Origin of the sequence: Mesorhizobium huakuii, from assembly GCF_014189455.1 — a bacterium.
In the GTDB taxonomy this organism is placed as follows: domain Bacteria; phylum Pseudomonadota; class Alphaproteobacteria; order Rhizobiales; family Rhizobiaceae; genus Mesorhizobium; species Mesorhizobium huakuii_A.
The window spans coordinates 512,428-569,263 of the sequence record NZ_CP050296.1; the positions used below are offsets into that span (position 1 = coordinate 512,428).

Genomic DNA, 56,836 nt, shown 5'->3' on the forward strand with positions numbered 1-56,836 from the left:
CCGCATCGAAAACGGCAAGCAGGTCGGCGGCGTCGACAGCCGGCCCGCACATATCCGCGAGGTTGTCGAAGCCTCGCTCGGCCGGCTCGCCACCGACCATATCGACCTGCTCTACCAGCACCGCGTCGACCCTGATGTGCCGATGGAGGATGTCGCCGGTGCCGTCGGCGAACTGGTCGCGCAAGGCAAGGTGCGCTTCTTCGGACTGTCGGAGGCAGGTAGCGCCAACATCCGCCGGGCGCATGCCGTCTTTCCGGTCTCGGCGCTGCAGAGCGAATATTCGCTGTGGGAGCGCAATCTGGAACCGGAGATCATCCCGCTGCTCGGCGAACTCGGCATCGGCCTGGTACCATTCTCGCCGCTCGGCCGCGGTTTTCTCACCGGCGACGTCAAGCGCGCCGAGGACTATCCCGAGAGCGACTACCGCCGCAACGACCCGCGCTACCAGGGCGAAAACTACGACGCCAATGTCGAGGCGGCCGGCACGGCGCGCGCCCTCGCAGCCGCTAGGAGCGTCAAACCCGGCCAGGTGGCGCTGGCCTGGCTGCTTGGGAAGGGCAACGGTTTTGGCGTCGACATCGTGCCGATCCCCGGCACCAAGCGCAGACAATATCTGGAGGAGAACATCGCCGCCGCTTCACTGAAACTCGACGCCGCCGAAATGGCCGCGCTCGATGAGGCGCTGGCGCCAGGAAAAATCTCCGGCCCCCGCTATGGCGAACGCGGCATGGCGATGGTCGACCGGTAGCGCGCTCGGAGCTTGATTCCGAAAGTGAAGCCGGTTTTCTGAAAAAACCACAATCAAACGCTGAGAAGGCCTGATTCCGATTAATATCGGGATTGAGCAGGCCATAGGGACAGGATTAGTCAGCTGGTTGCCTCCGATCGCCGAAAGGTTGCTTTCCGTTTCGGGGCGGACAGTTTGCGGCTTTATCGCTGCCGCGGCTGCCGCGCGTTGGTTCGCAGTCATGCGAACCAACGCTTGACGTCGTGGATTTGATCAGCCTGGGCGTCATTCCATGATTGACACGGCTTTGGTGGCCTACTCGGCGCTCACAACGACCAGCTTGCGGTTGACAAACTCCTTGATCCCGGCGTCGCCGAGTTCGCGGCCATAGCCAGACCGCTTGACCCCGCCGAACGGTAGCTCGGGTCGCGACGTTGTCCACATGTTGATGAAGACCATGCCGGACTCGATCCGTGATGCCATTCTGCGCGCGCGTTTGATATCCGCCGAAAAGATGCTCCCGCCGAGGCCGAAGTTCGAGTCATTGGCAAGCGCCACCGCCGCATCGTCGTCGTCGACCACGAAAAGCTGTGCGACTGGGCCGAAGAACTCCTGATAGAAGGCGGGGTTGTCCGGGCTCACATCGGTCAGGACCGTCGGTTCGTAAAAGAATCCTGTATAGTCCGCGCGCTTGCCACCAGTCAGAACGGTCGCGCCGTTCGCAACTGCTTCCTCAACCTGACGGCTGAGCCCGTCCAGCCCTTCACGCGATGCCATTGGCCCGAGGAGCGTTTGCGGGTCCTTCGGGTCGCCCATGGTTGCCCCGCGCATCGCCCCAACAAAGGCGTCGGTAAAGACGTCCGCGATCGAGCGCTGGACGATGAAGCGTTTGGCTGCGCTGCACGTCTGGCCAGCATTGGCCAATCGTCCGATAACGGCACTTTGAACCGCCTTGCCGAGGTCGGCATCGTCAAGAACCACGAAAACGTCACTTCCACCCAATTCAAGGGTTGATTTCTTCAGCTTCTCGGAGGCGCGCGCCCCGACCTGGCTGCCGGCCCCCTCTGAGCCAGTAAGAGCGACACCTTGGATCCGGTCATCTGCGATCAGTTCGGAAACCTTCGCGGAAGAGATATACAGGTTGGTCACAGCGCCTTCGGGTGCACCGGCCTGACGAACCAAATCTGCAAACACGGCAGCGCATTGAGGCACGATACTGGCGTGCTTGTAGATCACGGGATTGCCGACCGCGATCGCCGGCGCGACAACACGGATAAGCTGGTAGATGGGGAAGTTCCATGGCTCCACCGCAAGCAGCACGCCGACTGGGTGAAACTCAACCCAGCCTTCACCGACATTGCTGTCGACCGGCTGCGGCTTCAGCATCTCGGTGGCTCGATCAGCATAATACCGTCCTATATCGGCACATAGATCGGCCTCCATCTGGCCTTGGAGCAATGGCTTGCCCATTTCCTCGGCCATCGTGTTGGCAAGCCTGTCGCGGTTCTTGGTGATCAACCCCGCGAGTTTGTCGAGAATCGCAAGGCGGGGCGCGCGATCACCGGTGGACCAGTCAGACTTGAAAAGAGCGTGTGCCTTGGCCAGCGCTGCCTCAACTTCGGCGTCGGTATGTTCGGGAAATTCTTGAACTTTTTGCTCTGTGAAGGGGTTGAGGGTTCTGTAAGCCATCGAATTCTCCTTTGGATGTCGAATAGACGCGTGAGCGCAACGAAGCCTCAGAGCCGGACGCCGAGGCTGGGCCCTTCAAGGTGATTAAAGTGCAGCTTGCTAAGTCGCGGCGGCGCCCCACATTTGGGCTTCGACGCTCTTCGTTCAGGGGCGGTAGCGGGGCCCGGGCTGGGAATTGCTAAAGCCAGATGCGAGAATCCCACGCGCCTGCTCGAACGCCTCCCAGGCCGCAATGTCAGGCACTGGCGGGATCGTGATCAGTTCCTTGCGGTCAAACCCGACGAGTGCTGCATCCACCAGATCCTCAACCTCCATGACGTTTGGGACGTTGTTGATGTCGCCACCGGCGCGATCGTAGATTTCCGTTCGCGTGGCGGCCGGCAGCACAGCCTGCACATAAACGCCTTTCGAAGCCACTTCGGCCGCAAGGCTCTGCGTCAGGGTCATCACATAGGACTTCGTTGCCGCATAGACGCCGTGCGCGTATTCGGGCAGCAGTGCCAGGACGGATGCGATGTTGACGATCGCGCCATCCCCCCGTGCGACCATGCCGCCGATGACAGCTGATGTGAGCAAGGTAGGGGCGACAACATTGAGCCGGATCAGTTTGTCCATATCTGCGGGGGGCGGCGGCTGCGAAATCGCCGCTCAACGCTGCGCCGGCATTGTTGATGAGTATGTCGATCGGCGGGTCCGCGCGAAGGCGTTGCAGGACCGGTTCAAGTTGAGCGCTGTCGGTCAGATCAGCAGTGATCACCTCGATACCAACGTCGTACGCCTCACGTAGTTCGGCTGACAGCCCGTTTAGACGGTCGGTCGCCCGAGCGACCAGGACAAGCTCGTGGCCGCGAGCGGCCAGACGGCGTGCATAGGTGGCGCCGATGCCGCTGGAGGCACCCGTTACAAGTGCGATACTCATGGTGTTTTCCTAAGTTAGGCTGTCAAAGCCGATCTGCAGGGCGTGTTGGTGAGCCGTGCATGGTCTGTTTGGATGGAGATATTAGCCACGCGCCTTGAGACTAAGCATAGTGTAATGCTCATAGTGGCCGACGCCATTCTTCACGATCGGATCTTCCGATGTTAGGGCAGCAATATCTTGATCGTCGGCGATTTGGTAAAGCGACACCCCATAGCCTCCCGTGTCGTCAATGACGGGGCCGTGGGCGACGATAAGGCCTTGATCGAGCAACCTATTTAAGAAAACGCCATGCTCGCCCATCCATTCACGCTCGGCGGCGGTCATCGTTGCCAGAAAATCGGCACGCGGCGGTATGTATTTGCAGAGGTAGTACTTCATCTTTGTCTCCTGGCAGGATGGCAACGCAAAGCGTCTGACAGCCGTGCGATGCCGGATAGGGCGATAGCTGGAAAAGCGCGTTTGATGATCCTGCGACGCGAGCGCCGTCAGACTTTCTGTGTGCCTTTGATGAAAGCCGCGATCTGGGCAGAGGTACCTGTCGGGTGTGCTTGATCCTCGATCATGTATCAGGTCCTTTGTTTGGCCGTCGCCACACGCTTCATTATTGAGCTTTCGAACATTTTCGGCGCGTAGTTTTGCAGGAAAAGGATCATCCCGATCATCTTCCCCACCGGGTTGCTGAACTTTGGCTCATTCGTCCCGATAAGCTTGGTGATGGTATGGATAACCGCATCGGGCTCTTCCGCCGCATCGATATCGGACTGCGTCGCAATTTGTACTTGTTTGCGATAGACATTGTAGTCCGCGATGTTGCCGGCGGCTGACGAGATTGCATTGTGACCGAGGTTGGTTTTGAACCAGACCGGCTCGACCATGCTGACTTTGATGTTAAATTGAGCGAGTTCGAACCGTAGCGACTTGAAATAACCTTCAACGGCGTGTTTTGAGGCCGAGTAGTAGGAAAGGTTCGGCGGGCCGATCAAGGCCACAACAGAGCTGACTGTGATGATCTGACCTTTCTTTTGCCTCCGGAAGTAAGGCAAAATGGCATTCGTAACCTTCACCGTGCCCCAGAAATTGGTCTCAAATTGCCGTCTGCCAAGGTCAATCGGCGTCTCTTCGGCTATGCCTGTGAGCATGTAGCCAGCGTTGTTGACCAACACATCAAGTTGCTTGCCATGCTGAAACAGCTCGTCGGCAAACGACCGGATGGAGCTGTTATCGTCGATATCCAGGCGCATAAGTTTGAAGAGCACCTTGGCCGCATATTTTTCCGGATCACGGCTGGTGCCAATGACATCAAAGCCCCGCTTGTGGAGTGTGTTGGCAAGCATCAAGCCAAAACCTGACGATGCGCCCGTTATCAAAACCGTCTTGCTCATTTCATGTCTCTCTTCTGAACAGGCCGCATATTTGCCACCGAACTTGGCGAGCCGCACTCGCCGAACGCGCCAACTTTCAGCGGAACGCGCCAACCTGATGCTGAGGCCTTTGGCGCCATCTGCTATTGTCGTGGCGTGATCCGCTTCATAGAATCGGACTATGAATCGTAAAAACAGATCTGCAGCGAATGGCCGACGCGGCTCGGTTTTAGAATACGCGGTTTGGCCGGGCTGGCGGTTGTTGATGCAAGACGCCGGGTTGGCGACGTCACCTGTGTTGCGCCGGGCGCAGTTACCGGGCGATTTGTTTGCGCGAGAAAACGTTCGCCTGGACTCGGAGACCTTCTACAGGCTCTGGGAGGCAATTGGGGCTGAGGCTGGATTCGTTGATCCGGATTTGCCGGCCCCCTTGCGCATTGCCAAAGTGATGTCTTCCGACTGGTTCGATCCAGAACTGTTCGCTGCGTTGTGCAGCGCTAATATGGGCAATGCTCTCGATCGCATTGCGAAGTATGTGCGGCTGATCGCACCCATGGCGATCAAGGTAGAACGCAAGACGGCTGAAGTCATCGTCACGATCGATTTCCTGGACCACACCAAGCACCCGCCAAGCGTCTTTTTGGCGTTCAAGCTGGTATTTTTTGTTCAGCTGGCACGGTTGGCGACGCGCAGTCCTGTGCAGCCGTTGCGAGTGGGTTGGCCGTCGCCGCCAAAAAGTGAATCAGAGTCAGGTCTTTACAGGACCTACTTCGGTGTGCCCGTGACCAGTACGCCATTGGCCACCCTTGTATTCGCGGCGGGGGACATTGAGCGTCCCTTCCTGACGGAAAACAACAATATGTGGTCGTTCTTCGAGCCCGCCTTGCGCCAGCGATTGGCGGACCTGGATAGGACGGCCGGCATGATCGAACGGGTGCGCAGCACGCTGCTCGAGACATTGCCGGCCGGTGAGGTATCGATGCAGGTGGTTAGCCGAAAACTCGGGGTCAGCACCCGCACGCTACAGCGCAGACTGCACGACGAGGGAACCACGTTCCAGGAGACGCTGGACACCTTGCGCGATTCTTTGGCGCGCCATTATTTGCGTACCACCCAAATGTCGAGTGCGGAGATTTCGTTCCTGTTAGGTTTTGAGGATTCTAACTCATTCGCCCGGGCGTTTCATGCCTGGACCGGAAAGACGCCACAGAGGGTGCGAACGGAAATTCGCACTGACCCGTAGCATGCAATCAGGCAGCAGCCCGGTTGTCTTCACGGCGAAATATGAGATGTGAACGGTCCCATCGACTGCTTCGCTTCATCTGGGAGAGAGTCGGCTTCGATCTGAGCGCTCGGATTTTGCCTTAGCCCCCCGCAGCGCCATTGCCAATGTAGTTGGAGGACGACTGGCCGACGAGCGATGCGGTCGAGTTCGTGCCCTCGAGCGTCGCCTGAGCGAGCGCGCTAGGTCCCATTCAAATTGATGTATTCCCCAACGTAAGCATGTGATAGTTAAGAATGTCCTAATGAAAGCATCACGGGGGATGCCATGCCGTCCTTTAGATGGGCTGTTATTGTCGCGCTTGCCGTGACGCTCAACAATGCGACACCGATAATGGCCGCCGAAACAGTGGGCCAGGCAGTCGTGATCAAGACTGCCGTTACCGGCGCAACCGGACCGCTGGTGGTCAGCGCACCCGTTCATCGCGACGAACGTATCAGGACATCCAATACCGGGCTTGGCCAGTTCGTGTTCCTGGATGGCACCAAGCTGGCGGTGGGGTGGGGTTCTTCCGTCGTCATCGACAAGTACGTGTTCAGCGGTGAGAATTCGGTGAAGAACCTTACCGTCCGCGCCGCCAAGGGAACGTTTCGCTGGATAAGCGGAAGCTCGCCTTCGTCGGCCTACCAGATCGTGACGCCTGCAGGCACAATAGGCGTGCGGGGAACAGCATTCGATGTCCACATCGCGCCCAACGGCACAACCGCCGTCGTGCTCCTGAAGGGGTCGGCCCGTTTCTGCAACGGCGGCGGCTGCAGGGAACTGAAGCGGCGCTGCGATTGTGTGGTCGCGACGCCATCAGGCGCAATGACCGACGTCGTCAAGGTCAATCAATCTGTGCTCACCAGACTCGGCACCTCGCGGGCATTGCCGTTTCTGACCGGCAATCAGCAGCTTTCGGGCGGCTTTGCCGCGACCGGTTGCGGGCTTACGGCCTCCAGTCAGCATGAGGGCTCCGCGCCGCAGCAAAGGCGAGCCTCACCGGCGCCCAATCCGCCCGGCCCACCCAGTCCGGGCACACCCGATCCGCCGAGCCCGCCCAGCCCGCCGGATCCGCCGAGCCCGCCGAGCCCGCCGAGCCCGCCAGGCGACACGGATGACGGCAACAACGGCAATGGAAACGATCCGGGTCACCACGATCCAAGCAATCCCGGAAGAGGCCACGGCAATGGCCATGGCAGGGGATAGCCACTCTTTTTTCTCGACGCGTCCGGTATTCGACGGTCAGGAATCGGAGCCGAATTGTTGCTCCGCATATCCGGCATTCGCTTCCACCGCCGCTCCCGCCCGTTTGGCAAGAAAATCATCCGGTCTGCGCGATATCCGGCCATAGAAGTCGTGCAAGCCTGCCGGCAGGCTCGCGGCCTTGGCTTTGGCCGCCGCAATGATCTTTCGGCTGCGTGGCGAGCGCGAACGCAACGCCTCGACGATCTTGCCGTGGAGAAGCCGCAACTCCGCAAAATCCGGCGACGAGGCAACATTTTCATCGCCGACGACGGCGTTGATCTTCGTCCTCGCGCTCTTTCCCTTGAGCTCCAGCGATCCCGCGTCGAGCACGGCCCAGCCTGCCAGCGATCGTACTGTGTCGTCGGACGCGAGGATGTCGAAATTCACCATCTTGCACGCTGTCTCGATACGCGCCGCGACGTTCACCGCGTCGCCAACAGCCGAATAGTTGAATCGTGACTCCGCCCCCATGTTTCCGACGCAGGCGATGCCGGTATGGATTCCGATACCGATGCGAACCGTCTGCCCGGCCCCGAATCCGAATGCATCGCTTTCGTTGAGGCGAGCAATCGTCTCGCGCATGGCCAATGCCGCGCGGACGGCCTTGGCAGGATGATCTGCGACATCGACCGGGGCATTCCAAAAGGCCATGATCGAATCGCCGATGAACTTGTCGAGTGTGCCTTCATTGGCGGTGACATGACGGCTGAGCGCGTCGAGAAGCGTGTTCAGAAACCGCACGACGGCTGTGGGCGGCAGTCTTTCGCTGATCTGGGTGAAGTTTCGCACATCGACAAACATCACGGTCAGCTCGCGGTCATCGCCGCCAAGACGAAGTGCGTCGCGCGTGTGCTCGATGCGGTAGAGAAGCGATGGCGACAAATATTGGCCGAAGGCCCGCCGGATCGCGCGCCGCTCCCGGTCCGTCACCAGGAAGCGGAAAGAGGTTGTCGCGAAATGCGTGATCGTGCCCATGACGATCGGCGCAAACGGGTCGAACAGCAGTCCCGCAAGCGAAAAGGCAAGCCATGACGCGACGAGCGCCAGGCCGGTGATCGCCAGGCCGCAGGCGAGCGCAATCGCGGGGCTTACGAAAATCGTGAGAACCACCAGAAGGCTGCCCAGCGTCGCGATCGACGCTATTTCCAGCCCGTTTGCCCAATCGGGCCGCGACAGATAGTGGCCGGACAGTATCTGTTCAACCATCTGCGCGTGGAGCGAGACGCCCGGCACGTTCTCACCGAGTGCCGTGACACGAATATCCTGCAGCCCGGCGGCGGAAGTGCCGACAAACACGATGCTGCCCTCTATCGCGGCCTTTGTTTCGGGCGAGACGCCGCCGGGTGCGAGCACGTCCTTTGCCGAAACATACCGTTCCGCCCTGTCGGGGCTGACATAGAGCCAGAGTTCGCCGGCCGAAGTCACCGGGACAACGAAGTCGCCGATCTTGACGGAGGTCATTATACCCGGCCGGTCCGGCGCGCCGGCAATGACGTAGGTGGAGGCGCCCTGCGCTACCCTTATGGCTTCAAGGGCAAGACCCGGATAAAGCTGTTCGCCATCCGTCAGAAAGAGCGGAGCTGCCCTCACCACGGCGGTCGATCTGCCCGGATTGAGGCTGATATGCCCGATGCCGGCGGCATTGGCCTCAAGCTGCGGCCGCAGCGGTGTGGCTGCCCTGACATGGGGAGGAGCATCGACCGGACTCTCCCCCCGTAAAGGCAATGCCAGCCTTCACTTGCGGCCGATAGTTGCCTTCGTTGGAGATGCCGTAACCCAGGATAACTGGCTTGCCGGCGATCGATTGGGCGAAGATTTCGTCATTGTCGGGCAAGCGATCGAGCAAGGCAGGATCGACGCCTGGCACGGCGCGGACGACAGTGCGAGGCGACAGACGATCGGGCTCGGCGAAAACGATGTCGAATGCGATGGCAGCCGCACCAAGCTCCGTCAGTTTGTCGACCAGAGCCGCCATGCGATCCCTGGGCCACGGCCACTGCCCGAACTGCCGCAAGGAAGCCTCGTCGATGTCGACCACGCGGACGGGCATCGGCTCGAACCTGCGAGGTGCCAGTCTCTGATATTGGTCGAACGTCGCTTCGCGGGCCAGCCGCAACGGCTGCGGGTCGCTCGCCCGGACAATGGTAAGCGCCGCGACCAGCGACAAGCCCAGGATGACGCCAGCCAACTGCGCGCGTGTCATGGCTTCTGCACCAGTTGCTGTGCCGCGTACCCTTCCTGCATGGTCCCGCCCCGGGAAATGGCCTTTCGAGCCTCAGGCTAGGCTGCATTGTTCCCAGCGAATTAGCAATCGCTAACCTACCGCCCAACGGAGTAACGCAGGTCCAGCGCCGGCGATTTGCGTCGCCACGAAGAAGCTCGATCGGTTCCACATGATCGGCACCGGCGACGTCAAGCGTGCCGAGGATTGTCCCGAGGGCAACCCGATGCCGCGCTTGACTTGCTCATATGTTTCATAATAAATCATACATAATAAGCTTAAAAAAGACGACGCATCTGGGAGCATCTATGAAAATTACGGCCATCAAGGCGCTCGTCTGCAATGCGGAAATGCGCAACTGGGTTTTCGTTCGGGTCGAAACCGATGAGCCCGGTCTGTTTGGCTGGGGTGAGGCAACGCTGGAATGGAAGACACGTGCCGTCGTCGGCGCGCTTCAGGATCTTGAGGCACTGCTCGTCGGGCAGGATCCGCGCAATGTGGAGCAGTGCTACCAAATCCTGACGCGCCACGGTTTCTGGCGTCTCGGCGTCGAGGGAATGTCGGCTGTCAGCGGCATCGAGATCGCGCTCTGGGACATTCTGGGCAAGTCGCTGGGCGTCCCGGTCTGGCGGCTTCTCGGCGGCCAGGTCCGCGACCATCTGCGCACCTACACGCATCTCGGCCTCGGCGACATGAAGGCGGTCTATGAGAGCGGGTCGGCGGACACGATCGTCGAACGCGGACGCATCGTCACGCAGGCCGGCTACGACGCGGTCAAGGTCGTCTGCATTCCCTACACCCACTATGTCTCGCCGGCGAAAGCGGTCGACTCCGTCGCCAACATGGTTGGCGCGCTGCGCGAGGCCGTCGGTCCCGATATCGACATCATGGTCGACTTTCACGGACGCCCGGCCTCCGTCAACGCGGCGATGGACTATCTCAAGGCGATCGAACCGGCCCGCATCATGTTCGCCGAAGAGCCGGTGCCGCCCGAAGATGTCGCCGGCCTGGCGCATATCACCGCGCGATCGGCGATACCCATCGCATCCGGCGAGCGGCTGATCGGGCGCCGCGAGTTCACGCAATCGATCGCGGCGCGCGCGTTCAACATTGCCCAGCCCGATATCTGCCATACTGGCGGTCTGCTCGAGACCAAGAAGATCGCGGCTCTGGCGGAAACCGCCGGCATCGGCCTTGCGCCGCACAACCCGCTCGGCCCGATCGCCGGCGTCGCGGCGCTTCACTTCGGCATATCGACGCCGAACGTCATCATCCAGGAGGAGATGTCGGGCGCGGTCGCCTGGTACGACGACGTCGTCACCTGGCCGATCGATCGCAAACCCGGCCGCTGGGACGTGCCCAATCTGCCGGGCCTTGGCGTCACCGTGAATGAAGATGTGATCGCGCGCCACCCCTTCAAGCAGGAAGTGCTGCATGCCCGCAACGCCGTCATGCCCGACGGCACCGTGGTCGATTGGTGAGCGCCATGACAGGCAGGCTTCAGGGAAAGACCGCAATCGTCACCGGCGCCGGCCAGGGCATTGGCGCCGCCACCGCCCGGGCCTTTGCGATGCAGGGGGCAAAGACCGTGATTGCCGAACTCAACGCGGCAACCGGCAAGGCGATCGCCGACGAATTGCGTGCCAAGGGCACTGATGCCCTTTTCGTCGAAACCGATGTCACCGACACAGCGGCAGTGGCCGACATGGTGGCAAGGACGATCGCGGCCTATGGCGGTGTCGATGTTCTCGTCAACAATGCCGGCGCCAATGTCTTCCACGAACCTTTGCTGATGCCGGACGAGGAATGGGACCGCTGTCTCAGGCTGGATCTCCAGGCCGCGTGGTTCTGCAGCAGGGCGGTGTTGCCGATGATGCTGGCGAAGGGTTCGGGGTCGATCGTCAACATAGCCAGTTGCCACGCCTTCAAGATCATTCCCCACACATTTCCCTATCCGGTCGCCAAGCATGCGCTGGTCGGCCTGACCCGCTCGCTCGGCATCGAATATGCGGCGCGCGGCATCCGCGTGAATGCGATCGCCCCCGGCTACATCGAGACACCGATCGCGGAAGCCTATTGGAACACCTTTCCAGACCCGGCCGAGGAGAAGCGGCGGGCCTACGATCTTCATCCGCCCAAGCGCATTGGCCGGCCGGACGAAGTTGCAATGACGGCGGTTTTCCTCGCTTCGGACGAAGCGCCGTTCATCAATGCCGAGACGATCACCATCGATGGTGGACGCTCGGTTCTCTACCACGACTGACAACCAAGCAGGGAGGATCCACATGAAAACGACGACAAAGGCTCTGGCAACATTGGCGATACTGGCTGCCGGACTGATGGCCGGCGCGGCAAGCGCCGACGACATCAAGATCGGCTACATCAACAAGATGGGCGAGCATCCATGGTTCGTCGCCGAAGTCGGCGGCGCCAAGAAAGCGGCCGAGGCGGCCGGCGCCACCTTCGTGTCGCAAGACGTCCAGTTCGACTCCAATCTGACGATCACCACCTTCGACACGATGGTCGGCGACGGCGTCAAGGGCATCGCCATCGTCGTTCCCGACAAGGCGCTGGGACCGGTCATCGCCGAGAAGGCCAAGGCGGCGAAAATCCCGCTGGTGGCGGTCGATGACGATATCTACTACCAGGACGGCACCCAGGTCCCCTATGTCGGCATGAATGCCTACAATATCGGTGCGCGGGTAGGCGAAGAACTGGCCAAGCTCTACAAGGCCGACGGCTGGGCCGGCAAGGAGGTGCGTATCGCCTCGATCGAGGACCGCAAGGCCGACACCTGCATGCAGCGCAACAAGGGTGCCGAGGAAGCGTTCCTGAAGGCGGTGCCCGATTTCAAGCCGGCAAACATCCTTCGCGTCCCCTATGACAACACGATGGTCAACGCCATCGACGTCATGACCACCACATTGACGGCCAATCCCGGCGTCACCAACTGGATCTTCTATTCCTGCAACGATGACGGCGTGCTGGGTGCGTCGCGAGCGCTGGAAAATGCCGGCTATGCCGCGGACCAGGGCATGGGCATCGGCATTGACGGCAGCCGCGCCTGCGAAGCTTTCGGATCAGGCAAGCCTTCGGCATTCCGTGGTACGATGTGGCTCAATTCGGCAAACCATGGCGCGCTGGCGGTGAAGATCCTGCTGGCCTCGATCAAGGACGGAACGAAGCTGCCCGTTCAGTCCTTCACCGACCCGGAATACATCACCGCCGGCAATTTTGCCTCGGACTACAAGGCCAAGCTCTGCCACTGAGCCGGACCTGCGTCATGCGTCCCCAGGGGCGCATGACGCTTTCCAGTCGGCAGGTTCGCTGGCTGCAATGCCACCGAACACGGATCGATCCTTGGGAGTGAGCCTTGATGCAATCGGACTTCTTCTCGCTCGACGGCATATCGAAACGCTTCGGCGTCGTGCAGGCGCTCGACAACGTTTCGATCGCCTTCCGGCCAGGCGAGGTGCTCGCTCTGGTCGGCGAGAACGGGGCCGGCAAATCGACGATGATGCGCATTCTCGAGGGCGTGTTCGGACCGGACACCGGCACCGTGCGGCACGGTTCCACGCCGGTCGTTTTCGGCGAACCGCGCGACAGCCACCGGGCCGGAATACGCGTCATCCATCAGGAGCCGGAGATCGTTCCGAACCTGACCGTGGCCGAGAACATTTTCGTCGGCGAATTGCCGCGCCTGGCAGGCGTCCTGCTCGACTGGCGCAAGCTGGAGGAGCAGACCAACCGGGTGCTTGCGACCTTCGGCATGCAGCAGGACATGCGGCCACGCCAACTCTGCGGCACGCTCGGCCCGGCGCAACGCCAGATGATCGAGATCATGCGCGCCATCCGTGCCGGCGGCCGGCTGATCGCCTTCGATGAGCCGACCTCGTCACTGACCGATGATGAAGCGCGGCGCCTGTTTTCCGTCATCCGCCGGCTGCGCGAGGACGGCACGTCGATCATCTACATCTCGCACCGGCTGAACGAGGTCATCGACCTTGCCGACCGCATTGTCGTGTTGCGCGACGGCAGGCTGGTCGACGATTCGCCGGCGGCCGGCGCCAGCGAGCAGACCATCGCCAAGCTCATGGTCGGCCGCGACATCGCCGATCTGTTCACCCGCGAGACCTGGCGGTCCGGGGAACAATTGCTTGATGTGGCGGGATTGACCACCGACCGCGTCAGCGATGTCAGCCTCAGGGTTCGTCGCGGCGAAGTGCTCGGCATCGCCGGCCTCATGGGTGCGGGCCGCTCCGAACTGGCAAAGGCGATTGTCGGCTATGACCGGCGCATCGCCGGCACCGTAGCCATGAACGGCGCGCCCGTTCTCCCCAACAGTCCGCATGCGGCGATCGTCGCCGGCATCGGCTTTGCTCCCGAAGACCGCAAGCACGAGGCGTTGCTGCTGTTCCGAAGCATTCTCGACAACGCAGCACTTTGCGTGCCCGACAAGACGTCGAGCTTCGGCTTCTTTAACCGGCGCAAGGCGCTGGAGATTGTCTCGCCGCTGGCAGCCAAGATGTCGATCAAGGCACCCAACCTCGACGAGCAGGTTTCGAAACTGTCGGGCGGCAATCAGCAGAAGGTCGTTCTGGCGCGCTGGCTTGCCCGGCAGCCGATGCTGCTCATCCTTGACGAACCGACGCGCGGCATCGACATCGGCGCCAAGGTGGAAATCTATCGGCTGATCGACGAGCTCGCGGCAAGCGGCATCGGCATCATCCTGATTTCCTCGGAAATGCCGGAACTGATCGGCCTCGCCGACAGGGTTCTTGTCATGGCGGGAGGCCGCATCACGGCAGAACTTGCCCGCCCCGGCATCGACGAGGCGACGATCCTCAAACACGCCATGCCGCAATCCGCACCAGCGCCCGGAGACCACTTTCAATGAACAGCCTCGAGCTTCGCGCATCGAAAGCGCAGACCGACGCCAGGGGCCTTGTGGAGCGCCTTGGCGTTCACAACATCAGCCTTCTGGTGGCGCTCGCCATTCTCGTTGTCATCTTCGGTTCGCTGCGCGGCGATGTGTTCTTCTCCAGCCGAAACCTGCTCAACATCGGTCTCGGCATCACCATTCTCGGCGTGCTGGCGATGAGCCAGACCGTGGTCATCGTCGGCGGCGGTCTCGATATCGCCGTCGGCGCCACTGTCGGTCTGACCACGGTCTCGACGGCAATGGCCATCCAGGCGACCGGGTCGCCGGCGGCCGGCATCGTTGCCGGCCTGGTGCTTGGCGGTCTTGCCGGTCTCGTCAACGGCATCATCATCACCTATGGGCGGGTCAACGCGGTCATTGCCACGCTCGGCACCATGGCGATCTTTCGCGGCATCGCCTTCATCATGTCCGACGGCCAGTCGATCGCCATCTTCAGCGACACGTTCCGGTTCATCGGCATCGGACGCATCCTCGGCCTGCCGTTGCTGGTCTGGATTCTGGTGCTGACGGCGATCGCATTCCACCTCTTCCTCGCGCGCTCGATTGTCGGCCGCAACATCTATGCGCTCGGCGGCAATCCCGTGGTCGCTCGCTTCTCCGGCATCAACATCAACCGCTACCGCGTCGGCATCTACATCATGAGTGGCGTTGCCGCCGGATTGGCCGGGATCCTGCTGGCTGCCCGTACCGGTTCGGGTCAGCCCGTATCCGGATCCCAGGGCCTGGAACTCGAGGCCATCACCGCGGCCGTGCTGGGTGGCTGTGCCTTGCAGGGCGGCAAGGGCACGATTGTCGGCGCGCTGCTCGGCGTCGCCATCATTGGCGTGCTCAACAACGGAATGATACTGACGTCCGTGCCAACCTTCTATCAATTGCTTGCAAAAGGCTCACTGCTGATCCTTGCTGTGGTCATTGCCGAATACCACTTGAACAGGACATGACGATGGGCGCGGCGACCGCTGCAATCGATCAAGGCAAGCAGGACCTTCCTGCCGGGGATGGCGCCACCTTGTCCCTGAAGGATCGCATCGCACGCGATCTCGGACAACGCATCCTCGCCGGCACCTACGCACAGCACGCGGTCCTGCCGACGGAGGCTGAACTGTGCGTCATCTACGGCGCCAGCCGCACAGCACTTCGCGATGCGCTGCTGACGCTTTCGGCCAAGGGCCTGATCGAGGCGCGCAAGCGGGCCGGCACGCGTGTGCGCGTGTCGAGCGAATGGAACAGGCTTGATGCGCAGGTTCTCGAATGGATGCGCGATATCGAGCCTGATCTCGATTTCGTCCGCGGCTTGATCGAGGCGCGGCTGGTCATCGAGCCGGCCGCCGCCCAGCTTGCGGCCAGGATGGCGACCTCGGGCGATCTCGCGGTGATCGAAGCCGCCTATGAGGCCATGCGCATTGCGCCGGAGGACGACCTCGCGGCCTGTCTCGATGCCGATGTCCGCTTTCATACCGCCATCCTGCGCGCCAGCCGCAACCCGGTTTTCGCCAATCTCGGCAACATGCTGGCAGCCGCGCTCAGCTTCTCTTTCCGACTGACCACATCGGCCACCGCCAACTATCAGCAGACGCTCAGCGCCCATGGCGATGTGCTGGAAGCAATCCGCATGCGCAGGGTCGACGACGCTCACGACCAGATGAAGGCGCTGATCGGCATCGCCTCGAACGACCTTCTCGCCGTCGCGCGCAAGGGCCGCCACCAACAGCCGGTCCCCGCTGCCGGTGCCGATCCCATCTGAGTTCGATGATCCGGACCATTGAAATTCGAAATGGCGACCTGTCCGCCGAAATCGTTCCGTCGCTTGGCGCCGGTCTGGCGCGGTTCGACCATGGCCGCACGCCGCTGTTCAGGCCATGGCCTGACGGCGGCAGCACGAACCCATTCGATCTCGCCTGCAACCTGCTCGTGCCATGGTCAAATCGCATCTCGGGCGGCGGCTTCGCCTTCGACAACACATTCCACGAATTGTCCCCCAACGTTGCCGGCGAGCCCTTTCCCATTCACGGCAATGGATTTTCAAGCGCATGGGACGTCGACTCCTTGATGCCGGACAAAGCCACGCTGTCGCTCGTCAGCGAAGGGCCCGGTCCATATCGGTATTGCGCCGAGGTGATCTACGCCCTGACCGAACGGGCGCTCGATCTGCAGCTTCAGGTCCTCAACGGGGCGCCGGTCAGGCTGCCGTTCGGGCTCGGCATCCATCCGTGGTTGCCAAGAACGGCCCTGACAACGCTTCATGCCCCGGCGTCACAGGTATGCCTGGAACTGCCCAGCCATCTCCCCGACAGGTTCGAGGATGTCGCAACCTGTCCCGATTGGGATTTCGCCACGCCGGCCGCCTTGCCCGGCGGTTGGATCAACAATGCTTTTGCCGGCTGGGCCGGCGTCGCTTCCCTATTTTGGCCAGAGCAAAATCGCGGCCTCAGGATCGAAGCATCCCCGGCCCTGAGCTTCTATCTCATCTATTCGCCATCGCAGGCGAGCGACTTCGTCTGTTTCGAGCCGGTCAGTCATGTCGTGGATGCCCACAATCGCGGTTCGGTCGACAAGTGGAACGGATTGTCGGTGCTTGGCCCTGGCGAGAGCCTGGTGGCCAGTTGCAGCTTCGCTGTCATATAGAGCGACCAGCATGGCCCCGGCGTGCCCGGCGCGCGCCGACAACCAGGGCTCAGATGTCAGGATCGTCGAGAATGCGAGAGAGCGTGCTGCGCCCCAGCGCACTCATGGCGGGGTTGGTGCGACGGTAATACCAGACGAGACCCATGGCCTGCTGGAATGCCCAGGCAGCACCGCGCTTCCACAAGAGGTCCTCGACTTGAAGACCGCTCCGAAAGGTCGCCCTTCGCTCGCGGTCGAGAAGATGCCACACGGCCACCAGATCCAGCGACGGATCTGCTGGTCCGAAACTGCCGCCATCAAGCACTCCGACAAGACGCGCGCCCCGCACGAGAAGGTTTGGTGGGATAAGGTCCTTATGACTCATCACGACAGGCCCAGCGGAGGGCAACTCCCGGAACCGGGCCCACAGATCGCGCAGTCGAGCCACATCAAGAAGGCCCTCGCTGTTTTCAAGGCAAACAGCCATCCAATCGTCATGATCGGGGAGATGTCCACCACGTCCTTGCCCGTCGAAGCGTCGACCTCGCGTGTCTGCCTGGCGCAACGACGCCACGAGGTGTGCAAGGTCAAGGGCGAACGTCGTCGATCCACTTAGCCCGTGTGGCGTGGCAACCTCGCCTTCGATCCACGTCTGCAATGCCCATGGCATTGGATATCGAGGACCGGGCTCGCCGAGCCCAATCGGTTGCGGTGTCGGAAATAAGCAATGTTCTCCGATCTCGACCATGGCAGCGGCCTCCGACCGAAGCATATCGGCGCAGTCGGCCGGCTTCATCGCCCGCAGCGGGAACCGCGCAGCGCTCTTAGAGCCAATGCGGAAGATGGCGTTGACGGTTCCCGACGATCCAACTGAGGTGATGTCCTCATGACGATACTGGGGAAACTGATCGCGGATCATCTGGCGGGCGATATCGATGTCGATATTCACCTGATCGTCATGCATCATGAGTTCTCGTCCTGCCGAACTCGACATCAAGGGCAAAAGCGCCGAATGCGCAACAGAGATCGGAATATCGGCTTCTGAAGTCGGACGGGAGCTTGCTGCGGACGTCTTCGGTGAAACGCATCCCCACCAGCGCACTCGCAGTGATCGGGTTTCGCCCCTAACCCGCCGCCGCAGCCGCCACCTTCCTCGGCGCAGCTCGCTGCCGGCGCATGCGGCGTTTGGCGACGAGTTTGAGGGCAACCGGCGGCTCGGTCGACAGCGCTCCCGTCACGGCGTCGACCATGCCATGCGCGACGAAATCCGCGTTGATGTCCTGGGCCAGTTTGGCCGCCGCTTCCTTGTCGTCGTTGCCGGTCTCCGACCAGAACACGATGCCCACTCGCAGTGCGGCCTTCGCCCGCTTCAGCCGGCGGACCAGGAAGCGGGCGTGTTTGACGGAATCCCGGTTGAGAAAACCGACCACCACGGCGTCGATGGTTTCGAGCTCGAGGCGGCGGATGCTGGCGGGTTCCATGTCGGCAAAGCCAACTTTCGACGCGGTCGCGCCCTGGACTTCCAGCACCTGCGCCAGCATTGCCGCGGCGGCATCGTCGAGTTCCCCTCGCCCGCCGGCGCAAAGCACCGACATACCCGTGCCGTCGGGCAGTTCGGCCGCGTCCTCGCCAACGGCATCGCCGGGCTCGTCCGCCTCCCCGGAGATGTGCGGGCTTTCATCCTCGGCCGCTTCCTCCTTCGCATCGTCTTCGAGATTGGCCACCAGCGTCAGCGCGCTGGCCGCCACTTGCCGCCTCTGCAGGTCGCCCATGACGCCGCGCACGCGGTCGCGCTCGCCCAGCAGAAGCGCCGGGATGGCCACCTCGTCGTAGAATTCGACCAGATATTTTTCCTCGAGCATCTCTTCGGCATGGTCGGTGGCTTCGTCCGGATCGCCGGCCAGCAGCCGCTGGTAGAGGCGCGCATGCGGTTCGAGCACCGGCTCGTTGCCGAACAGCACGTCGAGGAATTCAAACTGCGGCACATGCCTGCCCAGCACCACCAGGCAGACGGTGAGCGGCGTCGACAGCACCAGCCCGAGCGGTCCCCACAGCCACGTCCAGAAGATCGCCGCAACGATGATCGCAAGCGGCGACAGCCCGGTTCGCGACCCGTAAAGCCAGGGTTCGACGACGTTGCCGGTGACCAGCTCCATCACCACGAACAGGGCGGCCGTCCACGCGACGAGCTCCCAGCCGGGGGCCACGGCCAGCGCCAGGAACAACGGCAGCAACGCGCCGATGACCGGGCCGATATAGGGAACGAAACGCAGCGCCAGCGCCAGCAGCCCCCACAGCAAGGCATTGGGAATGCCGAGGATCCACAGCCCGATCGCGATCGGTATGGCGTAGACGATGTTGACGACCAATTGCATCAAGAGATAGCGACCGACGCGCTTGCCGGCATCGCGAAGCGCCTCGGTGGTGCGGTGCAGGTCGCCATAGCCGACAAGCCGGATGAAGCGGTCGCGCAAATCCTCCCGCTCGAGCAGCATGAAGATGACGACGACGATGATCAGGCCTGCGGACCCGAGCGGACTGATCAGCGGACCGACGATGTTCTGCAGGACTTCGAGCGGCCTTTCGCGCGCAACGATCTCGACGGGCACCGGCTCGCGCGGTGGCTTGTCCGGCGTGGCGGCCGGCAGCGTGGCGTCCTGCCTGTCGATCTCCTGGCCGACACGCTCGACCACGGTGCTCAACCGCGAAATGATCCCGCCCCCGACGCCGGTTTGCTTGAGCGAGCGGATCTTGGCCAGGATATTGGTCTGATAGACCGGGATGTTCTGCGCCAGTTCGCTTACCTGCGTGGCGACGATGAAGCTGAACAGGGCAAGCGCCGCGAAGGCACCGAGCACACTGGCGATGACCGCGGCGATCCGGGGAATACCGACCCGTTTGAGCGCCGAGACCAGCGGCGCCAGCGCGAAGGTCAAAAGCAGCGCGATGGCGATCGGCAGGAAAACCTCGCGCCCGAAATACAGCGCCGCCACCGTCGTGACGGTGGTCGCCACATTGGGCAACACGGTTCGCGGATGGGGCGCGGCGGCCGCAAGAATGTCGTCCAGCCCTTGAGGCGCTGACGCCGTGCCGTTTCGACGATTGGCCACTCTATGATGCCTCCCCCTGCCAACAGCATGGTCTGACATATTGAGCCGGCGTGCAACCTTGGCCGACTGCAAGGCGCTGATACTCAACGGGCAACAATCCGGATGGCTCCCACACCCTTGACATTTAGTGCTCGCCTCCATAAATGAGTGATCACTCACTCAAACGGTTTGGAAATGGCCCGCCCCCTTAGCGAAGAAAAGCGCGACGCAATCCTGGCATCGGCCACCGCCCTGGTGGCGACGCTGGGCACCGGCGCGGCCACGGCGAAGATCGCCAGGGATGCCGGCCTCTCCGAAGGCACGCTCTTCAATTATTTCGCCAGCAAGGACGAGTTGCTCAATCAGCTCTACCTCGAGATCAAGGCCGATCTCGGCAAGGCGTTGCTGACAGCCTATCCGTCGCAGGCCAGCCTGCGCGAGCGCTGCCGCCATGTCTGGAACAACTTCATCGACTGGGGCGCGGAATATCCGATGAAGCGCAAGGCCATGCGCCAGCTCAGCGTTTCCGAGCGGATCACCGAGCAGAGCAGGCAGCAGGGCAACGCGGCCTTCGGCGACATCAACGCGATGATCGAGGAAAGCCTTGTCGACGGCGGGCTGAAGGGCTGCTCGATGAATTTTGCCGGAGGCATTTTCGAGGCGCTGGCGGAGACGACGCTCGAATTCATCGCCCAGGATTCACGGCAGCGCGAACACTACAAACAGGCCGGCTTCACCTTCTTCTGGAACGGCATCTCCAAATAGCCCCAGGCACAATCTCAATCGGCACCATGCAGATCACCGAAAGACATCATCAACTCAACCGCAAAAATGAGTGCCTACTCACTCTTTTATATGACAACTCCCTGAAAGGATAAGACAATGCCAAAAATCTGGTTGATCACCGGCAGCGCCCGCGGACTCGGGCTGGATATCACCGAGGCAGCACTTGCCGCCGGCGACAGCGTCGTGGCGACCGCCCGCGATGTCGCCCGCCTCGCCGATCTCGAAAGCCGCTACCCCGGGCAGTTGCGCGGCTTTGCGCTCGATGTCACCGACGCCACCGCCGCGCAGGCCGCCGTGGACTTTGCACTGAAGACGTTCGGCCGCCTCGACGTCCTCGTCAACAATGCCGGCTTCGGCCATATCAGCCCCTTCGAGCAGACCGAGGAGGCCGATTTCCAGGCGCAGATCGACACCAATCTCTACGGCGTCGTCAACCTCACCCGCGCCGCGCTTCCCGCCATGCGCGCCCAGCGTTCGGGCCACATCATCAACATCTCTTCGGTCGGCGGCCGGACCGGGACGCCGGGCCTCAGCGCCTACCAGGCGGCCAAATGGGCGGTGGGCGGTCTCACCGAAGTCCTGGCACTCGAGCTTGCCCCTTTCGGCGTCAAGATCATCGCGGTCGAGCCGGGCGGCATGCGCACCGACTGGGGCGCCACCGCCATGGCCGATGCCCCGGCCTTGCTGCCGGACTATGAACCAACCGTCGGCGCCGTGCTGGGCATGCTCAAGGCCTATGTCGGCAATGCCATCGGCGACCCGCGCAAGGTTGCCGAAATCGTCGTCGATCTGACCACGCGCGATACGCTGCCCGCCCACCTGATCCTCGGCAGCGACGCCTTGCATGTCTTTGCCCAGGCGGAAGCGGCGCGCCAGCAGGCGGCAAAGGAATGGGCGCCGGTCAGCACCTCCATCGATATCGAGGGCGTCGACCTGTCGTTCCTGTCGCGGGAGGCCCAGTCATGAGCACCTGGACCACGCATGACATCCCGCCCCAGCAGGGACGCAAGGCGGTGATCACCGGCGCGACAGGCGGCCTCGGTTACGAGACCGCTCTGGCGCTCGCGAAGGCCGGTGCGAACGTGCTGATGACCGGACGCAACGAAGCCAAGGGCAAGGATGCGCTGAGCCGCGTCCAGGCTGCGGTTCCCGGTGCTGCCGTGCGCTATGCCCATCTCGACCTTGCCGACCTGGCCTCGGTCGAAGCCTTCGCCGGCCAGCTTGCCGGCGAATGGGAGGCGATCGACCTCCTGGTCAACAATGCCGGCGTGATGACCCCGCCGACGCGCCACGAAACCGTCGACGGCTTCGAATTGCAGTTCGGCACCAACTATCTCGGCCATTTCGCCCTGACCGGCCGCCTGCTGCCGCTGCTGCGCAAGGGACAGAAAACGCGCGTCGTCAATCTCAGCAGCGGCGCCCATCGCATCCAGGCGGCGATCCATTTCGACGATCTGCAATGGCGCAAGCGCTACCGGCCCTGGGCGGCTTACGCGCAATCCAAGCTCGCCATGATCCTGTTCGCCTTCGAACTGCAGCGCCGCAGCGATGCCAAGGACTGGGGCTTGCTCAGCAACGCCGCGCATCCCGGCTACGCCCTCACCGACCTGCAGACCAGCGGCCCGCGCCTGGGCCGCAATGGCAGGTCGTCACCCTTCGATTGGCTTGGCGTGCTGCTCGCGCCGGTCCTTTCGCAATCGGCCGCCGCAGGCTCGCTGCCGACGCTGTTCGCCGCGACAGCGCCCGATGCGAAAGCGGGTGGCTACTACGGTCCGCAAGGTCTGTTCGAAATGAAGGGCAAGGTCGGCGAGGCCAGGATCGGCAGGCACGCGCGCGACACCGCTGTCGCTGCAAGGCTGTGGGACGTGTCGCAGGATTTGACCGGCGTGAGGTGGCCGGGTGCGACGGCCTAATGCGGGCTTTGGCTCACCGCGCCCCATGCCTCGCCAGCGCATGCTCGATCAGCACGTCGATGACTTGGCTGTAACCGATGCCTATCGCCGCCAGCGCCTTGGCGTACATGGAAATGTCGGTGAAGCCGGGCAGCGTGTTGACCTCGTTGACCAGCAGGGAACCGTCGGCGCGCAGGAAGAAGTCGACGCGCGCCATGGCCTCGCAGCCGAGCGCCCGGAAAGCCTGCGCGGCCATCTCCGCCGTCCTGGCAACGACATCCGCCGGGACATCGGCGGGCACTTTGACCAGCGCGCCGTCGGCGTCGAGATATTTCGCCTCATAGGTGTAGAAGCCGTGCTTGCCGGCCGGGATGATCTCGCCGGGCAGCGAGACCGTCAGCGAACCATCGGCCCGCTCCAGCACCGAGCACTCGATCTCGCGGCCTTCGACGAACTCCTCGATCAGCGCCTTGCTGTCAAAGCGCAAAGCCGTTTCGACGGCCTGCTCGAAACCATCCCTATCATTCACCTTGCTCACGCCGAAGGACGAGCCCTGGCGCGCCGGCTTGGCGAAGAAAGGCAGCCCAAGCACCCCGGCAATCTCCTGGAACGAACCGACATTGCCTCGATGCACGGTGACGGAGCGGGCGACCGTAAGCCCCGCCTCACGCAGCAGTCGCTTGGCGACGTCCTTGTCCATGGCGGCGGCGGAAGCCAGGATGCCGCAGCCGACATAGGCGACATCGGCGACCTCGGCATAGCCTTGCACCGAACCGTCCTCGCCGAACGGCCCGTGCAGGACGGGGAAGATGACGTCGACAGGGTCAGGCTGCGTTGCACGGTTCGACACCGCCACCAGCCGGCCCTTGCCGCCGGGCAGCAGGGCGACCTCCGTGCCATCCTCCGACACCGAAGCCGCTGCCCCATCGCCGCCAACCTCGGACGACGGTTGCAGCAGCCATCTGCCGTCCCTGGTAATGGCGATCGGCACCACCTCGTAGCGCGTCCGGTCGATCGCCTTCAGCACATTGGCCGCCGACAGCCGCGACACGTCATGCTCGGCCGAGCGCCCGCCATAGAGGATGGCGACCCTGATCCTATCCTTCATTGAAAAGTCTTCCCAGTCATCGAAACCCCTCGAAATCAAATGGTGACGGCAATGCCGCGATTGGCAAAGAAACGATCGAAATCGGCTGGCGCCAACACTGCGTTGGCCTGTGTGGCGCGGGTATGGCCGGACGGGTTGTGAAAGCGAAAACCCTCATCCGACGCCGCGGTGACCAGCACCAGATGGCCACCCTTCGACGGCGGTTCGCGCTCTGGCCAGCGGATCGAACTGCTGACCGAAGCCATGAAGAAGCGCGATCGGCCAAGGATCGCCGGGATGTCCGATGTCGCGACATTGGTCATCACCTGCGCTTCCAGGCCGAATTCCGCCTGCACGAAGGTGACGAAGGGCGCGTAGATCAGCCCCTTGATCGAGCCTTCATTGACGACATAGCCGCCATATCCCGTACAGCGTCTCGCCAGTTGGATCGTCGGCACGATCTCGCCGCGCGTCGCCAGGATCATTTTCAGGCACGCCATGCCGCAGACGTTGGCGGCCCAGACCGCATATTCGTCGAGGCTCTCCGCGCCTGAACCCTGCCACAACGGATCGCGCCTGAGCGCGGCCTCGGCGCCATCGGCGAGCACGGCCAGCGTCATGTCGGGCGTTTCCCACTGGCTGAAAAACGGCACGGCTTCAGGCAACGGGCTCATACGGGTTCTCGGATTGCTCGCATCAATCTCGTATACGAGAATACGAGATTGATGAAAAGCCGTTTAAAGCCTGTCGAAGTTCAATGTGTTGCGCCCCGCCTACTCAGCCTTCGTCCAGCCGAAGACCAGCCAGGCGTATTTCGACTTTTCGTCGGGCTCGGCGGTGTAGGTCATCTGGATGTCGCCGTCCTTGGCGTAGATATCGAGCCGGGGCGCCGTGTCGAGCTTGAGCCACAGCGAGCTCTTGCTGAAGGACCAGGTTCCGCACCAGACACAGGCCCCCGACGCCGGGTCACCCGGCTGATGGAAATTGTAGCGGCCGTCCGCCGTGATCTCGAGATAGTCGAACGCGCCGTAAAACGCGGTCACCGTCTGCTGGAACTCGGTGGCGGTAGCCTCCTGTTCGTGCGTCGGCGCATCGGTCATGTCGCGCGGCGGCCGGATGGCTGAGCCACTGAGCGTCCATTTGCCGAAAAAGTCCTTCTCGGTCGGAAGATATTCCTCCTGAGCCCGTGCCGACGAAATATAAGCAACAGATGATATATTAGGCAGACCCGTGGCCCCGACCGCAAGTAGAAGCGCGGCCGCACAGATCGCCCTGGTCGGGTTTTGCATAAAAACTATTCCTCGACGGTAGGGTAATGGATGTCAGTTCGGGAGTTTTATTGAGCAATTTTTTGACGCGCGTTGCCTCGATGCCGATTCCCGCCGTCATTTGCACGGTTAGCATTGGGGCCACCAATCTGGCAACGCAAAGCACCATCCCCCACAAGTCCGGCCGCCGGAGTCTCACCTTGCAAACGAAAGCCCGCCGGGAGGGGGTTCCGGCGGGCTTTTTGGAAAGCTGATTTCCAGCTTTCACATGTCTGACGGGGGATCAGACGTGGTGACAACTTTTATTGACCGCGGAGGTTCCACCCGAAACAAAAGAATGCCAGCGGCTCGTTCAATTCCACGGAATTCAAACGGTAACAGCGATTTCTTTTCGCGGGACCACGTCCCACTGGAACCTTCCACTGCCGGCCGAGTTTTGTGGCGCGGTCGGGAGGACTTGAATTGGACAGTTTTCAGAGGCTCGAAGCGCTTCTCGATAGCGCCGGCGGCGATGGCATCGACGAAGCGAACGCCTTGCTGCGCCGGTTCGAGGGCAAATCGCAGGAAGTGACTGCAGCCATCGACGACTTCATGCTCGACTTCAAGACCTTGGTCTTCGTCGTCGAGGCCGGCGAGGAGGAGTTCGAGAAACCGGTCCGCCAGCTGGCGCGCGCCAGGCTTTCCAGGCTCCGGCAACTGGTGAACGTACCGGCATAGGAAACCTTCGGCAGCGGCTCCATCACGCCGACCGATACGCCCAGCATGGCGGACGTTGACCCCCGGCCGTGAACCCCGCCTTTCAGTGACCTTACCGAATTGTATGGACCGCCCGATTGTCAAACCGTCGGATCGGGATGATGCTCGGCGGAGCCTGTCAGCCGCGCGGTACGCTGCCATGAAGGATCGACAGATGCGCATCGAGGTCAGGGGCAAGCGCTTGCGCATGGACCGCCGGCAAGTCCTGCTCGGCATCGCTGGCACGCTGCTGGCCAGGCCCGCCATGGCCAATGTGCCTGAACCCTATGATCCCGACGCCATGCCGCCGATGGACAGCCGCGCCGGCTTCATCGACTGGATGAAGAAGAACCGGGGCGAGGATGCCGGCTTCCTCGGCCAGCGCTGGGACCGCTTCCAGGCCCTGCTCGCCCACAAGGATGTCTGGGACCAGCGCGACAAGCGCGCCTATCTGATGACGCCGCGCGAGGAGTTCGTCACCAAGGCCAATCTCGGCCGCGCCTATGAATGGCACTATCTCGATATCGGCTATGGCGTGACGATCACCGGTCCGCACAGCGTCGCGCGCATGACCAATTCGCTGGAGATAAAACCCGGCGACAAGGTGCTGGAGATCGGCACCGGCTCGGGCTACCAGTCGGCCTATCTGTCGAACCTCACCGACAAGGTGTTCTCGATCGAGATCATCAAGCCGCTGGCGGCAAGGACGCGCGCGCTCTACGACGCGCTGATCGCCAGGGGCTATTCCGAGTACAAGGCGATCGCCACCCGCAACGCCGACGGCTATTATGGCTGGCAGGAGGAGGCGCCGTTCGACAAGATCATCGTCACCTGCGGCATCGACCACATCCCGCCGCCGCTGCTGCAGCAGCTGAAGCCGAACGGCATGATGGTCATCCCGGTCGGCCCGCCCGGCGCCCAGCATGTGCTGAAAGTCACCAAGCATCAGGAAGCGGACGGAACGTTCCAGGTCACGCGCGCCGACATCTACAATGGCGGCACGCTGTCCTTCGTGCCCTTCACCAAGCTCGAAGGCGAAGCCATCAAGGGCACGCACAACGGCCCCTGAACCTCTACCCTCTCTGGGGGTGGCGGGACTTATCCCTTCAACAGGGCAGCCAGCCTCGGAATCCCCTCGCTCACCGCGCGCCGATCAGCCAGCGTGAAGGACAGCCGCAGCGTGTTGCGTCCGGTGCCGTCGGCGTAAAAAGCATTGCCGGGCACGAAGGCGACGCGCGCCTCTTTCACCGAGCGTGCCAGGAGTTCGGTGGCGTCGGCCCCTTCCGGCAGCGTCGCCCAGACGAACATGCCGCCTTCCGGGCGGCTCCAGGTCACGCCCTCAGGCATATTGGCTTCGAGCGCGCCAAGCAGGCCGTCGCGGCGCTCGCGATAGGCGCCGATCAGCTTGTCGACCTGGCCGTCGAACACGGATTCGGCGACGCGATGCATCACCAGCTGGTTGATCGACGGGCTGTGCAGGTCGGACGCCTGCTTCATCAGCACCAGTTTTTCCACCACATGGCGCGGCGCGCAGACCCAGCCGACGCGCATGCCCGGCGACAGGATCTTCGAGAACGAGCCGCAATAGAGCGTACGCGCCTTGTCGATGCCGCCGGAGCGCGCGCAGTCGAGCGCCAGGATCGGCGGCACGCCTTCGCCGTCATAGCGCAGCGCCCGATAGGCGGCGTCCTCGATGACGGCGATGTCGAGTTCGCCGGCAAGATCGAGCACCGCCTCGCGCTGTTGTTTGCCCAGCGTGTTGCCGGTCGGGTTGGCGAAGTCGGGCACCAGATAGGCGAACTTGACCTTGCCGCCATTCGCGGCTGCCGCCGCGCGATAGGCATCGGGCGTCATGTTGCCGCCCTCGGGGCGCAGCCGGTCATAGCGCGGCTCATAGGCGTTGAACGCCTGCAGCGCGCCGAGATAGGTCGGCCATGTCACCAGCGCGGTGTCATTGGGCGACAGGAACAGTTTGCCCAGATAATCCAGCGCCTGCTGCGAGCCGGAGGTGATGAAGATGTTGGCCTCGTCGCAGGCGACGCCGAGCTTGCCCATCTGCCCGGCGATCCAACGGCGCAGCGGCAGATAGCCTTCCGACACCTGGTACTGCAGGGCAGCTCCCGCCTCCGCGCCGCCCAGCACCTCGGCATAGGCATCGCGGATCGCATCGGCCGGAAACAGCGCCGGATCGGGGATACCGCCGGCAAACGAGATGATGTCCGGCTGGTCGAGCAGCTTCAAAAGCTCGCGGATTTCGGAGGCTTTCATGCGCGACGAGCGCGAAGCCAAGAGGTTCAAAAGGGTCAAGTCACGCCTCCCCGGACGATTTTCATATAGGTCAATGTAGCTGACCTATATCCGCTTTGTCAGGCAATTTGAATAGTGCCTGAAGCTCTTGCGGTATACGCCAGTCGCTGCGGGGGCGGAACGCCTACAGTGCTTTCTTGTAGCCAAGATGGCTGCCGGTGAAGCCGAGGCTGTCATAGAAGCGGTGCGCGTCCGCCCGCCCCTTGTCGGTGGTAAGCTGGACGAGACTGCAGCCGCGCGCCCGGCACTGATCGATCGCCCATTGGAACATCAGCCGGCCGATGCCGCCCGAGCGCCGATGGCCGGCGACCCGCACCGCCTCGATCTGCCCGCGCCAGGCGCCCTTGCGCGACAGCCCGGCGAGGAAGGTGATCTGCAACGTACCGATCACCTCGCCGCCATCCACGGCCACCGCCAGCAGCTGGTTGGGATCGGCATCGATGGCGTCGAAGGCATCGACATAGCCCTGCGCCAGCGGCAAGGAGGCATCCTCGCGGGCAGCACCCAGCGGATCGTCGGCGAGCATCGCGACGATGGCCGGCAGGTCGGAGGCTTGCGCCTTGCGGAAGGTGATCATGGTGCCGGGATAGCGCGCGGCGGTGGTGGCGGCAATGCGGTATCGAGACGACAGCCTTTGGACGCCAAGCCGATGGCGGTAAACCGGCGAAAGTAGGCGCCGCCCCTCATCTGCCTGCCGGCATCCTCTCCCCGTAAACGGGGCGAGGGACGCTCTTGTCACCGATTTCGCCAATCGCCAACGTTGCGGAAAAGGCGCCGGCGTTACGGCCAGCCCCTTTCGCCCCGTTTACGGGGAGAAATGTCCGGCAGGACAATGAGGGGCGGCGCCGACCTCGCAAGCATGGCGCCCTCCATGCAGGCCTGCGTCCAGCGCCGGATCAGTTCCTCGCCCTCGACACAGCCGACCAGCTTCGGCCATTGTTCAACGCAATCGGTCGCGTGCCTGCATCAGCGCAAACCCCAGCAGGTTGTCGCCCCGCCACAAAAGCGGGTTCGCGGCTTTCTTGTCGTCGGCGGCCAGCCCGATGCCCCACACACGGTCCATCGGGCTCGCCTCGACCAGAACCTGCTCACCGGTCGACAGCAGATATGTGCGCAGGGCGGCGTTCTGCCGGAATTTCTCGAAACTCCCCTCGCCTACGATGCGCCGCTTTTCGGCGTCCCATCTGGCTTCGTCGAAACCGCGCACCTGCCGGCCGAACTGCTTTGCCTGCTTCGGGCTTCCCGCCTGCAGGATCTGCGCGGCCGTCTCGTCATCGCCGAACAGCCGCGCCTTCTCGGCCATCATCCAATGTTCCGCTGTTGGATAGCTCCGCCCCGCCATTGTAAAGGGCGCCTGCCACCACTGGCTGAAACAGGACGCGGTGATGCTGCCGTCCTTGGAGGGCTGATGTCCCCAGAAGAACAGGAACTTGAGCCGGGATTTTGCCCGGAAGGCGTCTTCGAGTGCGGAACGATCGTAAATCATGGGTGCGACAGAACAGAGCCGGCGGGTGACTTGTCAATACAGATCGCTATGGTCCGCATTGCTCTCGTCATGGCACTACCGGTATCAGTACGACCTCACGAACAACGGCCTGCAATTATGAGCCAATCAGCCCGGATCGAAATCGAAGGCACCTCCCTGGAGGACCTGCGCACCATGCCACATGCAGACCAGGACGCACTTCTGGCCTTCGGTCGGCCTATCTCGTTCACCATGGGCAGCGCCACCGTGCTCGCCGAATTCAACCGGCGCGACGGCACGCTGCTGGTCAACCTTGCCCATATCGACGGTGGCGGCGAAGGCGTTCTGCTCGTCCTTTGGAAGCATACCCGCGCCTTTGCCATCGAACGACAGTTCAGCACAGTCCGCTGGAATGTGCATGCCGCCACATGCGCCAAGCCCAATCCGCGTCTGCAACGTTTCCTTCGCACCCATGAGTTCGCCGAGATCGACGATCCGGATTACGGCCGCATCTTCGTGCGAACCCAGCGGCTTTGATCGCTAAACTTCGCCCTCATACACCCTCTGCGCCTGCATCAACGCCGCATCCAGCCTCTCGCCCTCTGCATAACCATCCAAATTCCCCGGCCGCTCGATGCCGGGCAAGATCCTTGGACACGGCTCGGCCGCGCCAATCACTGTCCGCACTGGGATGACTCCGGCCCACACCGGGTGGCCATAATCTTCCTCATCGTCGGCGACGCCCTTGGCGCGCACCTTGGCCGATGCCTCTTCGATGCGCATGCCGATCACCGTCGTCGCCTTGGCTTCCTGCGCCGAGATCGGCCGCAAGGTTTCGCTGCGGCCGGGGTAGAAGCGGTCGACGACGCCGGCCAGCGCCTTCATCTTGTCTTCCGGCTCGTCGATAATCCGCGCGGTGCCAAAACACATTGCCGAGCGGTAGTTGGCGGAATGGTTGAAGCCGGTGCGCGCCAGCACCAGCCCATCGAGATGCGACACGGTGAGACAGGCCGGCGTGCCGCCGCGCAGCTGGCGCAGGATGCGGCTGGCCGACGAGCCGTGCCAGTAGAGCATGTCGCCCTCGCGCCAATGGATGGTCGGCGTGCAATAGGGCTGGCCGTCGAACGTGTAGGCGACGTGGCACAGCAGCCCGGCATCCAGCACCGCGAAGACGGCCTCGTGGTCATAGCTGCCGCGCTCATGCAGGCGCTTGACCCGGTTGCGGCTGGTGGTCGGAAAGCTGGCGGCGACGTCGTTCACGGCTTGCATCCTCAATTGTTGTCTGGCAACCATGCGCCATGACATTGGTCGACAAAAGGACCAATCCAATGGATAAAAATCAGACCAATATGCCGGATTGGTCGGCGCTGATCCCGGTTCTGCCGGGCGACGGCCCGCGCAGCCGCGAGCTTTATGCGGCACTGCGGCGGCTGATCGAGACCGGCGCGCTGCCCGCCGGCGCCAAATTTCCGACCACCCGCGATCTTGCCCGGCGTTTCGGCCTGTCGCGCTCGGCTGCGGTCGCCTGTTTCGAAATGCTGATCTCGGAAGGCTTTGCAACAGCCAAGGTCGGCGCCGGCACCTTCGTCGCGCCCAATGTGCCGCATCTGCCGGTGACGCTGATGAAGCCGCGCCCGCCGGAGATCGATGTTGCCACGTCGCTGCCTTGCGGTCTCGGCGTCGCGGTGTCCGACCCGCGCACGCTTGATGTGTTCCGCATCCTTCTGTCGCGCCACCTCGCCCGCCCCGCGCCTGAGCATTTCCGCTATGGCGATCCGCGCGGCGGCCTGCCGCTGCGCACCGCGATTGCCACGTATCTCAGGACAGCCCGCGGCGTACGCTGCGACGCCGGCCAGATCGTGCTGACTTCGGGGACACAGCAAGGGCTCGATCTGCTGGCACGCGCGGCGCTGCGTCCCAGCGACGCCGTGTGGATCGAAAACCCTTGTTACCTCATGGCGCACGCCGTGCTGGCCGGCAGCGGCGCCAGGATCATTGGCGTACCGGTCGATGCCGAAGGGCTCGATCCCGAAATCGGCGAAAGCCTTTGCCCGAACGCACGCGCGGCCTATGTCACGCCCTCGCACCAATATCCGCTCGGCGTGACGATGACGATGCGCCGTCGCCTTGCCCTGCTCGACTGGGCGCGGCGAAACGAGGCCTGGATCATCGAGGACGATTACGACAGCGAGTTCCGCTATGCCGGCCCGCCGCTGACCTCGCTGCAAGGCATGGATGGCGCGAACCGCGTCGCCTATCTCGGCACCTTCTCCAAAGTGCTCTTCCCCGGCCTGCGCATCGGCTATGTCGTGGTGCCGGAGCCGCTGCTCGATGCCGTGATGGCGGTCCGCGCACGCTCCGACCGCTACCCCTCGACACTGGCCGAAGGCGCCCTGACCGATCTCTTGAACGAAGGCCATTTCGCCGCCCATCTCAGACGCGTGCGACGTCGTGTGCAAGCCGCGCGCGACGTGCTGGTGGCCGGCCTCGAAGCGCATTGCGGCGATAGGCTCGACGTGACGGTCCCCGAACAGGGGCTGCATCTGATGGCCATGCTGAAGGGCGGCGGGCTGGACACGGCAATTGTCGAAGCGGCAAAAGCGGTGGGCGTCGGCGCCCGGGCCTTGTCCGCCATGTTTGTCGAGGGGGCGCCGAAGCATGGGCTGGTGCTGGGCTTTTCCGGGTTTTCGGATGCGGAATTGATGGGGGCGACGGTTCGGCTGGGCGGGTGCTTCGGCATTGAGTGACAATGGGCGAGCACAGTGCTGCCCCTCATCCGCCTGCCGGCACCTTCTCCCCGTATAGTGACGGGGAGAAGAATGCTGTCGCAAGCCTCGGCGCCTCTTCTGCGACGCTGACAATTGGCGAAATCTGCGATGACAGCCCCTTTCTCCCCGTCACTATACGGGGAGAAAATGCCCGGCAGGGCAATGAGGGGCAGCGCAAACGGTCGAAGCCAGGCTCCTGGAACGCCCTCAATCCGCATCACCGGCAGGTTTCGCCTTGCCGCATTGCGCCAGCACCTTGCCGATAGCCCCGCTCGAGCCCTTCAGCGGAAAACTGTTCGCGCCATATTTGGCCGCGCTGACCGACACATCCCCCTTCGAACGTAACAAATCCAGCAGCGGATCGGCTTTCGCCAAATCCACCGTGAAATAACCGTACATTTCCTCGAGCTGCAGCGTCTTGGTCACCGTCTTGCCGTCGGCCTTGAAGTCGAACGCGCCGCTGATGCCCGGTTCCAGCTGCTGGCCGCTCGCACCGAGATCGTAGCTCAGCACCGGCTTGTCGAAACAGGCCAGCATCAGATGCGCGTCGCCCTTCGGTCCGCCGCAGACCGAAGCGGTCAGCACGCTGCCGCCCTCGTCTTCCTCCATCTTGGCGCTCCAGCCGCCGCAGGACGCGGCAAAGGCCGGCTGCGTGGCCTGCAATGCGGCCACGGCACCGGCGATGACGAGATAGCGAACGCTCATGACTTCCCCTCCGACAATTGCAGCACCCGTCGGCAGCATATAGGAAAAGCGATCCCGTGACATTGGCCGTTGCGGCAAGGTCGTGTGGTCCGGGTTGGAGAGAGCGGTGTTGAGAGCCTGCGTTCGTCTGTGCGTTTTGATGGCGGCACTGGTCACCTTGCCTGTGGCTGCCCAGGCGCAGTGGAAGCCGGTCGAGAAGGTCGAGACCTACGCCATTTCGGGTCAGTCCGGGCTGGAGCTCTACCGGTCGATCGGCGAGAACGGGCCGAATGTCGGCATTACCCGCGCCATCGCCTACACCAACTTCAAGCTGACCTGGGGGGTCAGGGACTACAAGCCTAGGGGCAAGGATTGCGTGCTAACGGCGGGGAATCCGAAACTGATCATCACCTACACCTTGCCAAGTCCTTCCGCGCCGCTGCCGCCGGCCGTCCAGAAGAACTGGGAGGTGTTCATCGCCGGCGTCAGCGCCCATGAGAAGGTGCATGGCGCCAGCATGATAAAAATGGTGCACGACATCGAAGCCGCGACAGACGGGCTGACCGTCGCCGACGATCCCAAATGCAGCAAGACCAGGGCCGAGGTGGTCCGTCGGCTCGACGCGATCTCGAAGGCGAGGATACAGGCCAGCCGCGATTTCGACCGCGTCGAGTTCGGCCAGGGGGGCAATCTGCAAAAACTCATTCTTGCCCTCGTGAATGGCGGCTGAGCGCCTTCAGGCCTCGGACGCCAGACCCTCGAGTAGCGCAAGACCTTCCGGCCAATCGCCCTGGCCGCTATCGGCATTGATGTGGCCGAACGGCCCGATGACGACCAGGCGGCTGCCCCATTGCGTCGCCCGCGCCTGCGCATACTCCGCCGAGCCATAGGGGTCGTCGGTGCTGGTCACCACCAGCGAGGCAAAGCGCAACCGACCCTCGGGAATTCCGGCGAAAGCCATGCCATATCCGGGAAAGACCGCCGACGCCGGATCGGGAACGGCGACCAGCAAAGCCGCCTTGACCGGCCTTTGCGAAATCTTCTGCCAGTGCGCGATCAGCAGGCAGGACAGGCTGTGCGCGACCAGCACCGGCGGCTCCGGCGCCGCGATCACGGCAGCCTCCAGCGCCGCCAGCCAGTCGGTGAAATCGGGCAGGTCCCAGCTTGACGGCTGGAAGCGCCGCATCGCCGGATTGGCGCTTTCCCAGCGCGATTGCCAATGCGCCGGACCAGAACCGCCGCTCCCCGGCAGGATGATGAAATGCGTCATGTCGCCTTGCTCCTATCGATTGATGGGGCATGGTGGCGTCTTGCACTGGCATCGAGAATGGGAAACGATCGGAAAAATCACGTCCTTGCCGATGGATTCAAGGTGACCATGAAGACCAGCGATGAGCGCACGCCGCTCGACCCGACCGACATAGCCATCATCGAGGCCATGCAGGAGAACGGCCGCATCGGCATATCCGAGCTTGGCCGGCGGGTCGGCCTGTCGCAGCCGGCCACCTCCGAGCGGGTCAAGCGGCTGGAGGAGCGCGGCATCATTGCCGGCTACACCGCGGTGATCGATCCCGCAGCCCTTGGCCTCGGCATGATGGCGATCATCCGCGTGCGCACCACGCATGAGCACATCCGCCCCTGCCTGAAGCAGTTCGCCGAAATGCCCGAGATTTCCGAGGTGCACCGGCTGACCGGCGAGGACTGCTTCATCCTGAAAGTGGTCGTGCCCTCGCCCGCCCACCTTGAAACCATCGTCGACGCCGTGGCGCGCCATGGCGCGGTCACCACGGCGCTGGTGCTGCGCAGCGAGACGCCGAAGCCGATCGGCCGCGACCTGATCCGCAGATCAGGCGGTTAGATGGTTTGAGACGTTTACCCAGCACGTACCCCACCTCACCCCTCCCAACACGGAAGAGAGGAAGGGCGGCGGGGTTGGCGAACGCGCGCCTTTCCTCTCCCCCGTCGATCGGGGAGAGGTGGCTCGGCGAAGCCCAGACGGAGTGGGGGGTCGACCTGGCTCGGCCGCTGTTATTTCAAGCCGGGGCGATATCTCGCTGTGACTGAGGCCTGGGTGTCAGCGGCAGCGCGTTTGAGAGATGGCTTCCCCCACTCCGTCGCTGCTTAGCAGCGCCACCTCTCCCCCCTCCGGAGGGAGAGGAAAGGTGCCAAGACCGGCGAACCAGCGCAGCCTACCGGCTCAGATCAAGCGCCGCACTCAGATCCCCCATCGGCGGCTCGCCATTGGCGGCCAGCGCCTTGTCGCGGGCGACTATGCCCGAGAGTACCGGAAGGTCGTAGCGCGCGGTGATGAAGCGCAGGATCGAGGTCGTGTCATATTGGGTGTGGTCGACCGTACCCATTTTCGCATAGGGCGAGATGATGAAGGTCGGGATGCGGTTGCCCGGACCCCAGCGGTCGGCCTTGGGCGGCGCGACGTGGTCCCAGTAGCCGCCATTCTCGTCATAGGTGACGACCACCAGCATGTGGCTCCATTGCGGGCTCTTCTCCAGATGTGCGACGAGGTCGGCCAGATGCTGGTCGCCCGATGTCACGTCGGCATAGCCTGAGTGCTCGTTGAGATTGCCTTGCGGCTTGTAGAAGCTGACAGAAGGCAGTTTGCCGTCGTCGATCGCCTTGATGAATTCGGCGCCGTCCAGTCCGCCATCCCTGAGGTGCTCGGTCCGCGCGGCAGTGCCCGGCGCATAGGCCGCGAAATAGTTGAACGGCTGGTGGTGGAACTGGAAGTTCGGCACCGGTGTCGCGTTCTTGCCGTCGAGCGCGGCCTGCCAGGCGCCGGCATACCAGGCCCAGTCGATCCCCTTCAGCGACATGAGGTCGCCGATGGTGATGTCGTGCTGCGGCGGCAGCGTCGTCGGCTGCGTCGGATCGGCCAGCGCCTTGTCGCCGCCCTCGACCGGCTTGTTGGCGCTCGGCTGGTACGGCGGCTGCATGGTGTTGACGGCGTGGAAGTCGGGCGTGATGGCGCCGTCATTGACGAATTTCGGCGCACCGCCAAGTGCCGAGGCCGGCGAATTGTCGGCGACTTTCAGCGTCTTGCCATCGGCCTCGACGACGGCGATCTGCGCCTTCACGGGGCTGGTGTCGGCATGCGGATAGACCGGCGCGCAGGCGCAGGCGAGCATGATGTGATTGAGGAAGGAGCCGCCAAAGGCACCTTGGAAGAAATTATCGGCGAGAACGTACTTCTTCGCCACCGCCCACATCGGCAAGCCGGAGCCGTCATAATGGCCCATCACCAGGCCGCCGGAATCGGCCCAGGCGGCAAACTTGTCATTTTTCCCGCCATCGATCTGCATCTGCTCCTGGTAGAAGCGATGCCAGAGGTCGCGCGTGATGACGGAGGTCTTCTCGTTGAAGCCGCTGGCGTCGTCGATGGCGAAGCTGGCATTGGCAAGATGCGCCGACTGTGCCTCGGTCACCACGGGCGTCACCCCCTTGGCGGTCAGCCCGCCCCAGGCCGGCGGCAGTTCGGCAAGCGGCTTGCCGTCGCGGTCGAGTTGGCGCGCCTGATCGGCCGAGACGTTGGCCAGCCCATTGGCGCCGGGGAAGCCGCCATAGAGATTGTCGAAGCTGCGGTTCTCGGCATAGATGACGACGACGGTGTCGATCTTGTCGTAGCCGGGAGGGGCGGCGTTGGCAGCGGTGACGACCGATACCAAGGCCGTGCTGGCCAGGAAAAGCGAAGTGAGAAGCCGCGTCATGAAAATCCTCATGGCTAAGGGGATGGCTGGAGGCGTCGTGCATGGCGGGGAGCAACGGGCCATGTCCGAAAACGGTAAGTCGATGCCTTGTAACCTTTGTGACATTTGGCGTTCCGGCGAACACGCTTTCGTGAGGGGCCGGACCAGTCATCAATCCGTTGCAGTGGGCACCTAATGCCAAAAAAACGGACTGAATTCATGACGACAGGACGAGGCAGACGCCTGATGGTCGCGGCCGCCGCCGCATCGTTGTTCGCTTTCGCCATCACTTTGCCGGCGACCTTCGTCCGCGCCGGAACCGGCACCGTCCACCCCGGCCCCCTGTCGCGCGCGATGCCTTCGCCCGAGCGCAGACGCTGACCGCCCTCGGCCGAAAAATGTTCTTCGACCCGGCGCTTTCGGCTTCCGGCAAGCAGGCCTGCTCGTCCTGCCATGATCCGCATCACGCCTTCGGTCCGGCCTCGGCAGCACCGGTCGAAATGGGTGGCCCGAACCTCGACCGGCCGGGCGTGCGCGCCGTGCCGTCGCTGCGCTATCTCCAGGCGGCGCCCGCCTTCACCGAGCATTTCTACGATTCCGAGGACGAGGGCGACGAGAGCGTCGACAATGGCCCGACCGGCGGCCTGACCTGGGACGGCCGCGCCGACCACGGCAAGGACCAGGCGAAAATCCCCCTGCTCTCGCCCTTCGAGATGGCCAACAAGGACGAGGCCGCCGTCACCGCCGCCTTGCGCAAAGCGACCTATGCCGGCGAGTTCAAGGCAATCTTCGGCGATGACGCGTTCGACCACCCCGGCGATGCCTTCGACGCCGCCGCCGAGGCGCTCGGCACGTTCGAGCAGAGCGCGTCTGATTTCTACCCCTATTCCAGCCGCTACGACGCCTTCCTCGCCGGCAAGGCTGAGCTCACGGCGCAGGAACTGCGCGGCCGCGCGCTGTTCGAGGACGAGACCAAGGGCAATTGCGCCAGCTGCCATCTCAGCGAACCCGCCAATGACGGCGAGCCGCCGCAATTCACCGATTTCGGCCTGATCGCCATCGCCGTGCCGCGCAACGCGGCAATTCCCGCCAATGCCGATCCCGCCTATGTCGATCTCGGCCTGTGCGGCCCGCTGCGCACCGATTTCAAGGGCCGGACCGAGTATTGCGGCCTGTTCAAGACGCCGACCCTGCGCAACGTCGCGCTGCGCAAAAGCTTCTTCCACAACGGCACCTTCCACACGCTGCGCGACGCGGTCGCCTTCTACGCCAGCCGCGACACTGATCCCGGCCATTGGTACCCCAAGAATGCCGACGGCACGGTCAGGCAATATGACGACCTGCCAAAGGCTTACTGGGGAAACTTGAATCAGGATCCGCCCTTCAACGGCAAAAAGCCCGGCGGCAGGCCGGCGCTGAACGATGCCGAGATCGACGACATCGTCGCCTTTCTGGGCACGCTTACCGACGCCGACCAGCAGGCGGTGCCAGCGAACTGAGCCCCTCGCGCCTTGCTCGGTCCCGGCCTGCCCGCCCGCGAAAAGAAGGTGTCTCGTTTCTGCCGGATCTGATGCGCGCCAGCACGCGGGAGTCGTAAAGAAAAGACCTATTCCATTAGCGCTTCCTAAACCGCCTTGCGGTATCCCTTGCCACTCGAGGGTGGACGCAGATGAACGCATTCAGGCGAGCGGCCGGATTTGTTGTGATCCTGTTGACCGGCGCGGCGACGCTGGCGGCCTTGCATATCGATGCCCAGCGAAACTTCGCGCTGGCCAAGGAACGCTATCTCGAGAATTCCCAGGCATCTTCCAGAGCAACGGCCAAGACCGTCGAAGACGCCTTGCGGGCCGTCTATGAAAATGTCCGGACCTTGACCTATCTGCCCAGCGTCCAAAACCTCGACCGGCATGGCACAAATCTGGGCGACGAAGGCCGCGCGACAATCCAGCAGATCTACAACAACCTCGCCAACAACGTCTCCATTTCCGAGGTTTACTTCCTGCCGCTGGATTTCGACCCGGACCGCTTCGATGCGGTGACCGGCAAGCTCGAGGAGCCGATCCTCCAATTCGACCAGCTGATCGTGAATGCCAAGGCGAGATCCCAGGCCGCCGCGGACGCGAAGCCCGGAAAGTTGGATCAAAATGCCCTGGTCCGCCCCCCGGAGGAGATCGAGACCTATGAATACCACGAACTGGCCAAACAGCTCGCCTGGCTGAAGACGAACTATCCGAATTCGAGCGCCATTGACGGACTCAACGTACCGATCATCGGCACCAAGGAGCTCATCACCTGCGACAACACTGATTTCATCCATACCGGCAATGACGCTGATCGCTCAGGCTTCATCCTTTCGGTGCCGGTCTTCGGCGGGGATGGCAGCCTGCGCGGCTCCGTCTCGGCGATCATGCTTACCTCGGCGCTGCGCAAACTGTTGCCGAGCAACGACTATGTCATCGTCAATTCAGGCTACGGTTTCGAATCCGACCAGCACAAGATGTCGACGGCGCTGGCGGCGGACTCCCGTGCCTTCACGGCGGCCGACCCCAATCTGATCTATTCCGAAGTCATCCCGCTCTCGCTCAACGATCCCAGGAGCGCATGGCGTCTCTGGGCCGGTTTTCCCAACAGCCGGTTCGACAGCAATCTGGACGTCCAGTCCGTGCGTCAATTCGAACTGGCCGGTTATGCGGCGGTCGCGGTGGTCACGCTGCTGGCGCTGGCCTGCTGGTATGCGATCGGGCGGACGATGACGATGCAGGTCGAGGCTGCCGAGACCCTGGAGCGGCGGGTCGAGGAGCGCACCGCCGAGATCCAGCACCTGGCCACGCATGACATTCTCACCGGCCTGCCCAACCGGGGCCTCTTGGCCGAAACGATGGACGAGGCATTGAGAAGCCTCAGGGACTGCGAGAAGCTGGCCGTCCATTGCGTCGATCTCGATCGTTTCAAACCGGTCAACGACACGCTCGGCCATCCGATCGGCGACGAGCTACTCGGGGCGGTGGCGAAGCGGTTGAAACACCATGCCGGCGAAACCGCCATGGTGGCGAGAATTGGCGGGGACGAGTTCGTCATCCTTCAGCTTCTGCTCGACGGCAACGACGAGGCCGGCGTGCTGGCAAGCCGCGTCATTCATGCCCTGTCCGACGAATTCTCCATCCAGGGTCACAAGATCAACATCGGCGGCAGCATCGGCATCGCCGTCTTCCCCGACGACGGGCAAAATTCGGAAACCCTTATCCGCAACGCCGACCTTGCTCTGTACAAGGCCAAGATGGAAGGCCGCGGAACCTGCAGGTCGTTCGAGCCGGGAATGGACGCGAGACTGCAGGAGCGGCGCCAACTCGAATCCGAACTGGCGCTCGGCGTGAAAAAAGAACAGTTCGTCCTGCATTATCAACCGCTGCACGACGCAAAGACCTCGCAGCTCACCGGCTTCGAAGCGCTGGTGCGATGGAACCATCCGCGCCTCGGCCTGCTGCCGCCGGCGGAATTCATCCAATTGGCCGAGGAGACGGGCGTCATCGACCCGCTTGGTGAGTGGATCATGCGGCGTGCCTGCGCCGACGCCGTGAAATGGCCCCTGCCCGTCAAGGTCGCCGTCAATCTCTCGCCGGCCCAGTTCAAACAGCAGGGGCTGCCGCTCCAGGTTGCAGCGGCGCTTGCGGCTTCAGGCCTGTTGCCGTCACGGCTCGAGCTGGAGATCACCGAGTCGGTGCTGCTGGCGAACAACGAAAACACGCTAAACACGCTGCACAGCCTGCGCGACCTCGGTATCTCCATAGCCATGGACGATTTCGGCACCGGCTATTCTTCGCTGAGCTATCTCAGGTCGTTCCCGTTCAACCGCATCAAGATCGACCGCAGCTTCGTCAGCCTGATGTGCGAGAGCAGCGAAAGCCGGGCAATCGTCAAGGCCGTCGCCGAACTCGGCACCACGCTCGGCATGACGACGACCGCCGAAGGCGTCGAGACCGAGGACCAGTACAGGCTGGTCAAGGAGAATGGCTGCACGGATGTCCAGGGCTGGTATTTTGGCCGTCCAATGCCGGTCTCCGAGCTTCATGCGCTTTTCGAACAGCCGGAAGCCCTGACCGCGTAATCTGTCAGCTCCGCCAGGCCGCCAGATCGGTCAGGATCCGCGCCTTCAGCGCCGGGTCGGCGTAGCTCGCCTGCACCGATGTCGCGGCGAGTTGGCGGATGGTTTCGCCGTCCCAGGCGAAAGTTTCGGCGCAAGCGGCGTAGGATGCCTCAAGCGTGGTGTCGAGCAGCGACGGGTCGTCGGTGTTGATCGAAACCGGGACACCGGCCTTGCGCAAGGCATCGAGCGGATGTTGGGCAAGCGAGGGATAGACGCCGAGCGCCAGATTGGAGACTGGGCAGATGCCGAGCGGAATCTGCCTTTGCGCCAGCAAGTCGACGAGATCCGGATCCTCGATCGCCCGCACGCCGTGGTCGATGCGGTCGGCGCCCAGCAGTTCGATGGCGTCGCGGACACCTTCCGGGCCGCTCGACTCGCCGGCATGAACGGTGCGCCGCAAACCCGCCGCGCCGGCCCGGCGAAACGCCTCGGCGAAGCGCGGGCCGGTGCGGCCGGCAGCCGCTTCGTTTCCGTCGATCGACAGGGCGACGACACGCCTGTGCCTGATGTCGCTCAGCAACTCCACCAGCTCGATTGATTCCGCCGCCGACTGGGTGCGAAGCAGGCTGACGCAAAGCCCGACCGGCGGGTGCCCATCCTGTTCGGCGGCCGCAAAACCCGCATCGAACGCGTCGATCATGCCCGGAATGTTCTTGTGCCAATGCGGCCAGTGCGTCGGGTTGACGATGACGTCGGCGTAGCGCACGCCGCTGCGGCCCATGCGCTGCGCAAACTTGTAGGCGGTCGTGGCGAGCTGCTCGCGCGTGCGAAAAGTTCCGCACAGCCAGTCGAGCATTTCGAGGAAGCTCTTGAGGTCATGGGCTTCGAACAGCCTGTCGCGCGGCGCGCGCAGCGGAATGCCGGCTTCCTCGCAATTCCGGATCACATCGTCGGCCTCGAAGCAGCCCTCGATATGGATGTGCACTTCGGCTTTCGGCAGTCCGATGAAGTCGGTCACTGACGCCTCCCCTCTTGGCCGGCGCCATCAAACCATGAAACGGCCGCGGCCGGTTTCAAGAAATGATTGAAAGAACTGCGCGCGGGCCGCGAGAACAATCGCCTCAGAGATGCTGCCAGATCACCTTCAGCGGCGAACCCATGGCTTGCTCAATCGTCCGCAAGTGCTCGCTGGCCAGCGATGCCACGCCGGGATTGACCACGGTCAGCGCGCAGACCCCGAACGCCGCCGGCCAGACATACAGCAAATCATTCAGCGACGAGGCCTTGTGGCAGCACGGCGTGGTGACCGAAAGGTCTTCGAAGCGTGACGCCGCGCCCGGTCCATCGCTTCGCCCCACCAATCCTCCAGATCGCTGCCGCAGAATGGGCAATGGACACTTTCCGTGTTTGCTCCGGCGTCGAAGAACGTCACGCCTTCCTCGTATTCGACGGCGACATGCTCGGCCAGCGGGAACAAACCGCTGGCAATCTTCATGGCTGCCGCGGCAGCCGGCGCATCGGGGTGCCAGTGCGGATCGTAGGGCACAAGACGCAGAAAATTGTCGGACATTGCCGCTCCTCCCGGTCGACGCCTCACAATGCCCTGATAACACCCCCATCCACGCGGATGTTCTGGCCGGTGATGTAGCCTGCGCCCTCCGAAGCCAGGAAAGCAATCGTCGCGGCGATCTCCTCCATCGTGCCATAGCGCTGCATCGGCACGTTGTCGCGGCGCTCTTCGGTGGCCGGCAGGCTGTCGATCCAGCCTGGCAGCACATTGTTCATGCGCACATTGTCGGCGGCGTAAGTGTTGGCGAAGATCTTGGTGTAGGCGGTCAATCCGGCGCGGAACACAGCCGATGTCGGGAACATCACGTTCGGTTCGGCCACCCAGGCAGTCGAGATGTTGATGATGGCGCCGCCCTTCTGCTTGACCATTTGCGGCGCGACAATGCGCACCGGCCGGATGACGTTCATCAGATAGACGTCCATGCCGGTGTGCCACTGCTCGTCCGTGATCTCCAGGATCGGCGCGCGCGGGCCGTGGCCGCCGCTGTTGACCAGCACGTCGATGCGGCCATAGCGCTCCAGTGTCAGGTCGGCCAGCCGCTGCAGATCGTCATTCGACTGGTTGGAGCCGGTGACGCCGAGCCCGCCCAACTCCTTGGCCAGCGCCTCGCCCTTGCCTGAGGACGACAGGATGGCGACCTTGAACCCGTCCGCCGCCAGGCGCTTCGCCGCCGCCGCCCCCATGCCGCTGCCACCGGCGACGACAACAGCCACTTTTTCTACACTCATTGGATTTTCCTTTTCGGGTTGCGGGCACCGCAAGCGGTGATATCGGGATTTGAGCGCTGATATAGCTGGTTTTACCGCTCGGTTCGAACCAGAATGCCTGAAATCAACCAGTAGAAAAACTCCTGCATGCCCGAAGCCTTCCTTAGCCTGCCTCCGCTGAACGCGTTGCGCGCCTTCGAGGCCTCGGCGCGCCATCTCAACTTCCGCATCGCTGCGGAGGAACTGAACGTCACCCAGGGCGCGGTGGCCCAGCACATTCGCGGCTTGGAGACCCATCTCGGCACGAAACTGTTCGAGCGGCTGCCGCGCGGCCTGGCGTTGACCGATCAGGGCCGCGCCTATGTACCCAACATCCGCCGCGCCTTCGACCTGATCTCGGAGGCAACCTTGCTGCTGCGTCCCGAGCCGGCGCGGCTGACGATCAGCGTGACGCCGAGCTTCGCCACCAAATGGCTGATCCCAAGGCTGCAGGATTTCATGGCCGACAATCCGCTGGTCGACCTGCGCGTGCTGGCCAGCGAAAGCCTGTCGAGTTTCCAGGCCGACGGCGTCGACATTGCGGTACGGCAGGGCCGCCCGCCCTTCGGCGCCGGCCTGATCGTCGACCTGGTGTTTCCCCAGCAGATCGTCGCCATCTGCAGCCCGGCCCTGCTGCCGGCCGGCACGATCGAAATCCCGGCGGCCGAAATCCAGCATCACGTCCTGCTGCACGACGCGCACAATCTGTGGCCGGAATTCATGGAAAAGGCGGTCGGCCTGAAGATGACGGCTGAGCTCAAACGCATGCGCTTCAACCAGACCAGCCTCGCCATAGACGCCGCCATCGCCGGCCAGGGCATAGCGCTGGCCAGCCGCTTCCTCGTCGCCGCAGATCTCGCCGCCGGCCGGCTGGTCCGGCCGGTCAGCGGTGAAATGCGCGGCACGCAGGATTTTTATGTGGTGATGCCAAGAAAGCAGCGCCATCCCGAGCCGACGCAAGCCGTGCGGCAATGGCTGCTGGATGCCGCAGATGGACAGCCGGTCTAGATCGGCAGCAACGCGTCCGGCTTCACATTGGCTATCGAGGCGTAAGTATGCGTTTCCCTGACGCCGGGCAGCGGCAGGATCACCCGCTGCAGGAAATCCTGGAACATCGCCATGTCGGCGATGCGCGCCTTGACCAGATAATCGAAGCCGCCCACCACCATGTGGCATTCGATGATCTCGGGCGCCCGTAGAACCGCCTCGGCGAAGCGGTCGAAGACATGCGGCGCCGTATGATCGAGCCGCACTTCGATGAAGACCAGTTGTGCCTGCCCGATCCGGGCCGGGTCGAGAACGGCCCGCACCGCCCGGATGAAGCCTTCGGAAAACAGCCGCTTGATGCGCTGCGCCGCCCCGGTCGGCGACAGGCCGACGCGGCGGGCCAGATCGAGCGTCGTGCGGCGGCCATCCTCCTGCAGCAAGCGCAACAGCGAGCGATCGATACGGTCGAGATCGTCCATTCTGGATTCACACTTTCTGACCACAGGTTGCGTGATTATCACGCTAAAATCGTGAAAACAGCATATTTCATCACGCTGTCGAGTGGCAATACCGTTGGCGGGCAACGCAACCCGACCAAGGCAAATCCCATGACATCAGCCATACCGACCTCCCGCAATGCCCTCACCAAGGGCGACACAGCCGTGCTCATCCTGAGCGAGGCCGAGGTGAAAACCTGCATCGACCCGCGCCAGCTTCTCGACGTGCTGGCAGAGGGCTTCAAGGCATTGTCCGGCGGCAAGATCGTCAATCCGGCGCGGCCGCAGCTCGACATTCCGCGGGCCGGCTATTCGCTGGCGATGCCGGCCTGGACGGCGGGCATGCATCTGACCGTGAAGATCGTCAACGTCTTCGAAGGCAACATCGCCCGGGCCATCCCCAGCCATCTCGCCACCATCCATCTGTTCGACCCGGAAACAGGCATGCCGGTCTGCGTCATGGACGGCACCTACATCACCGCCGTGCGCACCTCCGGCTCGGCCGTGCTCTCGGTACGGGAACTCGCCCGCCGCGACGCCAGGGTCGCGACGGTGGTCGGCGCCGGCGTGCAGGCCGGCCAGCACTTGCATCTTCTGCCGCTGGTGCGGGACTTCACCGAAATCCGCGTCGTCTCGAAGGAGTTCGCGGACGCGCAGGCACTGGCAGCGCGGCATCCGGGCGTCGTCGCCGTCAGCGACATCGAGGCCGCGGTGCGCTCGTCGGACGTCGTGTGCCTGGCAACGCATTCCTACCAGCCGGTGATTTCGGCCGAATGGGTGCGGCCCGGCACGCATGTCTCGTCGGCCGGCGTCGCGCCGCCCGGCGGCGAATTGCCGGTCGAGCTTGTTCGCCGCGCCAGCCTGTTCGTCGAGACCAGGGACGCCTTCGCGCCTACTCCGGTCGGCTCTTGCGAACTCGATGGCTTCGATCCGCAAACCGGAACCGAGCTTGGCGAAATGCTGCTTGGGCTGCGGCCGGGAAGGACCGGCGCCGGCCAGGTCACCGCCTACAAGGCCATGGGTGTTGCCATGGAGGACCTGGTGGCGGCGGATCTTGCTTATCGCGAGGCAGTTCAGCGAGGATTGGGACGGGTTGTGGCCTTGTAGAGGATGCGCAAGCGACCGAGGCAAGGTCGCGCCGTTTGACTGGATACGAAATCATTTTTACGACTGACGGATGCAGTCGAATCCTCCCAAAAAAATTGTCGTCATCGGTGGTGGCATTGCCGGCCTGTCGCTGGCTGCCGCCATCCGGGATTGGGCTGAAGTCACCGTCATCGAGCGCGAGCCGCATCTTGGCTATCATGCCAGTGGCCGCTCCGCCGCTTTGTTCACCGAGACCTACGGCAACCGGCTGGTGCGCGCGCTGACGCTGGCCAGCCGGCAGCAAATAGTCGAGGGCGGTTTCGTCGCCCATCGGCGCGGCGCGCTGCATGTCGGCTGGAAAGGCGACAGCACCACGATCGACAAGCTGGCGGATGAATTGCAGGCGCTGGTGCCCAGCGTGCGGCGCCTGTCGGCGGCCGAGCTTCACGCGCTGGTTCCCGCCATTGCCGCTGAAGCCACTTGCGGCGGCGTCTATGAGCCGGACGCGGTGGATGTCGATACGGGCAAGATGCTGGCGGCCAGCGCCTCGGCGCTGAAGGCCGGCGGCGGCTTGATCCGCACCGGCGAGGAAGTGCGCACCATCTCGCCCGACGGCGGCGGCCTGCGGGTGGAAACGAGCGCCGGTGTCTACGCGGCCGACATCGTCGTCAACGCCGCCGGCGCCTGGGTCGATGTCGTCGCTGGCCTGGCCGGGCTCCCCGGCCTCGGCTTCCAGCCGAAACGCCGCACCGCCTTCCTGTTCGACCCGCCTTTAGGCACCGTCATCGCCAGTTGGCCACTGGTGGTCGATTTGCACGAACAGTTCTACTTCAAGCCCGACGCCGGCAGGCTGATCGGCTCGCTCGCCGACGAGACCGACACCGAACCTTGCGACGCGTATCCGGAAGACATCGATGTCGCCATCGCCGTCGACCGCATCGAGCAGGCGACGTCGATGCGCATCGGCCGTCCCTCGACGCCATGGGCGGGCCTGCGCACCTTCGCGCCCGACCGCGCGCCCGTCGCCGGCTTCGACCCCCGCCTGCCCGGCTTCTTCTGGCTTGGCGGCCAGGGCGGTTATGGTTTCCAGGTATCGCTGACCTTGGCCAGGCTGAGCGCGGCGCTGATGCGAGGCGAGCCCTTGCCGGAAGATGTGACGGCCCTCGGCGTCACCGCCGCGGCGCTGGCGCCCGACCGTTTCCCTGGTCCCGTCGACGACACCATGAAACCTTCACTGCCGCTACTGCTCAGCCTCAATGGCGGCTATGTCGACACGGCCGGCTTCCTGGCGCTGCAGGGCCTGTTCACCGCGCATGTGACGGGAAATTTCGTCACGCTCGGCGCCTCGCTGGTGCTCGGCATTTCGGGCGTGCTGGCGAAGCTGCTGGCGCTGCCGGTGTTCTGCATCGTCGTCATCCTGACCCGGCTGGCCGGCGAGCATCTGCGCCGGCGCGGACATCAGGCGCTCGGGGTTCTGCTCTCGACCAAACTGGCGCTGCTCGTCATCGGGGCCGCCCTGGCGATCCGCTTTGGCCCTTTTGCCAGCGGCGACAGCGCGGCCGCGATCGTCACCGGCATGGTGCTGGTCGCCGCGATGGCGATCCAGAACGCGGTGCATCGGGTCCATCTGGCGGCAGCACCGCCCTCGACATTGATGACCGGCACCACCACCCAGATCATGATCGACCTCGCCGACCTGGTCAGCGGCACAGCACTGGAGGCCCGCCCGCCGCTCATTGCCCGCCTGCGGCGCATGGCGGCGGCGGTCGCCGTCTTCGCCGCCGGCTGCGCGGCCGCCGCGCTCGGCTATGCCTACGCGAATGTCTGGTGCTTCGTCGTCCCGCCGGTGATCGCGCTCGCCGCGCTGCTGCTGCGGCTTGCGGGGCCGGATGGGGAAGCCAGCTAGACAGCCCTCAAACTTCGTCCGTCCAGATCAGGCGCAGCAGGCGCAGCAGCGTTGCCCGCTCTTTTTTCGTCAGCCGTTGCAGAAACCTGTCCTCGTGCCGGCGAACCTGTCGCCGCCAGCCCGGCATCGCCTGCCTGACCGCCGGCGTCAGGGCCAGCACCCGCACGCGCCTATCATCGGCATGGTCGTCGCGCTCGACCAATCCGCGCTCTTCCAGCTCTGCAAGCAAAGGCGCCATGTTGGCGCTTTTCATGCCGAGAAGACGGCACAGTTCAGCGGCGCGGATGCCTGGCCGCTCGTCGATCAGCGCCAGCATGCCGTAGGTGACCGGGCGCAGGCCCGCATCGGTCAGCTCGACCGCGAAATCATTGAGCGCGACAGCCGAGGCGCGCTTGAGATTGTAGCCGATCTGCGCATCGAGCGCGTCGTCGGACATCATTTCTGGCCCGGTGTGAATCTGGGTTTCGTCCATGCCGCAACCGATCGCCGCGATGCCGCCTCTTGTCAAGCGAAAAAGACTATGCGACATAGCAATCACGATAGCTATGATGCATAGCAATATTCGTCAAAGCCAATACAGAGCGGGAGGAGACCGACCATGACCGATGAGACCGTTGCCTTCGATGTCGAGAACGGCATCGCCTGGGTGCGCTTCAACCGCCCGGACAAGCGCAATTGCATGAACCCGGCGCTCAACCGGCGCATGATGGAGGTTCTCGACGAACTCGAGTTCCGCGACGATGTCGGCGTGCTGGTGCTGTCGGGCGAAGGCAGCGCCTGGTCGGCGGGCATGGACCTCAAGGAGTATTTTCGCGAAACCGAAGCCAAGGGTCTCGGCGCCGTTCGCAAGGCGCAATCCGAAGCCTATGGCTGGTGGCGGCGCCTGCGCTGGTACGGCAAGCCGACCATCGCCATGGTCAACGGCTGGTGTTTCGGCGGCGGCTATGGCCCGCTCTTTGCTTGCGACCTCGCCTTTGCCGCCGACGAGGCGCAGTTCGCTCTGTCCGAGATCAACTGGGGCATCCTGCCCGGCGGCGGCGCCACCAAGGTGGTGGTCGACCTCCTGTCGATGCGTGACGCCATGTACCATGCGCTGACCGGCGAACTCATCGACGGCAGGAAAGCCGCCGCCTGGAAGCTGGTCAATGAAAGCCTGCCGCTGGCTGAGTTGAAGGCGCGTGTCACCGAGGTCGCCAACATCCTCTTGAAGAAGAACCCGATCGCGCTGAAGGCGACGAAGGATGCCATCCGTCGCGTCGCCGAAATGACCTACGACAATGCCGAGGACTATCTGGTGCGGGCGCAGGAGGCGGCCAACTCGCACGACAATGAGGGCCGCAAGGAAGGCATCCGCCAGTTCATCGACGAAAAGAGCTACAAGCCGGGTCTCGGCGCTTACGACAAGGCCAGATGACGCGATAAGCCAACGACGCAATCTGGGAGGAGATGCGCATGCCGGCCTCGACGACTTCAGACCCGGTGGCCCTGCATGCTGGCGCGCAGCCGGACCGTGTTGCCTGCGTCGACCTGGCCTCCGGCCGGCGCTGGACCTATCGCGCCTTCGACGAGGCCATCCAGCGCGCCATCGGCGTCCTCGAAACCGGCTACGGCGTCGAACAGGGGCAACGGGTCGCCACGCTTGCCCGCAACAGCGCCGACCTTCTGATCCTGCAGCAGGCAGCGATGCGGCTTGGTGCCATCTTCGTGCCGCTCAACTGGCGGCTCGCCAGTGCGGAGCAGCAGGTGATCCTGGCCGATTGCGATCCGGCACTGCTGCTGCATGACGCGGCCCTGCAGGCTGCGTTGCCCGAGCGCTGTGTCCCCATCGATGTCGCCGCCTTCACGGCGGCGGTGGAGGCAGAGGCACCGGCGCCGCGCCGTCCCCTGCCCGCCGACGATGCGCCCTCGATCATCCTCTATACGTCGGGCACGTCGGGCCGGCCAAAGGGCGTCATCGTCACCGAGCGCAACGCCTTCGCCACGGCAGTCAATTTCGGCGTGCTGGGCCGGGTCGGCAATGCCAGCATCTTCCTCTGCGACGCGCCGATGTTTCATGTCATCGGCCTCGTCACCAACCTGCGCCCGCCGCTGCTGCAGGGTGGCACGGTGCTGATCTCGCCCGGCTTCGACGCCGCTACCACCAACCGTCGCCTCGCCGATCCGGCGCTTGGCGTCACCCATTATTTCTGCGTGCCGCAGATGGCCAGGATGCTGCGCGATCATCCGGATTGCGCGCCTTCGCGGTGGACCACCCTCACCGCGATCTTCACCGGCGGCGCGCCGAACCCGGCCGCCGAAATCAGCTGGTGGCTGGCGCAGGGCGTGCGCATGGCCGACGGCTTCGGCATGACCGAAGCCGGAACCGTGCTTTGCATGCCGCTCGACGCAGACCGAATCGCAGCCAAGGCAGGCTCGTCCGGCCTGCCGGCGCCGACGATCGGCCTGCGCATTGTCGACGACGATGGCCGCGACGTCGCCGCCGGCGAAGCAGGCGAGATATGGCTGTCCGGTCCCTCGATCACATCAGGCTACTGGAACCGGCCTGAAGAGACGGCCCGCGCCTTCACCGCCGATGGCTGGTTGCGCACCGGCGATATCGCGCGGCGCGATGAGGAAGGTTTTGTCACCCTCGTTGACCGCCGCAAGGACATGTTCATCTCCGGTGGCGAGAACGTCTATCCCGTTGAAATCGAAACCGTGCTGCTCGACCACCCCGGCGTCGCCGAAGCCGCCGTGATTGGCATCGCCGACGCGCGCTGGGGCGAAGTCGGGCGCGCCTTCGTCGTGGTCAAACCCGGATGCGTCGTCGATCCGGCCGATCTGGCAAGCCATTGCGGCGCCCGCATCGCCCGCTACAAGGTGCCGAAAGAGTTCCTGCTCGCCGACGCGCTGCCGCGCACCGCATCCGGCAAAATCCAGAAGCACATCCTTCGCACATGGACAGCACCCGCCGGCGGGCAGGACTGAGCCATTCAGTCGGCCTACGCGGAGCGGAAAATCGCGACCGCCGCCGCAACGATTTCCGCATTGTCCTTGGCCACCGTTCCATCGGCCAGCGTCTTGCCGTCTTCCAGTCCGACCCGCGTCGACCAGCGTTTTTGGTGCGCCAGCTGAACGAATGGCCAGACCGTGGCGTCGACGCCGTGCAACAGGATCGGCCGCCGCACTTCGGCGCGTTCGAGCACGGCGGCGATGCCGTGCGCCTCGTCAAGCGCTGCAGACAAATCCTGGATGTCGATCTCGATGAGGATGCGCAGCACTTGGCTGTGATCGGCAAGGCTAACGAACCGCTCGGCGTCGGCTATCGTGGCGAGCCCGGCCTCGATGCCGACGCCGCGCTGGCGCAACAGCTCCATCACGGCGGGTGCATCGGGCTCCGACAGATTGACCGAGGCATAGTCGGGCAGCTCGCGCCAGCCGGCGATCGCCGCGCGGGTCCGCGCAACATCATCCTCGATCCAGGCGCCGGTCGACACGCCGACCAGCGTACCCGGACAGGCCCGGCGCACGGCCAGCACCGTCGCGTCGACGGCGGCCAGGCTTTCGCGCCCGTCGGCGCCGCGCGGATGGATGTGCAGTTCGCCAGCACCCGCCGCGACGCAGGCAGCCGCATCGCTGGCCATGGCCTGCGCGTCGAGCGGCAGTCTCGGGTGGAAATCACGCGGACGCGCGCCATTGATGCAGGCCTGGACGATCATCGGGTGCCACCCTCAAAATCCAACCCTACCCTCACCATGTCGCGCGGCAAAGAGCCGGACCTCGAGACTGCTGACAGGGATCAGCCGTGCAGGCCCTGCTTGATCGCCGCCGGAATGTTCATCTGCGCCTGCAGCGAGGGATAATAGTCGGGATCGCCGGCGACCGTCAGCGGATCGAGCTTCTGCGGTTTCAGCGTCGCCGGCGCAATCGCCGCGAGCGGCTTTGCAGCAGCCGACAGTCGGACCAGCGACGGCATGTGCGCCTCGTCGCTGAAGCGCGGCCGAAGATTAAGGTCGTGCGGCTCGTCCTGGTCGAGAACGAGCGTCCACTGCGCCTGGCGGGGCATGGCCTGCGCCCGCAAGGTCGGCGACATGCGTTCGAACGCGATGGCGCGCTCGGCGGCCCCGGCCAGATTGCCCATGGCCTCCGCAAGCAGTGCCTGCGCTTTCGCCAGCCCGGGCCCGGCAACCGCCTCGTCCGCCGAAGCGTCGTCGAGATTGATCAGGCGTCTTTCGCCGGCGAAGGAAATCTCCTCGGCGGTGGCTGAAAACCCCGCCGCCAGTCCCGATGTGGCGTAGCGCGGGACACCGTCGATGACGACAAGGTCGATCTTGGTCTCGTCAGCCGCGAAGAGGCTGGCATAAGGGTCGCCGCCATTGCCCCGCACCAGCATCAGGTCGGCATATTTCCCGGCCTCGATCGAGCCGAGATAGCGATCCCAGCGCAACAGACCCGCCGCGTTGATCGTCGCCATGGCGACGATGTCGCGCTGGCTGAAGAGCCCGCCATTGGCCTGGCTGTATTGCCAGACCACTTTCATCTCGTGCAGCAGGTTCTTGCTGCCGGTCGGCGACCAGTCAGAGCCGATGCCGATACGCAGCCCCGCGGCCTTTGCCGCCGCGATGTCGGCGGTCTGGCCGTAGAGCATCAGGTTGGACAGCGGCGACCACACCATGCCGGCGCCGGCCTGTGCCAGCCGGTCGAAATCCTCGCGTTTGAGGGCGTTACAGTGAATGCCGGTCAGGGACGGCGCTATCGCCCATTCGTCCGGCCCGATCTTGAGATCGAGGAAATGCTTGCGGGCGCTGGCGTCGATTCCCTCGCTGAGATGCAGCAGCATGCATTTGTGCGTCTTCAGATAGTTGAGGAAAATGTCCTTCTTGTCGGCCGCGAAATCGGGGATCTGCGCCTGCGCATCGGGCAGGTTGGCGTCAAGGCTCTCCTCGACATTGCGTACCAGGCCGCGATATTTGCGCTTGATGCCGGCGGCGCTGAACAGGGTCAGCCCTTGCGAGGTGGTCGTGCCGCCGGCCAGGCACTTTGCCTCGGTGAACCGCGCGATCGCCGGTGCAATGCCCGGCGCCTTGCCCAGCACCTTCATCGGCTCGGTGACCAGCGCCTGGTATTCGGGCTTGCCTTGCCATGCACCCCGGTTCTTGTAGAGCTTCGGCACCGCCCACAGTTTCAGTATGTCGTAGGCGAGATGATTGTGAAGCTCGATCAGGCCAGGAAAGAACGTGCCGCCGGTCACGACCGGCGACAGATGTTCGAAGCCCGGTGGCGGCGCGACCGAGGCGTCCGTCACGCCGATGATGCGGTTGGCCTCGATCCAGATGATAGCGTCGGCAAGCACAGTGAATGCCGCGTCCATCTGCACGACACGTCCGCGATAGGCACGTTTGCTGGCTTGCATGGAACCCCCTGTTCTTCAAACCCCGATGAAGGCGCAACATCGGGTTAACGCCGGCAGATCGCGCCACGGAGCAAATTCGTCAGGAAAGGTCGAAACCCCACAAAAACATATGGTTAGACCTGTTCGACAATTCAATTTCTCAATCGGTCTAAGGTGTGTTGAGATTCAGGTCAGGCCGAGCCGAAAATGGTGGTTTTCGAGAACCGGAGCGGAGCGGACATTCGGGTCCGTGAGCACCGGAAGCGCAGAAAGCCATCGTTTGCAGGCCGGCATCACCTGAATCTCAACATACCTTAATTCGACTTCGGCGCCTTCCAGATCAGCGTATGCCGGTCGTCGGGCTGAGGCCGGCTGACGCTGGCGAACTGCGGCGGCGCCATCGCCCGCAGCCAGCGGTCGTCGCCCATGAAGGCGGGAACCCCGAACGGCAGGTCACGTCGCGGGATCACCGCATAGTCGGCCTCGACCAGTTGCGCGCCATAGTTCGCCCCGGTGGCATTGCCGCCGGCGTCGGCGGTGACGATGCCGCGCAGCGTGACGACCGCCGCCCGCCAGGCGTTCGCAAGAACTTGCGGATCGTGGCTGCTGGGATGCGGAAGCTTGAACACCTGGGTTCCAGCCTTGCCAGGCCATTTGGCGACAGCGCGCTGGGCCTGCGCGCCGAAAGCGATGACCGCCTGCACTTGCGGCCCCTTCGCCATGTCGAACAGCGCGTTGCGCCACGCAAGGTGCGCCGGCTCGTCAAGGACATCGTCACCGCCGGCGCTCTGGCTGGGGATCAGCGCGTAGGCGAAGGCATTGAGGCAGAGATAGGACCGGACCAGTCCGAGCTTGGCGAGAAAGCCCTGCACCCGCTGGCCGGCATCGCCGACCAATGTCCTCAGCGCCACCCTCTCGGTTGCCCCGGGATCGGATGCGATGCACAGCACCCGCGCCGACCCATCCAGCCTGCCCCGATAGAAGACCGGCCCCCAATCATACCAGAAGAAGTTCTTGAAGGGGGCGTAGTCGGGCACGCTGGCGAAGTGCTGGGCAAAAGCCACGGGCGGACCGGGATCGAATTCGACGGCATTGCTCATGTGCCACCTGCAGTGGTTTGAACGCAGCAAGAATTCTTCGATTACTGTACTGACAGTAATTCTATATCCGCGTCACATTCAAGTAGCCTTGGAAATTTTCCTTCCAATAATATTCGACCTGCGGCTCCCGGCCGAAAATCGCAAGGACGCGTCATTCGGGCACGGTTGGACAAGCAGGGATCTTGCCTTGTCGACAGATTGACCTGCCGTGCCTTCGTTCGGCGGCTTCGACGGCATTTGAATAAAACCTGCCTGTGGATATTTACCCCGCGTTCCGCCAGGCCCGCCAAGATACATTAGGGCGGGATCATGGAGGGACCCTTGACCAGCGATTTTTCAGCCGCCCGTATCCATCTTGAACGCGCCTATCACTACCTGCGCGGCGGTGACGAGACGAGCCGCGCGGCATGCGAGGCGCTCGACCTGCTGATCGAAATGGTGGCGGAGGCACAATACAGGCGGCCCGAGGCCGGGGTGCTGGACTTTCCGCAAGCGACGGCGCGGCACCCCGTTTGATTATGATGCTCTGCGGGCCGGTGCCGTCCTTGCCGACCCGGTTGCGCGCGCCACGATCTGCTCCAGCGGTTCAGGCCGGTGCAGCAGAAAACCCTGGCCCAAATCGACGCCCATATCGCTGAGCATGGCCAGCGTGTCCTGGCGTTCGATCTTCTCGCCCACCACGTCGCAACCGAGGCTGCGGGCGATGCTGGTGATGGCCAACACAATTTCGCGGTCGAAGCGGCTCTCGGCGATATGCTCGATGAACGAGCCGTCAATCTTGATGGCATCGACCGGAAAGCGCCTGAGATATTCGAACGAGCTCATGCCGGCGCCGAAATCGTCGAGGCTGACCCGGCAACGCCGCTCGCGCGCCTTGCGCACGAATGTCTCGGCGGCATCGAAATTGGTGACGGCGGCGGTTTCGGTGATTTCGAAGCCGATACAGGAATGTGGCGCCCCGGTTTGCTCGATGATGCTGTCGACGAACTCCCACAGTCCCGGATCGCTCAGCGTCTGCGCCGACAGGTTGAAGCCGAGCGTGATCGCGCCGGACTTCATCGCCGCGCCATGCCGCGACAGCGCGGTGCGGATGATCCAGCGGTCGAGCCTGGCGGCAATGCCGAAGCGCTCCGCCGCCGGGATGAATTCGCTGGGCGGGATCAGCGTGCCGCTGCGCCCGGCAAGCCGCGCCAGCACTTCGACATGGCGGCTTTCCTGCCAGGGCCTTCCCAGCCGGTGGATCTCCTGGCCGAACAGCTTCAGCCGGCCGTCCTCCATGGCGTCGACGGTGTCGGCGGCGAGCCGCGCCGCGTTGAGGCCGCCGGAATTGGCCTCGGCCGAAAACATCGCGAAGCGGTCGCGTCCGGCGGCCTTGGCCGCGTAGCAGGCGTCATCGGCGCAGGCCAGCGCGTCGGCGACCGTGGTGGCCCGGTCGTTGACGATGGCGATGCCGATGCTTGCCGCGAGCCGACGCGCGGTCGCGGCAAGGCCGAGATCGGCGCCGCGCACGGCCGCCAGTATGGCGCCGGCCAGCCGCTCAGCCTGCGCGGCGTCGCAATGGGGCACCAAAAGGGCAAACTCGTCGCCGCCGAGCCGTGCCGCATGCGCCGATGGCGGCAGGCAGCGGCCAATGCCGGCCGCCACGCTTTTCAGCGCCAGATCGCCGGCGGCATGGCCGGCGAAGTCGTTGAGCGCCTTGAAGTAGTCGAGATCGACATAGAACACCGCCAGCGGCACGCCCGTGGCGATATGGTCGGCAAGCAGCCTGTCGAAGGCGGTGCGATTCCACAGGCCGGTCAGTGCGTCGTGGCGGGCGGCAAACGCAAGCTCCTGTTCGCGCAGCTTGTCCTCGGTGATGTCGCGCACCGTGCCGAGGATCTGGCCGGCAGCACCAGCGGCGGCGACGTAGCGCACCAGCGATTCGATGTGGCGGATTTCGCCGTCGCGCTTGATGATGCGGTATTGCGAGGCGGTAACGCCGTTCGAGCCGGGTGCCGGCTGGTGGGCGCGTTCGGTGGCTTCCTTGTCCTCGGGGTGCAGAAAACTGTGCCACAGATCGGCCGGCACCTCGTCGGTATCGGCGACGAGGCCGAACATCTCCCTGGTGCGGGCGTCCCAATAGCTCTTGTGGGTGGCGATGTCGTAGTGCCAGATGCCGGTGCCGCTGGCGGCGAGCGCCAGGCGGAAGCGCATCGTGACCTGTTCGAGCGCGGCTTCGGCCGCCTTCTGCTTCGAAATGTCGGTCTGCACGCCCATCAGCCTGAGCGGCTGCCCGTCCGCGCCGCGCTCGACAATGCCGCCGCGGTCAAGCACCCACACCCAGTGGCCCTGCTTGTGCTTCAGCCGCAGTTCGGTTTCGATGGCATCGGTCAGCCCGGCAATGTGGCGGTCGCCGCTGGCCAGCGCCCGCTCGCGGTCGTCGGGATGGGTGAGCTGCAGCCAAAGGTCGCTGGTGTTGGCGAGTTCATCTTCCTCATAGCCCAGCATTCGCGCCCAGATCGCCGAATAGAAGCAGTCGCCGGTGCGAAGATCCCAGTCCCAGACGCCAAGATGGGCGCGCTCCAAGGCCTTGCCCCAGAACGCTCCATTGCGACTTTTCTTGCCCCGACGTGCCATCGTCTGTTTTCGCCTGCTCCACCCGCGGGCAATCTGCGGCAAAACCAGAGAAGAAACCGTTACCGATCGCGTGACAGACGGCTGACGCGGCTAAAGATCATCCCGAGCGGAAAACGGCC

51 protein-coding genes and 4 pseudogenes (1 of these 55 cut by a window edge) are annotated in these 56,836 nt (G+C 63.7%); 28 read left to right on the forward strand and 27 right to left on the reverse strand.

What is annotated here, in order from left to right; genetic code table 11:
* A protein-coding gene (locus HB778_RS02525; protein WP_183461219.1) for an aldo/keto reductase crosses the window boundary here: on the forward strand, positions 1–748 show its 3' portion. The gene continues 257 nt to the left of window position 1, outside the view; only the last 748 of its 1,005 coding nucleotides appear in the window; its start codon lies beyond the left edge, outside the window; its stop codon occupies positions 746–748.
* A gap of 294 nt (positions 749–1,042) precedes the next feature.
* Here the strand turns inward: HB778_RS02525 and HB778_RS02530 are convergent, their stop codons facing one another.
* From HB778_RS02530 to HB778_RS02545, 4 genes and pseudogenes are all read right to left on the reverse strand, one after another.
* On the reverse strand, positions 1,043–2,416 hold the full coding sequence (locus HB778_RS02530) for an NAD-dependent succinate-semialdehyde dehydrogenase (protein WP_183461221.1): 1,374 nt from the start codon (positions 2,414–2,416) through the stop codon (positions 1,043–1,045).
* 144 nt (positions 2,417–2,560) lie between these two features.
* Positions 2,561–3,335, reverse strand: a pseudogene (locus HB778_RS43400) (SDR family NAD(P)-dependent oxidoreductase).
* 81 nt (positions 3,336–3,416) lie between these two features.
* A complete protein-coding gene (locus HB778_RS02540) occupies positions 3,417–3,713 on the reverse strand; it encodes a YciI family protein (protein ID WP_183461223.1) in 297 nt (98 codons plus the stop codon).
* A 188-nt stretch (positions 3,714–3,901) separates the two neighbouring features.
* Complete coding sequence (locus tag HB778_RS02545; protein WP_183461225.1) at positions 3,902–4,717, reverse strand: SDR family oxidoreductase; 816 nt, start codon at positions 4,715–4,717, stop codon at positions 3,902–3,904.
* Positions 4,718–4,877: 160 nt separating this feature from the next.
* On the opposite strand from HB778_RS02545, the gene HB778_RS02550 reads away from it, so the two are divergent.
* Positions 4,878–5,939, forward strand: a complete 1,062-nt coding sequence (locus HB778_RS02550) for an AraC family transcriptional regulator (protein ID WP_210308060.1) — start codon at positions 4,878–4,880, stop codon at positions 5,937–5,939.
* A 306-nt stretch (positions 5,940–6,245) separates the two neighbouring features.
* A complete protein-coding gene (locus tag HB778_RS02555) occupies positions 6,246–7,166 on the forward strand; it encodes a FecR family protein (RefSeq protein WP_183461227.1) in 921 nt (306 codons plus the stop codon).
* A 36-nt stretch (positions 7,167–7,202) separates the two neighbouring features.
* Here HB778_RS02555 and HB778_RS02560 read toward each other — a convergent pair.
* Positions 7,203–9,408: pseudogene (locus HB778_RS02560) on the reverse strand (CHASE2 domain-containing protein).
* A gap of 326 nt (positions 9,409–9,734) precedes the next feature.
* On the opposite strand from HB778_RS02560, the gene dgoD reads away from it, so the two are divergent.
* The 7 genes from dgoD to HB778_RS02595 all read left to right on the forward strand — a co-directional run bounded on the left by dgoD (position 9,735) and on the right by HB778_RS02595 (position 16,993).
* Entirely contained in the window at positions 9,735–10,907 is a 1,173-nt protein-coding gene (gene dgoD / locus HB778_RS02565; RefSeq protein WP_183461230.1) for a galactonate dehydratase, read from the forward strand.
* Between the two features lie 5 nt (positions 10,908–10,912).
* The gene (locus HB778_RS02570; RefSeq protein ID WP_183461232.1) at positions 10,913–11,689 is read left to right on the forward strand and encodes an SDR family oxidoreductase; all 777 of its coding nucleotides are present in this window, start codon (positions 10,913–10,915) and stop codon (positions 11,687–11,689) included.
* Between the two features lie 22 nt (positions 11,690–11,711).
* Positions 11,712–12,695 (forward strand): substrate-binding domain-containing protein, encoded by a 984-nt coding sequence (locus HB778_RS02575; RefSeq protein ID WP_095203567.1) that lies wholly within the window; start codon positions 11,712–11,714, stop codon positions 12,693–12,695.
* 107 nt (positions 12,696–12,802) lie between these two features.
* Positions 12,803–14,323, forward strand: a complete 1,521-nt coding sequence (locus HB778_RS02580; protein WP_244661775.1) for a sugar ABC transporter ATP-binding protein — start codon at positions 12,803–12,805, stop codon at positions 14,321–14,323.
* Positions 14,320–15,309, forward strand: a complete 990-nt coding sequence (locus HB778_RS02585) for an ABC transporter permease (protein WP_183461237.1) — start codon at positions 14,320–14,322, stop codon at positions 15,307–15,309. Before HB778_RS02580 ends, HB778_RS02585 begins: the two co-directional genes overlap by 4 nt.
* Before the next feature lie 2 nt (positions 15,310–15,311).
* Complete coding sequence (locus tag HB778_RS02590; protein ID WP_244661776.1) at positions 15,312–16,112, forward strand: FadR/GntR family transcriptional regulator; 801 nt, start codon at positions 15,312–15,314, stop codon at positions 16,110–16,112.
* A gap of 5 nt (positions 16,113–16,117) precedes the next feature.
* A complete protein-coding gene (locus tag HB778_RS02595) occupies positions 16,118–16,993 on the forward strand; it encodes an aldose 1-epimerase (protein WP_244661777.1) in 876 nt (291 codons plus the stop codon).
* 49 nt (positions 16,994–17,042) lie between these two features.
* Here HB778_RS02595 and HB778_RS02600 read toward each other — a convergent pair whose 3' ends face one another.
* Both HB778_RS02600 and HB778_RS02605 read right to left on the reverse strand, forming a co-directional pair.
* The gene (locus HB778_RS02600; RefSeq protein WP_183461242.1) at positions 17,043–17,939 is read right to left on the reverse strand and encodes an aminoglycoside phosphotransferase family protein; all 897 of its coding nucleotides are present in this window, start codon (positions 17,937–17,939) and stop codon (positions 17,043–17,045) included.
* A 157-nt stretch (positions 17,940–18,096) separates the two neighbouring features.
* Positions 18,097–20,082, reverse strand: coding sequence for an AI-2E family transporter (locus tag HB778_RS02605; RefSeq protein WP_432421230.1), 1,986 nt, complete (start codon positions 20,080–20,082; stop codon positions 18,097–18,099).
* A 174-nt stretch (positions 20,083–20,256) separates the two neighbouring features.
* Here HB778_RS02605 and HB778_RS02610 point away from each other — a divergent pair, with 174 nt between their 5' ends.
* The 3 genes from HB778_RS02610 to HB778_RS02620 all read left to right on the forward strand — a co-directional run bounded on the left by HB778_RS02610 (position 20,257) and on the right by HB778_RS02620 (position 22,760).
* The gene (locus HB778_RS02610; protein ID WP_183461244.1) at positions 20,257–20,826 is read left to right on the forward strand and encodes a TetR/AcrR family transcriptional regulator; all 570 of its coding nucleotides are present in this window, start codon (positions 20,257–20,259) and stop codon (positions 20,824–20,826) included.
* Between the two features lie 117 nt (positions 20,827–20,943).
* Complete coding sequence (locus tag HB778_RS02615) at positions 20,944–21,813, forward strand: SDR family NAD(P)-dependent oxidoreductase (protein WP_183461246.1); 870 nt, start codon at positions 20,944–20,946, stop codon at positions 21,811–21,813.
* Positions 21,810–22,760: an oxidoreductase gene (locus HB778_RS02620; protein ID WP_183461248.1), complete on the forward strand. Its 951-nt coding sequence runs from the start codon at positions 21,810–21,812 to the stop codon at positions 22,758–22,760. Before HB778_RS02615 ends, HB778_RS02620 begins: the two co-directional genes overlap by 4 nt.
* Before the next feature lie 13 nt (positions 22,761–22,773).
* Here HB778_RS02620 and HB778_RS02625 read toward each other — a convergent pair whose 3' ends face one another.
* The 3 genes from HB778_RS02625 to HB778_RS02635 form a co-directional block, all read right to left on the reverse strand.
* Positions 22,774–23,847, reverse strand: a complete 1,074-nt coding sequence (locus HB778_RS02625) for a D-alanine--D-alanine ligase family protein (RefSeq protein WP_183461250.1) — start codon at positions 23,845–23,847, stop codon at positions 22,774–22,776.
* Positions 23,848–23,882: 35 nt separating this feature from the next.
* Positions 23,883–24,500, reverse strand: coding sequence for a C39 family peptidase (locus tag HB778_RS02630; protein WP_183461252.1), 618 nt, complete (start codon positions 24,498–24,500; stop codon positions 23,883–23,885).
* A 99-nt stretch (positions 24,501–24,599) separates the two neighbouring features.
* The gene (locus HB778_RS02635; RefSeq protein WP_183461254.1) at positions 24,600–25,115 is read right to left on the reverse strand and encodes a hypothetical protein; all 516 of its coding nucleotides are present in this window, start codon (positions 25,113–25,115) and stop codon (positions 24,600–24,602) included.
* 441 nt (positions 25,116–25,556) lie between these two features.
* On the opposite strand from HB778_RS02635, the gene HB778_RS02640 reads away from it, so the two are divergent.
* Positions 25,557–25,811 (forward strand): hypothetical protein, encoded by a 255-nt coding sequence (locus HB778_RS02640; protein ID WP_244661778.1) that lies wholly within the window; start codon positions 25,557–25,559, stop codon positions 25,809–25,811.
* A gap of 178 nt (positions 25,812–25,989) precedes the next feature.
* On the forward strand, positions 25,990–26,898 hold the full coding sequence (locus tag HB778_RS02645; protein WP_244661779.1) for a protein-L-isoaspartate O-methyltransferase family protein: 909 nt from the start codon (positions 25,990–25,992) through the stop codon (positions 26,896–26,898).
* 29 nt (positions 26,899–26,927) lie between these two features.
* Here the strand turns inward: HB778_RS02645 and HB778_RS02650 are convergent, their stop codons facing one another.
* The 3 genes from HB778_RS02650 to HB778_RS02660 form a co-directional block, all read right to left on the reverse strand.
* Entirely contained in the window at positions 26,928–28,097 is a 1,170-nt protein-coding gene (locus tag HB778_RS02650) for a PLP-dependent aminotransferase family protein (protein WP_183464968.1), read from the reverse strand.
* A gap of 163 nt (positions 28,098–28,260) precedes the next feature.
* Positions 28,261–28,713, reverse strand: a complete 453-nt coding sequence (locus tag HB778_RS02655) for a GNAT family N-acetyltransferase (protein WP_183464969.1) — start codon at positions 28,711–28,713, stop codon at positions 28,261–28,263.
* A 363-nt stretch (positions 28,714–29,076) separates the two neighbouring features.
* Positions 29,077–29,622: an NADAR family protein gene (locus HB778_RS02660; protein ID WP_183461257.1), complete on the reverse strand. Its 546-nt coding sequence runs from the start codon at positions 29,620–29,622 to the stop codon at positions 29,077–29,079.
* Between HB778_RS02660 and HB778_RS02665 the strand changes: the two genes are divergently transcribed.
* Positions 29,545–30,138: a hypothetical protein gene (locus HB778_RS02665; protein WP_183465332.1), complete on the forward strand. Its 594-nt coding sequence runs from the start codon at positions 29,545–29,547 to the stop codon at positions 30,136–30,138. The two genes, HB778_RS02660 and HB778_RS02665, sit on opposite strands and share 78 nt — an antisense overlap.
* A 3-nt stretch (positions 30,139–30,141) precedes the next feature.
* Here the strand turns inward: HB778_RS02665 and HB778_RS02670 are convergent, their stop codons facing one another.
* Complete coding sequence (locus tag HB778_RS02670; protein WP_183461259.1) at positions 30,142–30,894, reverse strand: pyridoxamine 5'-phosphate oxidase family protein; 753 nt, start codon at positions 30,892–30,894, stop codon at positions 30,142–30,144.
* A gap of 35 nt (positions 30,895–30,929) precedes the next feature.
* Here HB778_RS02670 and HB778_RS02675 point away from each other — a divergent pair, with 35 nt between their 5' ends.
* On the forward strand, positions 30,930–32,348 hold the full coding sequence (locus HB778_RS02675) for a PLP-dependent aminotransferase family protein (RefSeq protein ID WP_244661780.1): 1,419 nt from the start codon (positions 30,930–30,932) through the stop codon (positions 32,346–32,348).
* Positions 32,349–32,576: 228 nt separating this feature from the next.
* Here HB778_RS02675 and HB778_RS02680 read toward each other — a convergent pair whose 3' ends face one another.
* A complete protein-coding gene (locus HB778_RS02680) occupies positions 32,577–33,074 on the reverse strand; it encodes a hypothetical protein (RefSeq protein ID WP_244661781.1) in 498 nt (165 codons plus the stop codon).
* A 139-nt stretch (positions 33,075–33,213) separates the two neighbouring features.
* Here HB778_RS02680 and HB778_RS02685 point away from each other — a divergent pair, with 139 nt between their 5' ends.
* On the forward strand, positions 33,214–33,783 hold the full coding sequence (locus HB778_RS02685) for a DUF922 domain-containing Zn-dependent protease (protein ID WP_183464971.1): 570 nt from the start codon (positions 33,214–33,216) through the stop codon (positions 33,781–33,783).
* A 6-nt stretch (positions 33,784–33,789) separates the two neighbouring features.
* Here the strand turns inward: HB778_RS02685 and HB778_RS02690 are convergent, their stop codons facing one another.
* Entirely contained in the window at positions 33,790–34,323 is a 534-nt protein-coding gene (locus tag HB778_RS02690; RefSeq protein WP_183461263.1) for an RBBP9/YdeN family alpha/beta hydrolase, read from the reverse strand.
* A gap of 108 nt (positions 34,324–34,431) precedes the next feature.
* Between HB778_RS02690 and HB778_RS02695 the strand changes: the two genes are divergently transcribed.
* Positions 34,432–34,911 (forward strand): Lrp/AsnC family transcriptional regulator, encoded by a 480-nt coding sequence (locus HB778_RS02695; protein ID WP_183461265.1) that lies wholly within the window; start codon positions 34,432–34,434, stop codon positions 34,909–34,911.
* A gap of 331 nt (positions 34,912–35,242) precedes the next feature.
* On the opposite strand, the gene HB778_RS02700 is transcribed toward HB778_RS02695, so the two are convergent.
* Entirely contained in the window at positions 35,243–36,775 is a 1,533-nt protein-coding gene (locus HB778_RS02700) for an acid phosphatase (protein WP_432421231.1), read from the reverse strand.
* Positions 36,776–36,973: 198 nt separating this feature from the next.
* On the opposite strand from HB778_RS02700, the pseudogene HB778_RS02705 reads away from it, so the two are divergent.
* Together HB778_RS02705 and HB778_RS02710 are read left to right on the forward strand one after the other, a co-directional pair.
* Positions 36,974–38,253, forward strand: a pseudogene (locus tag HB778_RS02705) (cytochrome-c peroxidase).
* A 170-nt stretch (positions 38,254–38,423) separates the two neighbouring features.
* Positions 38,424–40,859 (forward strand): putative bifunctional diguanylate cyclase/phosphodiesterase, encoded by a 2,436-nt coding sequence (locus HB778_RS02710; protein ID WP_183461267.1) that lies wholly within the window; start codon positions 38,424–38,426, stop codon positions 40,857–40,859.
* A 4-nt stretch (positions 40,860–40,863) separates the two neighbouring features.
* Here HB778_RS02710 and add read toward each other — a convergent pair whose 3' ends face one another.
* The 4 genes from add to HB778_RS02730 all read right to left on the reverse strand — a co-directional run bounded on the left by add (position 40,864) and on the right by HB778_RS02730 (position 43,136).
* Positions 40,864–41,856: an adenosine deaminase gene (gene add / locus HB778_RS02715; protein WP_183461269.1), complete on the reverse strand. Its 993-nt coding sequence runs from the start codon at positions 41,854–41,856 to the stop codon at positions 40,864–40,866.
* 103 nt (positions 41,857–41,959) lie between these two features.
* The gene (locus HB778_RS02720; protein WP_183461271.1) at positions 41,960–42,103 is read right to left on the reverse strand and encodes a hypothetical protein; all 144 of its coding nucleotides are present in this window, start codon (positions 42,101–42,103) and stop codon (positions 41,960–41,962) included.
* 5 nt (positions 42,104–42,108) lie between these two features.
* On the reverse strand, positions 42,109–42,408 hold the full coding sequence (locus tag HB778_RS02725) for a hypothetical protein (RefSeq protein WP_183461273.1): 300 nt from the start codon (positions 42,406–42,408) through the stop codon (positions 42,109–42,111).
* Between the two features lie 23 nt (positions 42,409–42,431).
* A complete protein-coding gene (locus tag HB778_RS02730) occupies positions 42,432–43,136 on the reverse strand; it encodes an SDR family oxidoreductase (protein ID WP_183461275.1) in 705 nt (234 codons plus the stop codon).
* Positions 43,137–43,262: 126 nt separating this feature from the next.
* Between HB778_RS02730 and gcvA the strand changes: the two genes are divergently transcribed.
* On the forward strand, positions 43,263–44,162 hold the full coding sequence (gene gcvA, locus HB778_RS02735) for a transcriptional regulator GcvA (protein WP_183461277.1): 900 nt from the start codon (positions 43,263–43,265) through the stop codon (positions 44,160–44,162).
* Here the strand turns inward: gcvA and HB778_RS02740 are convergent.
* A complete protein-coding gene (locus HB778_RS02740) occupies positions 44,159–44,620 on the reverse strand; it encodes an Lrp/AsnC ligand binding domain-containing protein (RefSeq protein ID WP_183461279.1) in 462 nt (153 codons plus the stop codon). The two genes, gcvA and HB778_RS02740, sit on opposite strands and share 4 nt — an antisense overlap.
* Positions 44,621–44,671: 51 nt before the next feature.
* Between HB778_RS02740 and HB778_RS02745 the strand changes: the two genes are divergently transcribed.
* The 3 genes and pseudogenes from HB778_RS02745 to HB778_RS02755 all read left to right on the forward strand — a co-directional run bounded on the left by HB778_RS02745 (position 44,672) and on the right by HB778_RS02755 (position 47,630).
* Positions 44,672–45,745, forward strand: coding sequence for an ornithine cyclodeaminase family protein (locus tag HB778_RS02745; protein ID WP_244661782.1), 1,074 nt, complete (start codon positions 44,672–44,674; stop codon positions 45,743–45,745).
* Between the two features lie 70 nt (positions 45,746–45,815).
* A pseudogene (locus tag HB778_RS02750) lies at positions 45,816–46,790 on the forward strand (NAD(P)/FAD-dependent oxidoreductase); the annotation flags it as partial.
* 156 nt (positions 46,791–46,946) lie between these two features.
* Positions 46,947–47,630 (forward strand): YoaK family protein, encoded by a 684-nt coding sequence (locus HB778_RS02755; protein ID WP_183464974.1) that lies wholly within the window; start codon positions 46,947–46,949, stop codon positions 47,628–47,630.
* A gap of 7 nt (positions 47,631–47,637) precedes the next feature.
* On the opposite strand, the gene HB778_RS02760 is transcribed toward HB778_RS02755, so the two are convergent.
* Positions 47,638–48,102 (reverse strand): MarR family winged helix-turn-helix transcriptional regulator, encoded by a 465-nt coding sequence (locus HB778_RS02760; protein ID WP_183461281.1) that lies wholly within the window; start codon positions 48,100–48,102, stop codon positions 47,638–47,640.
* Between the two features lie 126 nt (positions 48,103–48,228).
* Here HB778_RS02760 and HB778_RS02765 point away from each other — a divergent pair, with 126 nt between their 5' ends.
* Both HB778_RS02765 and HB778_RS02770 read left to right on the forward strand, forming a co-directional pair.
* Entirely contained in the window at positions 48,229–49,044 is an 816-nt protein-coding gene (locus tag HB778_RS02765) for a p-hydroxycinnamoyl CoA hydratase/lyase (RefSeq protein WP_183461283.1), read from the forward strand.
* Between the two features lie 32 nt (positions 49,045–49,076).
* Positions 49,077–50,597, forward strand: coding sequence for an AMP-binding protein (locus HB778_RS02770; RefSeq protein WP_183461285.1), 1,521 nt, complete (start codon positions 49,077–49,079; stop codon positions 50,595–50,597).
* A 14-nt stretch (positions 50,598–50,611) separates the two neighbouring features.
* Here HB778_RS02770 and HB778_RS02775 read toward each other — a convergent pair whose 3' ends face one another.
* The 3 genes from HB778_RS02775 to HB778_RS02785 form a co-directional block, all read right to left on the reverse strand.
* Positions 50,612–51,328: a 3-keto-5-aminohexanoate cleavage protein gene (locus HB778_RS02775; protein ID WP_183461287.1), complete on the reverse strand. Its 717-nt coding sequence runs from the start codon at positions 51,326–51,328 to the stop codon at positions 50,612–50,614.
* 80 nt (positions 51,329–51,408) lie between these two features.
* Positions 51,409–53,022: an amidohydrolase family protein gene (locus HB778_RS02780; protein ID WP_183461289.1), complete on the reverse strand. Its 1,614-nt coding sequence runs from the start codon at positions 53,020–53,022 to the stop codon at positions 51,409–51,411.
* A gap of 293 nt (positions 53,023–53,315) precedes the next feature.
* Complete coding sequence (locus tag HB778_RS02785) at positions 53,316–54,101, reverse strand: uracil-DNA glycosylase family protein (protein WP_183461291.1); 786 nt, start codon at positions 54,099–54,101, stop codon at positions 53,316–53,318.
* A gap of 321 nt (positions 54,102–54,422) precedes the next feature.
* Between HB778_RS02785 and HB778_RS02790 the strand changes: the two genes are divergently transcribed.
* On the forward strand, positions 54,423–54,617 hold the full coding sequence (locus HB778_RS02790; RefSeq protein ID WP_179298183.1) for a hypothetical protein: 195 nt from the start codon (positions 54,423–54,425) through the stop codon (positions 54,615–54,617).
* On the opposite strand, the gene HB778_RS02795 is transcribed toward HB778_RS02790, so the two are convergent.
* The gene (locus tag HB778_RS02795; protein ID WP_183461293.1) at positions 54,618–56,717 is read right to left on the reverse strand and encodes an EAL domain-containing protein; all 2,100 of its coding nucleotides are present in this window, start codon (positions 56,715–56,717) and stop codon (positions 54,618–54,620) included.
* Positions 56,718–56,836: the final 119 nt, after the last annotated feature.

Bases quoted from the DNA above. Each gene is read 5' to 3' on its own strand.
- HB778_RS02530 (WP_183461221.1), bottom strand. From the start codon at position 2,416: ATGGCTTACAGAACCCTCAACCCCTTCACAGAGCAAAAAGTTCAAGAA.
- HB778_RS02540 (WP_183461223.1), bottom strand. From the start codon at position 3,713: ATGAAGTACTACCTCTGCAAATACATACCGCCGCGTGCCGATTTTCTG.
- HB778_RS02545 (WP_183461225.1), bottom strand. From the start codon at position 4,717: ATGAGCAAGACGGTTTTGATAACGGGCGCATCGTCAGGTTTTGGCTTG.
- HB778_RS02550 (WP_210308060.1), top strand. From the start codon at position 4,878: ATGAATCGTAAAAACAGATCTGCAGCGAATGGCCGACGCGGCTCGGTT.
- HB778_RS02555 (WP_183461227.1), top strand. From the start codon at position 6,246: ATGCCGTCCTTTAGATGGGCTGTTATTGTCGCGCTTGCCGTGACGCTC.
- dgoD (WP_183461230.1), top strand. From the start codon at position 9,735: ATGAAAATTACGGCCATCAAGGCGCTCGTCTGCAATGCGGAAATGCGC.
- HB778_RS02570 (WP_183461232.1), top strand. From the start codon at position 10,913: ATGACAGGCAGGCTTCAGGGAAAGACCGCAATCGTCACCGGCGCCGGC.
- HB778_RS02575 (WP_095203567.1), top strand. From the start codon at position 11,712: ATGAAAACGACGACAAAGGCTCTGGCAACATTGGCGATACTGGCTGCC.
- HB778_RS02580 (WP_244661775.1), top strand. From the start codon at position 12,803: ATGCAATCGGACTTCTTCTCGCTCGACGGCATATCGAAACGCTTCGGC.
- HB778_RS02585 (WP_183461237.1), top strand. From the start codon at position 14,320: ATGAACAGCCTCGAGCTTCGCGCATCGAAAGCGCAGACCGACGCCAGG.
- HB778_RS02590 (WP_244661776.1), top strand. From the start codon at position 15,312: ATGGGCGCGGCGACCGCTGCAATCGATCAAGGCAAGCAGGACCTTCCT.
- HB778_RS02595 (WP_244661777.1), top strand. From the start codon at position 16,118: ATGATCCGGACCATTGAAATTCGAAATGGCGACCTGTCCGCCGAAATC.
- HB778_RS02600 (WP_183461242.1), bottom strand. From the start codon at position 17,939: ATGATGCATGACGATCAGGTGAATATCGACATCGATATCGCCCGCCAG.
- HB778_RS02610 (WP_183461244.1), top strand. From the start codon at position 20,257: ATGGCCCGCCCCCTTAGCGAAGAAAAGCGCGACGCAATCCTGGCATCG.
- HB778_RS02615 (WP_183461246.1), top strand. From the start codon at position 20,944: ATGCCAAAAATCTGGTTGATCACCGGCAGCGCCCGCGGACTCGGGCTG.
- HB778_RS02620 (WP_183461248.1), top strand. From the start codon at position 21,810: ATGAGCACCTGGACCACGCATGACATCCCGCCCCAGCAGGGACGCAAG.
- HB778_RS02625 (WP_183461250.1), bottom strand. From the start codon at position 23,847: ATGAAGGATAGGATCAGGGTCGCCATCCTCTATGGCGGGCGCTCGGCC.
- HB778_RS02630 (WP_183461252.1), bottom strand. From the start codon at position 24,500: ATGAGCCCGTTGCCTGAAGCCGTGCCGTTTTTCAGCCAGTGGGAAACG.
- HB778_RS02635 (WP_183461254.1), bottom strand. From the start codon at position 25,115: ATGCAAAACCCGACCAGGGCGATCTGTGCGGCCGCGCTTCTACTTGCG.
- HB778_RS02645 (WP_244661779.1), top strand. From the start codon at position 25,990: ATGAAGGATCGACAGATGCGCATCGAGGTCAGGGGCAAGCGCTTGCGC.
- HB778_RS02650 (WP_183464968.1), bottom strand. From the start codon at position 28,097: ATGAAAGCCTCCGAAATCCGCGAGCTTTTGAAGCTGCTCGACCAGCCG.
- HB778_RS02655 (WP_183464969.1), bottom strand. From the start codon at position 28,713: ATGATCACCTTCCGCAAGGCGCAAGCCTCCGACCTGCCGGCCATCGTC.
- HB778_RS02665 (WP_183465332.1), top strand. From the start codon at position 29,545: ATGTCCCCAGAAGAACAGGAACTTGAGCCGGGATTTTGCCCGGAAGGC.
- HB778_RS02660 (WP_183461257.1), bottom strand. From the start codon at position 29,622: ATGATTTACGATCGTTCCGCACTCGAAGACGCCTTCCGGGCAAAATCC.
- HB778_RS02670 (WP_183461259.1), bottom strand. From the start codon at position 30,894: ATGGTTGCCAGACAACAATTGAGGATGCAAGCCGTGAACGACGTCGCC.
- HB778_RS02675 (WP_244661780.1), top strand. From the start codon at position 30,930: ATGGATAAAAATCAGACCAATATGCCGGATTGGTCGGCGCTGATCCCG.
- HB778_RS02680 (WP_244661781.1), bottom strand. From the start codon at position 33,074: ATGAGCGTTCGCTATCTCGTCATCGCCGGTGCCGTGGCCGCATTGCAG.
- HB778_RS02685 (WP_183464971.1), top strand. From the start codon at position 33,214: ATGGCGGCACTGGTCACCTTGCCTGTGGCTGCCCAGGCGCAGTGGAAG.
- HB778_RS02690 (WP_183461263.1), bottom strand. From the start codon at position 34,323: ATGACGCATTTCATCATCCTGCCGGGGAGCGGCGGTTCTGGTCCGGCG.
- HB778_RS02695 (WP_183461265.1), top strand. From the start codon at position 34,432: ATGAAGACCAGCGATGAGCGCACGCCGCTCGACCCGACCGACATAGCC.
- HB778_RS02700 (WP_432421231.1), bottom strand. From the start codon at position 36,775: ATGACGCGGCTTCTCACTTCGCTTTTCCTGGCCAGCACGGCCTTGGTA.
- HB778_RS02710 (WP_183461267.1), top strand. From the start codon at position 38,424: ATGAACGCATTCAGGCGAGCGGCCGGATTTGTTGTGATCCTGTTGACC.
- HB778_RS02725 (WP_183461273.1), bottom strand. From the start codon at position 42,408: ATGTCCGACAATTTTCTGCGTCTTGTGCCCTACGATCCGCACTGGCAC.
- HB778_RS02730 (WP_183461275.1), bottom strand. From the start codon at position 43,136: ATGAGTGTAGAAAAAGTGGCTGTTGTCGTCGCCGGTGGCAGCGGCATG.
- gcvA (WP_183461277.1), top strand. From the start codon at position 43,263: ATGCCCGAAGCCTTCCTTAGCCTGCCTCCGCTGAACGCGTTGCGCGCC.
- HB778_RS02740 (WP_183461279.1), bottom strand. From the start codon at position 44,620: ATGGACGATCTCGACCGTATCGATCGCTCGCTGTTGCGCTTGCTGCAG.
- HB778_RS02755 (WP_183464974.1), top strand. From the start codon at position 46,947: ATGAAACCTTCACTGCCGCTACTGCTCAGCCTCAATGGCGGCTATGTC.
- HB778_RS02760 (WP_183461281.1), bottom strand. From the start codon at position 48,102: ATGGACGAAACCCAGATTCACACCGGGCCAGAAATGATGTCCGACGAC.
- HB778_RS02765 (WP_183461283.1), top strand. From the start codon at position 48,229: ATGACCGATGAGACCGTTGCCTTCGATGTCGAGAACGGCATCGCCTGG.
- HB778_RS02770 (WP_183461285.1), top strand. From the start codon at position 49,077: ATGCGCATGCCGGCCTCGACGACTTCAGACCCGGTGGCCCTGCATGCT.
- HB778_RS02775 (WP_183461287.1), bottom strand. From the start codon at position 51,328: ATGATCGTCCAGGCCTGCATCAATGGCGCGCGTCCGCGTGATTTCCAC.
- HB778_RS02780 (WP_183461289.1), bottom strand. From the start codon at position 53,022: ATGCAAGCCAGCAAACGTGCCTATCGCGGACGTGTCGTGCAGATGGAC.
- HB778_RS02785 (WP_183461291.1), bottom strand. From the start codon at position 54,101: ATGAGCAATGCCGTCGAATTCGATCCCGGTCCGCCCGTGGCTTTTGCC.
- HB778_RS02795 (WP_183461293.1), bottom strand. From the start codon at position 56,717: ATGGCACGTCGGGGCAAGAAAAGTCGCAATGGAGCGTTCTGGGGCAAG.